The organism is Primorskyibacter flagellatus (genome assembly GCF_048268605.1).
Taxonomy (GTDB): domain Bacteria; phylum Pseudomonadota; class Alphaproteobacteria; order Rhodobacterales; family Rhodobacteraceae; genus Primorskyibacter; species Primorskyibacter flagellatus.
In genome coordinates this window covers 283,420-339,764 of the sequence record NZ_JBLWVF010000002.1, presented here as the reverse complement: position 1 = coordinate 339,764, position 56,345 = coordinate 283,420, and the positions used below count along the sequence as shown (strand labels likewise).

The 56,345-nt window shown below is 61.1% G+C and carries 56 protein-coding genes (2 of these 56 only partly in view); 42 read left to right on the top strand and 14 right to left on the bottom strand.

The genetic code is table 11. The features are described 5' to 3' along the window. Positions 1–934: the 3' portion of an ABC transporter ATP-binding protein gene (locus ACN0WV_RS04850; protein WP_417604082.1), read on the top strand. Its footprint begins 671 nt before the window's first position; only the last 934 of its 1,605 coding nucleotides appear in the window; its start codon lies beyond the left edge, outside the window; it ends in the stop codon at positions 932–934. Positions 935–1,195: 261 nt separating this feature from the next. Continuing rightward, a complete protein-coding gene (gene fnrL / locus ACN0WV_RS04845) occupies positions 1,196–1,930 on the top strand; it encodes a transcriptional regulator FnrL (protein ID WP_417604081.1) in 735 nt (244 codons plus the stop codon). Between the two features lie 58 nt (positions 1,931–1,988). Here the strand turns inward: fnrL and ACN0WV_RS04840 are convergent, their stop codons facing one another. Next, positions 1,989–2,828, bottom strand: a complete 840-nt coding sequence (locus tag ACN0WV_RS04840) for a universal stress protein (RefSeq protein ID WP_417604080.1) — start codon at positions 2,826–2,828, stop codon at positions 1,989–1,991. 197 nt (positions 2,829–3,025) lie between these two features. On the opposite strand from ACN0WV_RS04840, the gene ccoN reads away from it, so the two are divergent. Genes ccoN through ccoP form a run of 4 tightly spaced genes read left to right on the top strand, consistent with a single transcriptional unit; the run spans position 3,026 to position 6,524 of the window. Continuing rightward, the gene (gene ccoN / locus ACN0WV_RS04835) at positions 3,026–4,639 is read left to right on the top strand and encodes a cytochrome-c oxidase, cbb3-type subunit I (protein WP_417604079.1); all 1,614 of its coding nucleotides are present in this window, start codon (positions 3,026–3,028) and stop codon (positions 4,637–4,639) included. A 38-nt stretch (positions 4,640–4,677) separates the two neighbouring features. Next, positions 4,678–5,448 carry a cytochrome-c oxidase, cbb3-type subunit II gene (gene ccoO, locus ACN0WV_RS04830; protein WP_417604126.1) on the top strand — a complete coding sequence of 257 codons (771 nt, stop codon included), beginning with the start codon at positions 4,678–4,680 and terminating at the stop codon, positions 5,446–5,448. A gap of 12 nt (positions 5,449–5,460) precedes the next feature. Further along, positions 5,461–5,646: a cbb3-type cytochrome c oxidase subunit 3 gene (locus tag ACN0WV_RS04825; protein WP_084350367.1), complete on the top strand. Its 186-nt coding sequence runs from the start codon at positions 5,461–5,463 to the stop codon at positions 5,644–5,646. Then, complete coding sequence (gene ccoP / locus ACN0WV_RS04820) at positions 5,643–6,524, top strand: cytochrome-c oxidase, cbb3-type subunit III (protein ID WP_417604078.1); 882 nt, start codon at positions 5,643–5,645, stop codon at positions 6,522–6,524. Before ACN0WV_RS04825 ends, ccoP begins: the two co-directional genes overlap by 4 nt. A gap of 452 nt (positions 6,525–6,976) precedes the next feature. On the opposite strand, the gene ACN0WV_RS04815 is transcribed toward ccoP, so the two are convergent. Next, positions 6,977–7,114, bottom strand: coding sequence for a hypothetical protein (locus tag ACN0WV_RS04815; protein ID WP_417604077.1), 138 nt, complete (start codon positions 7,112–7,114; stop codon positions 6,977–6,979). Between the two features lie 128 nt (positions 7,115–7,242). Here ACN0WV_RS04815 and ACN0WV_RS04810 point away from each other — a divergent pair, with 128 nt between their 5' ends. The 5 genes from ACN0WV_RS04810 (at position 7,243) to ccoS (ending at position 12,629) form a co-directional block, all read left to right on the top strand. Next, the gene (locus ACN0WV_RS04810) at positions 7,243–8,118 is read left to right on the top strand and encodes a LysR family transcriptional regulator (protein ID WP_417604076.1); all 876 of its coding nucleotides are present in this window, start codon (positions 7,243–7,245) and stop codon (positions 8,116–8,118) included. 101 nt (positions 8,119–8,219) lie between these two features. After that, positions 8,220–9,791: a 4Fe-4S dicluster domain-containing protein gene (locus tag ACN0WV_RS04805; RefSeq protein WP_417604125.1), complete on the top strand. Its 1,572-nt coding sequence runs from the start codon at positions 8,220–8,222 to the stop codon at positions 9,789–9,791. Then, positions 9,791–10,267: a FixH family protein gene (locus ACN0WV_RS04800; protein ID WP_417604075.1), complete on the top strand. Its 477-nt coding sequence runs from the start codon at positions 9,791–9,793 to the stop codon at positions 10,265–10,267. Before ACN0WV_RS04805 ends, ACN0WV_RS04800 begins: the two co-directional genes overlap by 1 nt. A gap of 5 nt (positions 10,268–10,272) precedes the next feature. Then, on the top strand, positions 10,273–12,471 hold the full coding sequence (locus ACN0WV_RS04795; protein ID WP_417604074.1) for a heavy metal translocating P-type ATPase: 2,199 nt from the start codon (positions 10,273–10,275) through the stop codon (positions 12,469–12,471). Continuing rightward, complete coding sequence (gene ccoS, locus ACN0WV_RS04790) at positions 12,468–12,629, top strand: cbb3-type cytochrome oxidase assembly protein CcoS (protein WP_084350372.1); 162 nt, start codon at positions 12,468–12,470, stop codon at positions 12,627–12,629. The genes ACN0WV_RS04795 and ccoS overlap by 4 nt, the downstream gene beginning before the upstream one ends. 167 nt (positions 12,630–12,796) lie before the next feature. Here the strand turns inward: ccoS and ACN0WV_RS04785 are convergent, their stop codons facing one another. Continuing rightward, on the bottom strand, positions 12,797–14,188 hold the full coding sequence (locus ACN0WV_RS04785; RefSeq protein WP_084351099.1) for a D-alanyl-D-alanine carboxypeptidase family protein: 1,392 nt from the start codon (positions 14,186–14,188) through the stop codon (positions 12,797–12,799). A 265-nt stretch (positions 14,189–14,453) separates the two neighbouring features. After that, the gene (locus ACN0WV_RS04780; protein WP_417604073.1) at positions 14,454–15,152 is read right to left on the bottom strand and encodes an HAD family hydrolase; all 699 of its coding nucleotides are present in this window, start codon (positions 15,150–15,152) and stop codon (positions 14,454–14,456) included. A gap of 93 nt (positions 15,153–15,245) precedes the next feature. Here ACN0WV_RS04780 and clpS point away from each other — a divergent pair, with 93 nt between their 5' ends. The 4 genes from clpS (at position 15,246) to hemF (ending at position 18,455) form a co-directional block, all read left to right on the top strand. Then, positions 15,246–15,608 carry an ATP-dependent Clp protease adapter ClpS gene (gene clpS, locus ACN0WV_RS04775; RefSeq protein WP_412780474.1) on the top strand — a complete coding sequence of 121 codons (363 nt, stop codon included), beginning with the start codon at positions 15,246–15,248 and terminating at the stop codon, positions 15,606–15,608. A gap of 21 nt (positions 15,609–15,629) precedes the next feature. Continuing rightward, a complete protein-coding gene (locus ACN0WV_RS04770) occupies positions 15,630–16,619 on the top strand; it encodes a class I SAM-dependent methyltransferase (protein WP_417604072.1) in 990 nt (329 codons plus the stop codon). A 42-nt stretch (positions 16,620–16,661) separates the two neighbouring features. Further along, on the top strand, positions 16,662–17,462 hold the full coding sequence (locus ACN0WV_RS04765; protein WP_417604071.1) for an SDR family NAD(P)-dependent oxidoreductase: 801 nt from the start codon (positions 16,662–16,664) through the stop codon (positions 17,460–17,462). A gap of 99 nt (positions 17,463–17,561) precedes the next feature. After that, a complete protein-coding gene (hemF, locus tag ACN0WV_RS04760; RefSeq protein WP_417604070.1) occupies positions 17,562–18,455 on the top strand; it encodes an oxygen-dependent coproporphyrinogen oxidase in 894 nt (297 codons plus the stop codon). A 27-nt stretch (positions 18,456–18,482) separates the two neighbouring features. On the opposite strand, the gene ACN0WV_RS04755 is transcribed toward hemF, so the two are convergent. Further along, positions 18,483–19,070, bottom strand: coding sequence for a pseudouridine synthase (locus tag ACN0WV_RS04755; RefSeq protein ID WP_417604069.1), 588 nt, complete (start codon positions 19,068–19,070; stop codon positions 18,483–18,485). A 29-nt stretch (positions 19,071–19,099) separates the two neighbouring features. Further along, positions 19,100–19,552 carry a nucleoside deaminase gene (locus ACN0WV_RS04750; protein ID WP_084350378.1) on the bottom strand — a complete coding sequence of 151 codons (453 nt, stop codon included), beginning with the start codon at positions 19,550–19,552 and terminating at the stop codon, positions 19,100–19,102. Between the two features lie 150 nt (positions 19,553–19,702). Here ACN0WV_RS04750 and ACN0WV_RS04745 point away from each other — a divergent pair, with 150 nt between their 5' ends. From ACN0WV_RS04745 to dtd, 9 genes are all read left to right on the top strand, one after another. Then, entirely contained in the window at positions 19,703–20,518 is an 816-nt protein-coding gene (locus ACN0WV_RS04745) for a pseudouridine synthase (RefSeq protein ID WP_417604068.1), read from the top strand. A gap of 206 nt (positions 20,519–20,724) precedes the next feature. Next, on the top strand, positions 20,725–21,543 hold the full coding sequence (locus tag ACN0WV_RS04740) for a TerC family protein (RefSeq protein WP_084350380.1): 819 nt from the start codon (positions 20,725–20,727) through the stop codon (positions 21,541–21,543). A gap of 237 nt (positions 21,544–21,780) precedes the next feature. Then, positions 21,781–22,668 (top strand): 5-bromo-4-chloroindolyl phosphate hydrolysis family protein, encoded by an 888-nt coding sequence (locus ACN0WV_RS04735; protein ID WP_417604067.1) that lies wholly within the window; start codon positions 21,781–21,783, stop codon positions 22,666–22,668. Positions 22,669–22,691: 23 nt separating this feature from the next. Then, positions 22,692–23,891 carry a toxic anion resistance protein gene (locus tag ACN0WV_RS04730; protein WP_417604066.1) on the top strand — a complete coding sequence of 400 codons (1,200 nt, stop codon included), beginning with the start codon at positions 22,692–22,694 and terminating at the stop codon, positions 23,889–23,891. A 74-nt stretch (positions 23,892–23,965) separates the two neighbouring features. Further along, a complete protein-coding gene (locus ACN0WV_RS04725) occupies positions 23,966–24,889 on the top strand; it encodes a DUF2927 domain-containing protein (RefSeq protein WP_417604065.1) in 924 nt (307 codons plus the stop codon). A 16-nt stretch (positions 24,890–24,905) separates the two neighbouring features. Continuing rightward, entirely contained in the window at positions 24,906–26,021 is a 1,116-nt protein-coding gene (locus ACN0WV_RS04720; protein WP_417604064.1) for an SPFH domain-containing protein, read from the top strand. A 117-nt stretch (positions 26,022–26,138) separates the two neighbouring features. Next, positions 26,139–27,248 (top strand): TFIIB-type zinc finger domain-containing protein, encoded by a 1,110-nt coding sequence (locus tag ACN0WV_RS04715; protein WP_417604063.1) that lies wholly within the window; start codon positions 26,139–26,141, stop codon positions 27,246–27,248. A 347-nt stretch (positions 27,249–27,595) separates the two neighbouring features. Then, on the top strand, positions 27,596–28,504 hold the full coding sequence (locus tag ACN0WV_RS04710; RefSeq protein ID WP_417604062.1) for a carbohydrate kinase family protein: 909 nt from the start codon (positions 27,596–27,598) through the stop codon (positions 28,502–28,504). Further along, a complete protein-coding gene (gene dtd / locus ACN0WV_RS04705) occupies positions 28,501–28,944 on the top strand; it encodes a D-aminoacyl-tRNA deacylase (protein ID WP_417604061.1) in 444 nt (147 codons plus the stop codon). The genes ACN0WV_RS04710 and dtd overlap by 4 nt, the downstream gene beginning before the upstream one ends. A gap of 120 nt (positions 28,945–29,064) precedes the next feature. Here dtd and ACN0WV_RS04700 read toward each other — a convergent pair whose 3' ends face one another. After that, entirely contained in the window at positions 29,065–30,156 is a 1,092-nt protein-coding gene (locus tag ACN0WV_RS04700; protein WP_084350386.1) for a Gfo/Idh/MocA family protein, read from the bottom strand. Positions 30,157–30,167: 11 nt separating this feature from the next. Beyond that, entirely contained in the window at positions 30,168–30,869 is a 702-nt protein-coding gene (locus ACN0WV_RS04695) for a GntR family transcriptional regulator (protein WP_084350387.1), read from the bottom strand. Between the two features lie 94 nt (positions 30,870–30,963). Here ACN0WV_RS04695 and ACN0WV_RS04690 point away from each other — a divergent pair, with 94 nt between their 5' ends. From ACN0WV_RS04690 to ACN0WV_RS04665, 6 genes are all read left to right on the top strand, one after another. After that, positions 30,964–32,118 (top strand): LLM class flavin-dependent oxidoreductase, encoded by a 1,155-nt coding sequence (locus tag ACN0WV_RS04690; RefSeq protein WP_084350388.1) that lies wholly within the window; start codon positions 30,964–30,966, stop codon positions 32,116–32,118. A 92-nt stretch (positions 32,119–32,210) separates the two neighbouring features. Next, positions 32,211–33,098 (top strand): aldo/keto reductase, encoded by an 888-nt coding sequence (locus ACN0WV_RS04685; RefSeq protein WP_417604060.1) that lies wholly within the window; start codon positions 32,211–32,213, stop codon positions 33,096–33,098. 12 nt (positions 33,099–33,110) lie between these two features. After that, entirely contained in the window at positions 33,111–33,617 is a 507-nt protein-coding gene (locus tag ACN0WV_RS04680; protein WP_417604124.1) for a flavin reductase family protein, read from the top strand. Between the two features lie 46 nt (positions 33,618–33,663). Then, positions 33,664–34,251 carry a TRAP transporter small permease gene (locus tag ACN0WV_RS04675; protein WP_417604059.1) on the top strand — a complete coding sequence of 196 codons (588 nt, stop codon included), beginning with the start codon at positions 33,664–33,666 and terminating at the stop codon, positions 34,249–34,251. Beyond that, complete coding sequence (locus ACN0WV_RS04670) at positions 34,252–35,541, top strand: TRAP transporter large permease (RefSeq protein ID WP_417604058.1); 1,290 nt, start codon at positions 34,252–34,254, stop codon at positions 35,539–35,541. A gap of 53 nt (positions 35,542–35,594) precedes the next feature. Next, positions 35,595–36,653, top strand: a complete 1,059-nt coding sequence (locus ACN0WV_RS04665) for a TRAP transporter substrate-binding protein (RefSeq protein ID WP_417604057.1) — start codon at positions 35,595–35,597, stop codon at positions 36,651–36,653. Between the two features lie 163 nt (positions 36,654–36,816). On the opposite strand, the gene ACN0WV_RS04660 is transcribed toward ACN0WV_RS04665, so the two are convergent. Beyond that, positions 36,817–37,191 (bottom strand): hypothetical protein, encoded by a 375-nt coding sequence (locus ACN0WV_RS04660; protein ID WP_417604056.1) that lies wholly within the window; start codon positions 37,189–37,191, stop codon positions 36,817–36,819. A 136-nt stretch (positions 37,192–37,327) separates the two neighbouring features. Between ACN0WV_RS04660 and ACN0WV_RS04655 the strand changes: the two genes are divergently transcribed. The 5 genes from ACN0WV_RS04655 (at position 37,328) to ACN0WV_RS04635 (ending at position 43,921) form a co-directional block, all read left to right on the top strand. Next, positions 37,328–38,002: a Crp/Fnr family transcriptional regulator gene (locus tag ACN0WV_RS04655; RefSeq protein ID WP_417604055.1), complete on the top strand. Its 675-nt coding sequence runs from the start codon at positions 37,328–37,330 to the stop codon at positions 38,000–38,002. 480 nt (positions 38,003–38,482) lie between these two features. Next, positions 38,483–40,132: a peptide ABC transporter substrate-binding protein gene (locus ACN0WV_RS04650; protein WP_417604054.1), complete on the top strand. Its 1,650-nt coding sequence runs from the start codon at positions 38,483–38,485 to the stop codon at positions 40,130–40,132. A gap of 118 nt (positions 40,133–40,250) precedes the next feature. Beyond that, positions 40,251–41,174, top strand: a complete 924-nt coding sequence (gene oppB / locus ACN0WV_RS04645; RefSeq protein ID WP_084350397.1) for an oligopeptide ABC transporter permease OppB — start codon at positions 40,251–40,253, stop codon at positions 41,172–41,174. A 10-nt stretch (positions 41,175–41,184) separates the two neighbouring features. Next, positions 41,185–42,114, top strand: a complete 930-nt coding sequence (locus tag ACN0WV_RS04640; protein ID WP_417604053.1) for an ABC transporter permease subunit — start codon at positions 41,185–41,187, stop codon at positions 42,112–42,114. Position 42,115: 1 nt separating this feature from the next. Next, complete coding sequence (locus tag ACN0WV_RS04635; protein WP_417604052.1) at positions 42,116–43,921, top strand: ABC transporter ATP-binding protein; 1,806 nt, start codon at positions 42,116–42,118, stop codon at positions 43,919–43,921. 334 nt (positions 43,922–44,255) lie between these two features. Here ACN0WV_RS04635 and preA read toward each other — a convergent pair whose 3' ends face one another. Together preA and ACN0WV_RS04625 are read right to left on the bottom strand one after the other, a co-directional pair. Next, positions 44,256–45,560 (bottom strand): NAD-dependent dihydropyrimidine dehydrogenase subunit PreA, encoded by a 1,305-nt coding sequence (preA, locus tag ACN0WV_RS04630; protein WP_417604051.1) that lies wholly within the window; start codon positions 45,558–45,560, stop codon positions 44,256–44,258. A 101-nt stretch (positions 45,561–45,661) separates the two neighbouring features. Further along, the gene (locus tag ACN0WV_RS04625; RefSeq protein WP_417604050.1) at positions 45,662–46,984 is read right to left on the bottom strand and encodes an NAD(P)-dependent oxidoreductase; all 1,323 of its coding nucleotides are present in this window, start codon (positions 46,982–46,984) and stop codon (positions 45,662–45,664) included. Positions 46,985–47,194: 210 nt separating this feature from the next. Here ACN0WV_RS04625 and ACN0WV_RS04620 point away from each other — a divergent pair, with 210 nt between their 5' ends. Further along, the gene (locus ACN0WV_RS04620; protein WP_417604049.1) at positions 47,195–47,476 is read left to right on the top strand and encodes a hypothetical protein; all 282 of its coding nucleotides are present in this window, start codon (positions 47,195–47,197) and stop codon (positions 47,474–47,476) included. A 12-nt stretch (positions 47,477–47,488) separates the two neighbouring features. Here the strand turns inward: ACN0WV_RS04620 and kdsA are convergent, their stop codons facing one another. The 3 genes from kdsA to ACN0WV_RS04605 are packed head-to-tail and all read right to left on the bottom strand — an operon-like array spanning position 47,489 to position 50,084. After that, on the bottom strand, positions 47,489–48,337 hold the full coding sequence (gene kdsA, locus ACN0WV_RS04615; RefSeq protein ID WP_417604048.1) for a 3-deoxy-8-phosphooctulonate synthase: 849 nt from the start codon (positions 48,335–48,337) through the stop codon (positions 47,489–47,491). Beyond that, entirely contained in the window at positions 48,334–49,128 is a 795-nt protein-coding gene (locus tag ACN0WV_RS04610) for a 3-deoxy-manno-octulosonate cytidylyltransferase (RefSeq protein ID WP_417604047.1), read from the bottom strand. Before ACN0WV_RS04610 ends, kdsA begins: the two co-directional genes overlap by 4 nt. After that, positions 49,125–50,084 (bottom strand): KpsF/GutQ family sugar-phosphate isomerase, encoded by a 960-nt coding sequence (locus ACN0WV_RS04605; protein ID WP_143514483.1) that lies wholly within the window; start codon positions 50,082–50,084, stop codon positions 49,125–49,127. The genes ACN0WV_RS04610 and ACN0WV_RS04605 overlap by 4 nt, the downstream gene beginning before the upstream one ends. A 417-nt stretch (positions 50,085–50,501) precedes the next feature. On the opposite strand from ACN0WV_RS04605, the gene ACN0WV_RS04600 reads away from it, so the two are divergent. The 6 genes in view from ACN0WV_RS04600 to ACN0WV_RS04575 are tightly spaced (at most 30 nt apart) and all read left to right on the top strand, a layout consistent with a single transcriptional unit that may run on beyond the window. Continuing rightward, positions 50,502–51,548: a rod shape-determining protein gene (locus ACN0WV_RS04600; RefSeq protein ID WP_084350405.1), complete on the top strand. Its 1,047-nt coding sequence runs from the start codon at positions 50,502–50,504 to the stop codon at positions 51,546–51,548. 30 nt (positions 51,549–51,578) lie between these two features. After that, positions 51,579–52,511 carry a rod shape-determining protein MreC gene (gene mreC / locus ACN0WV_RS04595; protein ID WP_417604046.1) on the top strand — a complete coding sequence of 311 codons (933 nt, stop codon included), beginning with the start codon at positions 51,579–51,581 and terminating at the stop codon, positions 52,509–52,511. Then, entirely contained in the window at positions 52,504–53,043 is a 540-nt protein-coding gene (locus tag ACN0WV_RS04590) for a rod shape-determining protein MreD (protein WP_084350407.1), read from the top strand. Before mreC ends, ACN0WV_RS04590 begins: the two co-directional genes overlap by 8 nt. After that, the gene (mrdA, locus tag ACN0WV_RS04585; RefSeq protein WP_084350408.1) at positions 53,040–54,980 is read left to right on the top strand and encodes a penicillin-binding protein 2; all 1,941 of its coding nucleotides are present in this window, start codon (positions 53,040–53,042) and stop codon (positions 54,978–54,980) included. The genes ACN0WV_RS04590 and mrdA overlap by 4 nt, the downstream gene beginning before the upstream one ends. Continuing rightward, positions 54,977–56,116 carry a rod shape-determining protein RodA gene (rodA, locus tag ACN0WV_RS04580; RefSeq protein ID WP_084350409.1) on the top strand — a complete coding sequence of 380 codons (1,140 nt, stop codon included), beginning with the start codon at positions 54,977–54,979 and terminating at the stop codon, positions 56,114–56,116. The genes mrdA and rodA overlap by 4 nt, the downstream gene beginning before the upstream one ends. Before the next feature lie 9 nt (positions 56,117–56,125). After that, a protein-coding gene (locus ACN0WV_RS04575) for a 2-hydroxyacid dehydrogenase (protein WP_417604045.1) crosses the window boundary here: on the top strand, positions 56,126–56,345 show its 5' end (the start). It continues 713 nt past the right edge of the window; the window shows 220 of its 933 coding nt (coding positions 1–220); its start codon is at positions 56,126–56,128; its stop codon lies beyond the right edge, outside the window.

Below are 56,345 nucleotides of genomic sequence, written 5' to 3'. Positions count from 1 at the left end.
CTGCGTGATGAAAGACGGAGAGATTGTCGAGGCTGGCCGCACCTCCGAGATTTTTGCCAATCCGCAGCACCCCTATACGCAAATGCTGCTGAGTGCGGAATCCACCGGCACGCCGGATCCGGTCGCGGACGGTGCAGAGCTGGTGGCCGAGACCGACCAGTTGAAGGTTTGGTTCCCGATCCAGCAGGGCCTGTTCAAACGCACGGTGGGGCATGTCAAGGCGGTGAACGAGGCGACGATCTCTGTCCGGGCGGGCGAGACGCTGGGCATCGTCGGGGAAAGCGGTTCCGGCAAGACCACACTTGCGCTGGCGATGATGCGGCTGATCCAGTCCGAAGGTGCCATCACCTTCATGGGGCAGGACGTGCGCAAATGGTCCACGAAAGAGCTGCGGCGCCTTCGTGCCAAGATGCAGATCGTGTTTCAGGACCCGTTTGGCAGCCTTTCGCCGCGCATGACCTGCGAACAGATCATCGCCGAAGGGTTGGGCGTGCATGGCAGCCCGGATGGGCGGCCTGCGCGCGAACTGGTGGCCGAGGTGATGACGGAGGTCGGGCTGAACCCGGCGACGATGCATCGCTACCCGCACGAGTTTTCCGGCGGACAACGCCAGCGCATCGCCATTGCCCGCGCAATGATCCTGCGGCCCCGGCTCGTGGTACTGGACGAGCCGACCTCGGCGCTGGACATGACGGTTCAGGTGCAGATCGTGAACCTGCTGCGCGACTTGCAGCGCAAGTACGACCTTGCCTATCTGTTCATCAGCCACGACCTGAAGGTGGTGCGCGCGATGTCGCATCGGGTGATGGTGATGAAACAGGGCGACGTGATGGAATATGGCGCTGCTGAAGAGATCTTTGAGGCACCGAAAACCGACTACACCCGCGAATTGCTGGCGGCGGCCTTCGCATCGCATGTCACGGGTGGGGTCTAGGAACCAGGAGGCCCCGGGTGTTTCCCCGGGGCGCGCTTGCCCTGACCGCAACCCGATAGCGCCCTTGCAGGAACGTCAATTCTACGGCGCTGACGTCGCAATTCCGTATAGCAAAGCCATCGAACTTGAAAAAATGCCGCAGGGTCGGATGCCGCGCGTCAAAAAGGCCCATTGGGGCGAGTTGTTTTCATCGGCCCAACCCCCTAACCTTCACCGCAGGGCGCTGGGTGTCTTTGACCCAGATCAAATGTGGATCTCAAGATGTTGCAAGAACCCATCCTCACTGGCACCCAGAATTGCGCGGAATGCCCGATCCGGCACCGCGCGGTCTGTGCCCGCTGCGAGACGGACGAGTTGCAGCGACTGGAAGAGGTCAAATATTACCGACGCTTCGAGGCCGGCCAGACCATCATCTGGTGCGGAGACCGAATGGATTTCGTGGGCTCTGTCGTGTCAGGCGTCGCCACACTGTCCCAGACAATGGAGGACGGGCGCACACAGATGGTGGGACTGCTGCTGCCCTCGGATTTCGTCGGGCGGCCCGGACGGCCAGTTGCCGCATATGACGTGACGGCCACCACGGATGTGCTGATGTGCTGTTTTCGCAAGGCCCCCTTTGAGGGGTTGATGGCAGACACCCCACATATCGCACATCGTCTTCTGGAGATGACGCTGGACGAGCTGGACGCGGCACGCGAATGGATGCTGGTTCTGGGGCGCAAGACCGCGCGCGAAAAAATCGCCTCGCTTCTGTCGATCATCGCACGGCGCGATGCCATTCTGCATCAGCGCAGCAAGGATGCGCGGGTGGTATTCGACTTGCCGCTGACACGCGAAGCGATGGCGGATTATCTTGGGCTGACGCTGGAGACCGTCAGTCGTCAGGTGTCCGCGCTGCGCAAGGACGGTGTGATCTCGCTTGAGGGCAAGCGTCGCGTCACCGTCCCCGATCTAAGCCGCCTTCTGGACGAAGCAGGTGACGATTCGGCCACCTGAGCGGCCTGCCGGACAGTCCTGACGCGGCGACACGCGCGGCCGTCTCGTCAATTTTCAATCAATGCGCCATGAAAACCGGCACCGGGCAGTTTTCCAGCATATTGCGCGTGGCACCCCCAAGGATGGCCTCTCGGAAACGCGAATGGCCATAGGCCCCCATCACCATCATATCGGCATCGACATCCCGAAGATGACGCACCAGCACGTCGGACACGCGCGGCATTGTCTTGGACAGCACATCAATCTGCGCCTTGACGCCGTGGCGCGACAGATATTGCGACAGCATCCCGCCCGGATCGGACCGGTTCGGCCCGCGCGCCGGCGGGTCAATGACGACGACATGAACAATGTCGGCCGACTGAAGCAGGGGAAGGCTGGCGCGAACGGCGTTCAGCGCCTCGGCGCTTTCATTCCAGGCCAGCACGATCCGTTTGGGCGTCGGCACTGGTGTGCCCGTGTCCGGCACCACCATGACCGGGGTCTGCCCTTCAAAAAGCACGCCTTCGACCACCGGCTCCAGCTCTGCGCCGCGTTCATCGCCATAAGGTCGTGGCACCACGACCAAGTCGGAGAACCGTGCCCGCGCTGCAACATGCCGCGTAATATCGGCGAGCTGGGCAACGCCTGATTCCACCCCCCAGCGACCGTCCCGGCCATCAAGCTGCTTTCGCGCAAACTCTTCCAGCTCTTTGGCCTCTTCGGTCGCGCGAGAGATTGTTTCCTGCACGATCATCGCACTTGCGCCCGCATAGTAGTAACCGGTCTGGCTGCGATCCACACCAAGGCACAAGACGTCCAGATGGGCATCGCAGGCTTCAGCCAAAGCTGTGGCATGGGTCAGCGTCGTGCCCGCCAACCGGTCGTCGGTCAGGACTGTCAAAAATGTCTTATAGGCCATGATTCCCCCTCATGCGGTGTGATCCTCTCACGAAGCCTAGACCCTTCCGGCCGGCACCTCCTTGATCCGCATCAATAACGCGTCGCAAAAAGGTTGACCTAGATCAAGGCGCGCCCTTCCCCGCCAGCGCACAACCCGCTCAATTGAATACCCCCGCGCGGGGCGTGACTCGTGCGGGACTGACGAAGGGACAAACCATGACAAATTACTTCAAGCTGATCGTGCTTGGCCTGGTCACGCTGTTTGCGATGATCGCGGCCAACTATGCACGCGACGCAGCCTATATGGTGCATGCCATCATCATCATGCTGGTCGCGGGCGGCCTGTTTCTGTGGACGCTGCGCAATACCGACGAGCCGGAGCCACCTGCGGTGCTGCAAACCAGCTATATGGACGGGGTCATCCGCTACGGCGTGATCGCCACGGCGCTTTGGGGCATCGTGGGCTTTCTGGTGGGCACGTTCATCGCCTTCCAACTGGCCTATCCGGCGCTGAACTTTGAATGGGCTGACGGATTCGCGAACTTCGGTCGGCTGCGCCCGCTGCACACCTCTGCGGTGATCTTTGCCTTTGGCGGCAACGCATTGATCGCAACATCATTCTATGTGGTGCAACGCACCAGCGCGGCGCGTCTTTGGGGTGGCAATCTGGCATGGTTCGTCTTCTGGGGCTACCAGCTGTTCATCGTTCTGGCGGCCACCGGCTATCTGTTCGGGTCCACCCAGTCCAAGGAATATGCCGAACCTGAATGGCATGTGGACCTGTGGCTGACGGTCGTCTGGCTGGCCTATCTGGCCGTGTTCATGGGCACGATCATCAAGCGCAAGGAACCGCATATCTACGTCGCCAACTGGTTCTATCTGGCCTTCATCATCACCGTGGCGATGCTGCATGTGTTCAACAACCTGTCCATTCCGGTCAGCATCTTCGGGTCGAAATCCGTGCAGGTCTTTTCCGGTGTGCAGGATGCGATGACGCAGTGGTGGTACGGCCATAACGCCGTGGGCTTCTTCCTGACAGCCGGCTTCCTTGGCATGATGTACTACTTTGTGCCGAAGCAGGCCGGACGGCCGGTCTACAGCTACAAGCTGTCGATCATCCACTTCTGGGCGCTGATCTTCCTGTATATCTGGGCCGGTCCGCACCATCTGCACTACACCGCCCTGCCCGACTGGGCGGCGACGCTGGGCATGGTGTTCTCGATCGTTTTGTGGATGCCCAGCTGGGGCGGCATGATCAACGGGTTGATGACCCTTTCGGGCGCCTGGGACAAGCTGCGCACCGATCCGGTTTTGCGGATGCTGGTGCTCTCGCTCGGCTTTTACGGCATGTCTACCTTCGAGGGTCCGATGATGTCGATCCGTGCGGTGAACTCCCTGTCGCATTACACCGACTGGACCATCGGTCACGTACATTCCGGCGCGCTTGGCTGGAACGGCATGATCACCTTCGGCGCGCTCTACTTCCTGGTGCCGAAACTGTGGAACCGCGAGCGGCTGTACAGCCTGTCACTGGTCAGCTGGCATTTCTGGCTCGCCACGATCGGCATCGTCCTTTACGCGGCGTCGATGTGGGTCACCGGCATCATGGAAGGCCTGATGTGGCGCGAAGTCGATGCGAACGGCTTCCTTGTAAACGCATTCGCCGACACCGTTGCCGCGAAATTCCCGATGTATGTGGTCCGTGCACTGGGCGGGGTCATGTTCCTCAGCGGTGCGCTGATCATGGTCTACAACCTGTGGATGACCGTCAAACGCAGCCCCGCTGTCGAGGCGACTGTTGCTGCATCACATGCCACCCCGGCTGAATAAGGAGGGCCAGGACAATGACAACTGATAAAAAACCTCCCATGCCGGCATCGGCCACAGGTATCGGGGCACGCCCACGGCGAAGGACGTTCCTTGACCGTCACGGCATGATCGAAAGAAACGCGACACTGCTGCTGATCCTCAGCTTTCTGGTGGTCAGCATCGGTGGACTGGTTCAGATCGTACCGCTGTTCTATCTCGACAACACCATCGAGAAGGTCGAGGGCATGCGTCCCTACACCCCGCTGGAACTGACCGGACGCGACATCTATGTTCGCGAAGGCTGTTACGTTTGCCACAGCCAGATGATCCGTCCCATGCGGGACGAGGTTGAACGCTACGGCCATTACAGCCTTGCGGCGGAATCGATGTATGACCATCCATTCCAATGGGGGTCCAAGCGCACCGGGCCGGATCTGGCCCGCGTCGGCGGCCGCTATTCCGATGTCTGGCATGTCGATCACCTGCGCGATCCGCAATCCGTGGTGCCTGAATCGGTGATGCCCAAATACGGCTATCTGGAGGCCAAGCTGCTTGAAGGCGAATATGTGTCCGACCTGCTGCGCACCCACGCCTTTGTCGGCGTCCCCTACACCGACGAAATGATTGCCGAAGCGCGCCGCGATTTTGCCGCGCAGGCCGATCCCGACAGCGATTATGACGGTCTGCTGGAGCGTTACGGCGACAAGGTGCCGATCAGCAATTTCGACGGGCAGCCGGGCATTTCCGAAGCCGATGCGCTGATTGCCTATCTTCAGATGCTGGGCACGTTGGTCGATTTCTCGACCTTCACACCTGACGCAAGCCGCTAAGGAGGGCTGGATATGGAAACCTATTCGCTTCTCCGCCAATTCGCTGACAGCTGGATGTTGCTGGCTCTGTTCGTCTTTTTCGCCGGGGTCATCCTGTGGGTGTTTCGTCCCGGTGCCAAGAAAACCTATGACGACACCGCAGACATCCCTTTCCGGCACGAAGACAAACCCGCCGAAGACAAGGAGGCGAGGAAATGAGCAAGACACCCGAAAAGCAGAAGGGCGATCCGGAAACCACAGGGCATAGCTGGGACGGGATTGAAGAATTCAACAACCCGCTGCCGCGCTGGTGGCTCTGGACGCTTTATGCAACGATCTTCTGGGCCGTTGCCTATACCATCGCCTATCCGGCCTGGCCGATGATCTCCAAGGCGACGGCGGGCGTTCTGGGTTATTCCACTCGTGGCGAGGTGGCCAAGGACATCGCAGCGGTCGATGCCCGCAATGCCGGTATCAACGAACAGTTGGCCTCGACTCCGCTGACGGAAATCAGCGCCGATCCAAACCTTCAGACCTATGCCCAGAACGCGGGCGGGGCGGTGTTCCGCACCTGGTGCGCGCAGTGCCACGGGTCCGGTGCGGCGGGGGCCAAGGGCTATCCCAACCTGCTGGACGATGACTGGCTGTGGGGCGGCGATATCGAGGCGATCCACGAGACGATCAGCTACGGCATCCGCAACGAGACAAACCCCGATGCGCGCTATTCCGAAATGCCGGCCTTCGGGCGTGACGAATTGCTGGAGGACGCGCAGATCGAGCAGGTCGTGAACTACGTCATGTCCCTGTCAGGCACCCCGCAGGATGCCTTACTGGTCGCGGAAGGAGAGGTTGTTTTCATGGACAACTGCGCGGCCTGCCATGCTGAGGACGGCACCGGCGATCGCCTGCAAGGCGCGCCGAATCTCGCGGACGCGATCTGGCTGTATGGCGGCGATTACGACGCGCTGATGGAGACTGTCAACAATGCCCGTTTCGGCGTCATGCCCGAATGGCAGGACCGTCTGTCCGAGGCACAGATCCGCGCGGTCACCAGCTATGTCCATGGTCTGGGCGGGGGCGAAGCAACGCCCGAGTGACCTGCACCCATACCGCCGGGCTTGTTGTCCCTTGTCCGGCGGTGTGACGCCGGTATCCCGAACTGTTCGCGCGTTTCCAGGGATACCGGCGTTCAATATGACTGTCGCTGTCGGATGCCCGGTCAGCGATAAGGACCGGGAAAAAGCCTTTGCGGCGTCGCGCAGCTTTCGATCGGCTCCGCCCACATGATAGAAACACGTCAAACGGCGCGGGCAGGGTTGCACGCGCCGTTCTTGTTCGCTGGATCAAGCAACATACTGGCGATCCATTCGGTTGTGCGCCTCTACGCGGCTGGCGCACAGACAGAACGCCGGGGGACAGCATCCCTGCCATCCATGTCAAACCACTCTGGCAGCGCCAGCGCCTTTCTACGCGACGGTCGGCGCAGTCTTCGGCGCAGTGCATGACGGACGTGGCACACGGTTATGCAGATACCTTGAGGAGCCTCTGATTACTTCCGGATCAGGGCCGACGCGTCCAGCCGAGGCAACCTCTGCGGGTCGGCAGAGTCCTGCACCGTCCAGTGCGCCGGCGCATACCAGTCGGAATCGCCACGCTCTTGCGCTTGGATCTGGCGGGTTGCAGTCATTATGCTATGTGAAAATATTCCAAACATGTCGTGGCCTCCTTGGATTTGGTTTCGTACGATCATCATTGACCAGAATGCGATTCTATGCGACTCAGTAAACTTTCATATATGTAAGATAGGATTACATTATGGATTGGCGCAGCTTGCCCCCTCTTTCGGCCCTCCGGGCGTTTTCGGCCTATGCGGAAACGGGCTCGGTCGTTGCCGCCGGATCGGCACTGAATGTCAGCCATGCCGCGATCAGCCAGCAATTACGCAGTCTTGAAACGCATATGGATGTGCGCCTGCTGGACCGCTCTGGCCGGACCCTTGCACTGACGGCAGAGGGCCAGCAACTGGCCGATGCGCTGGCCGCCGGATTCGGCCGCATCTGGCAGACGGTCGAGGCGCTGACCGGTGCCGATGCCAGCCGTGCGCTGCAAGTCGCGACAACGCCCAGCTTTGCGTCGCACTGGCTGATGCCCCGTCTGGCGAGCTTTCGGGTGGCCCATCCCGACATTGACATCATGATCAACCCCAGCCCGGCCCTGACAGACCCGACACCGGGCGGCGTGGACGTCGCGCTGCGCTACGGGGCGGGAAAATGGCCAGGGCTGGAGGCCGAAATGCTGGTGCCTTCCTCGTTGATGGTGGTCGCGGCACCCTCTCTGATCGGGGATTTCTTTCCCACTCGTCCGCAGGAATTGACGGACTATCCTTGGTTGCAAGAACTTGGCACCACCGAAAGCTCGCACTGGCTGGCCCGCCACGGCGTCACCGACACGCGCGTCAAGGGCGTGATCCACGTTCCCGGCAACCTGATGCTGGATGGCGCGCGCAACGGACAGGGCATCGCTGTCTCCACCCGCGTTTCTGTCGAAGAGGATATTCGCGCCGGACGCTTGCGTCTGCTGTTCGAGGACAAGCAGGACGAAGGCTATCACATTGTCACCGCCCCCGGCATCATCCGGCCAGCGCTTCGCGACTTTATCCATTGGCTGCGGCGCGAAGCCCGCAATAGATGACTTTCAGAGTCAGTATTTGACACAGGTCAAGGCCGCCCCCTGCCCAGGCTGACACAAGGGCGCGAAAATACGCCCTTTGCCGGAGTGATTCCGTGTCCGATATGCAACCTGACGCCCCACCAAGCCTTTATGCTGCGCGCGAACCGATCTTTCCGCGCCGCGTTTCGGGAAAGTTCCGCAATCTCAAATGGGTGATCCTGATCCTCACCCTGGGGGTCTATTACCTGACGCCATGGATTCGCTGGGATCGCGGTCCGATCCTGCCCGATCAGGCGGTGCTGGTGGATCTGGCGAACCGGCGCTTCTTCTTCTTCTGGATCGAGATCTGGCCGCATGAGTTCTACTTCATCGCGGGCCTGCTGATCATGGCCGGGCTGGGGCTGTTCCTGTTCACCTCTGCCCTGGGGCGGGTCTGGTGTGGCTATGCCTGCCCACAGACCGTCTGGACCGACCTTTTCATTCTTGTCGAACGCTGGGTCGAGGGCGACCGGAACGCGCGTCTGCGTCTGCACCGGCAGAAGAAACTGGATTTCCGCAAGGTCCGGTTGCGCATGACAAAATGGGCCTTGTGGTTGCTGATCGGTCTCGCCACGGGCGGCGCATGGGTGTTCTATTTCACAGATGCGCCAACGCTGCTGCGCGATCTTGTGACGCTGAACGCGCATCCCGTGGCCTACACCACGATGCTGCTGCTGACCGTCACCACCTTCTTTTTCGGCGGGTTTGCGCGGGAACAGATCTGCATCTACGCCTGCCCCTGGCCGCGCATTCAAGCGGCAATGATGGACGAGGACACCCTGACCGTCGGCTACCGCGTCTGGCGCGGCGAACCGCGCGGCAAGGGCAATGTCCGTCGCAAGAAGAAGGCCGATGTCATGGCCGCCGAAGCCGCCAGTCAGGCAGGCGGTCCGGGGGCCGGGATCGGACAGGCCAAATACGCCCCGACCCCCTATCCCGGCGTGGCGGACAAGGCCGCTGCCGCTCCGGTCGATGCGGCACAGTTTCAGGATGGTCCCGGCGACTGCATCGACTGCATGGCCTGCGTGAATGTCTGCCCGATGGGGATCGACATCCGTGACGGCCAGCAGATGGAATGCATCACCTGCGCGCTGTGCATCGACGCCTGCGATGACGTGATGGCCAAGATCGGCAAGCCGCGCGGGCTGATCGACTATCTCGCATTGTCGGACGAAAGCCGCGAACGGGCGGGCGAGGCACCGCGCCCGGTCTGGAAACATATCTTCCGGCCCCGCACCATCCTGTATACGGCGCTTTGGGCGCTGGTCGGGCTTGGTCTGGTCTTTGCGCTGTTCATCCGGTCGAATATTGAAATGACCGTCGCACCGGTGCGCAATCCGACCTTTGTAACCTTGTCCGATGGTTCAATCCGGAACACTTATGACGTAAGGTTGCTGAACAAGCAGGGCGAGGCCCGCCCGTTCCGGATCACCGCCACCGGCGCGCCGTCCCTGCAAGTGGAACTGGAAGGCGCATCGGCCCAAACCATCACGGTGCCGGCCGACAGCACCTATTTGCAGCGGGTCTATGTGATCGCGCCCGAAGCCTCTGCCCCGGCACAGGCGGAACGCACAGAGTTCCGCTTTTGGGTCGAGGATGTGACAAATGGCGACACCGCCAGCAAGGACACTGTGTTTAACGGAAGGACAAACTGATGGGCATGCAGGATCAGGCGACCGGGGCCAAACTTACCGGATGGCATGTTCTGGCGATCTTCGGCGGTGCCTTCGGCGTCATCATCGCGGTCAATCTGGCGCTGGCATGGAACGCGGTGCGGACCTTTCCGGGGCTGGAGGTGAAAAACTCTTACGTTGCCAGCCAGACCTTCGACACCCGCCGCACCAGTCAGCAGGCGCTTGGCTGGACCGTGCGCGCCGATGCCGAAGGCGACCGGGTCATCCTGGCGATCACCGATACCGAGGGACAGCCCGTGCAACTGAGCGCGCTGGAGGCCACGTTGGGCCGTGCCACGCAGGTCAAGGACGATCGCACGCCCGATTTCCGGTTCGACGGCACCGCCTATGTCGCGTCGGAATCGCTGCCGGGCGGCAATTGGAACATCCGAATGAAAGCGACCGCGCTTGACGGGACAGAGTTTACACAGCGCGTTATCCTTCACGTCAAAGGCTGACAGACATGACCGCCGCCATGCGCCCCCAGATTTCTGCCTGCCCCGCCTGTTCCGCTGCCCCTGCGGCAGAGGCTCTGGCCGATCGCGGCGCGGTCAAGGACGCCGATCTGGCGCTGTCCTTGCCCACGATCCATTGCGCGGCCTGCATCTCGACCGTGGAAAAGGTGCTGAACGGCACACCCGGCGTGCACAAGGCGCGGGTGAACCTGACGCTGAAGCGCGCGCAAATCGTGGCCGAGCCCGAAACCACGGCCGCGCTTCTGATCGCCCGCCTTGAAAGCGCGGGCTATGAAGCGCATGAACTGGACGCCACTTGCCTGCATGCCACGCAGACCGACCGGGCGGGCCGCGATCTGCTGATGCGCATGGCCGTGGCGGGTTTTGCGATGATGAACGTCATGCTGCTATCCGTCGCCGTCTGGTCCGGTGCCGAGGGCGCGACCCGCGATATGTTCCACTGGATTTCCGCCGCGATCGCCCTGCCTGTCATCGCCTTTTCCGCCAAGCCGTTCTTTGTCAACGCCTGGGGCGCGCTGCGCGTCGGGCGGCTGAACATGGATGTGCCGATTTCGCTGGCCATCGCGCTCGCCGTCGTCACGTCGCTGTGGGAAACCTCGCTTTCGGGCGAACATGCCTATTTCGACGCCGCCGTGGCGCTGACATTCTTTCTGCTGACCGGGCGCTATCTGGACCACCGGACGCGCGCCATTGCCCGTTCCGCCGCCGAGGAACTCGCGGCGCTTGAAGTGCCCCGCGCCCGCCGTGTCTGGCCCGATGGCAGCGAGACCGAGGTGCCCGTGGCAGAACTGCGTTTGGGCGATCTGATCCGCGTACGCCCCGGCGGCCGGATGCCCGTGGACGGCGAGATCACGGCAGGAACCTCGGAACTCGACCGATCGCTGCTGACCGGCGAGACGCTGCCGATCTACGCCGAACCCGGACAGGCCGTCAGTGCCGGAGAGGTCAACCTGACCGGTCCTCTGACGGTGCGCGCCACCGCCGTGGGGCGCGATACCTCGTTACACCGGATGGCCGATCTGGTGGCGGTCGCGGAATCGGGGCGGTCCCGCTACACGTCGCTCGCCGACAAGGCGGCGAAACTTTATGCGCCGGGTGTGCACATTCTGTCGGCGCTGGCTTTTGTCGGCTGGTATCTGGCCACCTTCGACCCGCGCACCGCGCTGAACATCGCCGCTGCGGTGCTGATCATCACTTGTCCCTGCGCCTTGGGGCTTGCCGTGCCCGCCGTGACCACCGCCGCCTCTGGCCGCCTCTTCCGTCGCGGCTTGCTGATCAAGGACGCCACGGCGCTGGAACGTCTGGCAGAGGTCGATACCGTCGTGTTCGACAAGACCGGCACGCTGACCGCTGGCACGCCAGAGCCGACCAACCTTGAGAGTTTGCCTGCATCGGATCAAAGCGTCGCGCTGGCCCTTGCCGAAGCGTCCGGCCACCCCCTGTCCGTCGCGCTGACCGCAGCGGCGCGGGCCGCAGGCATCGTGCCCGCCGAGATTGAGGACCTGTCCGAAGTGCCGGGCTTTGGCACACAAGCGATGTGGAATGGCCAGACCGTGCGGTTGGGTCGCGCAGGCTGGACCGGCGGCGAGGATCTTGATTATACTGCGGCATGGCTGCGCATCGGCGGCGTCCCGGCGCAACCCATTACCTTCACGGACCGCTTGCGGCCGGGTGCGGCAGAGGCCGTGGCCGCGCTGAAGGCCCAAGGCATGCGCGTCATGGTCATGTCGGGCGACACCGAAGGCGCGGTGGCGCGGCTTGCCCAAAGGCTGGGCCTCGACACCTGGCAGGCGAATTGCCTGCCGCAGGAGAAATCCGAGCGCATCGCAGCTCTGACAGAGGCTGGCGCACAGGTTCTGATGGTCGGCGACGGGCTGAATGACACCGCAGCCCTTGCCGCCGCGCATGTGTCGATCTCGCCCGCATCGGCGCTGGACGCAGCCCGTACGGCATCGGACATCGTATTGCTGGGCACGGATCTGTCACCGCTGTCCGAGGCAATCACGACGGCCCGGACGGCGACAAAGCGGATCCGGCAGAACTTTCGTATCGCGACCTGGTACAATATCATCGCCGTGCCGTTGGCCGTTGCCGGCCTTGCCACGCCCCTGATCGCGGCATTGGCCATGTCCACCTCGTCCATCACCGTCAGCCTCAACGCCCTCAGGCTTCGGAGCCGTCCATGAACGTGCTCGCCTATCTTATCCCGATTTCGCTGGTGCTGGGCGGAATCGGCCTCATCTTTTTTGTCTATACGGTGAAATCCCGGCAATATGACGACCCCGAAGGCGATGCCCGCCGGATCCTGTCGGACGAGTATGACGATCAGCCAAAGCAGGACTGATGTCGGCGTAGTGTTGCCGTATTGATGCGCACCACCTAACGCCACGGGGCAACCGGGAATCGCCACGACCGTCCGCCTCGTGGCTGTCAACGGGCGACACGAAAAAGCCGCGGCGCAATCCCTGCACCGCGGCCAATTATGTTTGCAAGCAGACGCTTAACAATTGATCAGTTCGGCCCGATCATGAAGCATGTCACCTGACGCGCCTGCAACCTGCGGCACGCCAGATCGGCCATCTCACGGGTCAGCCCCATGAAATTGGCGTCATGTCCGCTTGATTTGCTGACAACCTTGCGCAGCGAACCATCCAGCGTCGACATCTCGGCCAGCGCAGTCTTCAACAGAACGCGCTCCGCCTGATAGCGGCTGGGATAGCGGCCGACATTGATCCCCCAATGACGCCCCCCGGACGTAGAAAGACGCGTGACAACTTCTGTTTCCGTTTCTGCCTCTGCCGTCGGCGCGGGCACTGCCACAGTATCCTCAACTGATGCCACGATCAGATTGGCGGGCCGGGTCACAGGTTTCGGCGATCTTTTCGGTGCCGTGGCAGAGCCATTGTCCAGACTGACGGCCTGCGCTTCTTTCAGCGCGTCCTCGATATCCGCCTTGGCCACCAGAACAGGCGCGACTCCGGGGCGTAATTTCGGACGCAAGCTGCGTTTGACCGCTGCTGCTGCAATCCGGATCGACTTGCCTTGCTGGTCACCCGACGCGGCAACCGAAGCGACCGCATTGTTTTCTGCGACACCGCCCTTGTAAGGGGGGCGCGGCGGGGTGCGCATTGCAACGCGGGTCGGCGCGCGCTTGAATCCCATATCCAGAAGCTCGGCCACCCTGGCATTGCGGGTCAGCGTCGAGCGTCCGCCGAAAACCGTGGCGATCACCCGTTCGTCGCCTCGCCGGGCAGAGGCAACAAGATTGAAGCCGGCCGCACGCGTATATCCTGTCTTGATGCCGTCCGCGCCCCTGTAGGACTGCAACAAACGCCGATTGGTATGCGACACGGTCTTTACGCCCGCATCTGCCGTCTGCCGGGAAAACAGGTTATAGTATTCGGAATAGTCATAAATCATATGCTGCCCCAGCAGCGTCATGTCCCGCGCGGTGGACAAATGCCCGCTTTCTGTCAGCCCGTGCGCGTTCTTGAAGGTCGTCCGGGTCATGCCCATCGCGCTGGCGGTGCGGTTCATCCGTCGTGCAAAGGCCGCTTCGGATCCGGCAATCGCCTCGCCGATGGCGGTCGCGGCGTCGTTGGCCGATTTTACCGCTGCGGCACGCACAAGGTAGCGCAACTTGATTTTTTGGCCCTCGCGAAGGCCCAGCTTCGACGGTGGTTCGGATGCGGCATGGCGCGAGATTCGCACTTCCGTATCCATACTGATCTCGCCGTGTTTGACGGCCTCGAATGCAATGTAGAGCGTCATCATCTTTGTCAGAGACGCGGGATGCAACCGCGTGTCTGCGTTGCGCGAATGAAGCACCTCGCCGTTTCGCGCATCTATGACGAAGGCCGCATAGGGTGCGGCCACCGCGCTAAGCGGCACAAGGACCGCCAACCAAATCAGAGTGAGTATGAACAGGCCATATAGGCCCGGCTGCCTGCGCCGTCCTGTCACGATTTCTGCCTTTTACTGCCTCTCGTTCCCGGATTTTTCCGGTGAACATTTTTTGTTTTATCGTTAATTTATAACACATCAACTGCTGCGAATAAAGCGTTCAATTATAAAGAAATTATTAATATTCAATACAACGTGGCACGATATATTGCGGACCAAGTGAGTCGCAACACCATGGAGACGATCAAGTCCGAAATGATGATGTTCAGCCGATTTCTTCGACCAAGGACACCAATCCGCTGAGGTCATCGAGATGGTGAAACCTCTGCTCTGTCGCCGGGGCGGCCGCATGTTCCAACGCCCAGGTCAACATATGTGGCACATGCACCCCGTGGGCGCCGGCCTCTATCGCGGGCAGCACGTCGGATTTCAGCGAGTTTCCGACCATAAGCGCCCGGCCGGCCCCGCCTGCGGCGTCGAATATCCGCGAATAGACCTGCCTTGTCTTGTCCGACACGATCTCGACCGAATCAAACAGATCACCCAGGCCCGATTGGGCGAGCTTGCGCTCTTGGTCCAGCAGATCGCCCTTGGTGATCAAGACAATATGGTGATCAGGTGCCAGCGTTTCGACGGCCTGTCGCGCTGCGGGCAAAAGCTCGATCGGGTGGCGCAGCATATCCTGGCCCGCTTCGACCAACTGCCGGATCACCGAGGCCGGGACGCGTTCATCGGTCACCTCGATCGCGGTTTCTATCATCGACAGAACAAAGCCTTTGACGCCGAATCCATATTGACCAAGGTTGCGCCGCTCTGCATCCAGCAATCGCGCCATGAGATGGTCAGTGTCCGCATACGCGGCCAGAAGGCCCGCGAATCGTTCTTGGGTCAGCTGAAAGAACCGCTCGTTATGCCAAAGCGTGTCATCCGCATCGAAGCCGATTGTCAGAAGATTTCGCGCCATGTTTCCCCTCGTTCGCCCGGCACCTCTTTTCACTAGCGTGAATGAGGTTATATAGAGCGGTCAGGACCGCACAAGCAAAGCCAGATGAGCGCAATGACCGGGCAGAACTTCATCTTCGCCACGAGACTGGCCAGCAATCACCCCGACGCCCCCGGCGGCGGGTCCGACAGTGATGTCGTGGTCGAGACAAAGCCCAAGACGAAACGCCCGCCTTTATACAAGGTGATGCTGCTGAATGACGACTACACGCCGATGGAATTTGTCGTGCATGTGCTGGAGCGGTTCTTCGGCAAGACCCACGGCCAAGCTTTCGAGATCATGCTGACGGTCCACAAGAAGGGTCTTGCCGTTGTTGGCGTGTACTCCCACGAGATTGCCGAAACGAAGGTGGCGCAGGTGATGGATTTCGCCCGCCGTCACCAACATCCGCTGCAATGCACCATGGAAAAGGAATAGGCGTGATCCACGCCCAGTGTCATGGCCTCATCCCGACTGACTCACGCGCTTGAAAGCGCAGAACTGACGCTGCCTGCCGAGGGACGCATTGCGCTGTTCCAGCCGCGCGCCGATAGCGACCTTCAGGCCCTGCCCAAGGATCGCTGCGATGTCATCAGCAGTTTTTACCCCGATGTGGCCGCGTTGCGGGCCCGTGGATTCCGCTGTGTGCCGGAGCCTGAGGGCAACTACGCCGCCGCAATCGTATTCCTGCCCCGCACCCGTGCATTGGCAGAGGCGCTGATTGCGCAGGCCGTGGCCGCTGCTCCCGATGGTATTGTCGCCGTTGATGGTTTCAAGACCGACGGGATCGAGGCAGCCCTGCGCAAGATCCGCAAGCTGGTGACACTTGAGGGCCTCGACACCCGTGCGCATGGCAAGCTGTTCTGGTTCTCGGCCGACGACATCGGGGACGACTGGACGCAAACCCCGCAACCGCAAATCGCCGATTTTACCACGGCACCGGGGGTGTTTTCCGCTGACGGGATCGATCCGGGCTCCGAAGCGCTTGTCGCGGCACTCCCCGCCAAACTTGGCGCGCATGTTGTCGATCTGGGTGCGGGATGGGGCTATCTGGCAAATCAGGTGCTGGAGCGTGAAAGTGTCGCCCGCCTCGATCTGGTAGAGGCGGACCACACCGCGCTGGACTGTGCGCGCCGCAACATCAGCGATCCACGCGCGATGTTTCACTGGGACGACGCCACAAGCTGGCGCCCGGAAACCCGCGCTGACAGCGTGGTGATGAACCCGCCCTTCCATACCGGTCGCGCGCCTGCCCCGTTATTGGGACAGGCATTCGTGGCCTCAGCCGCGGCCTGCCTGAAACCGTCAGGTCAGTTATGGATGGTGGCGAACCGACATTTGCCCTATGAGGCGACGCTCGCCCAGCATTTCACCGCGTATTCCGAGGTTGGCGGCGACAACCGTTTCAAGATACTCCACGCCCAACGCCCACTGCGTCGGGACAGATGACATTCACCAGCCCGCCTTGGCGGTAGCAGGGAAAGGAACCGGATGAGTTTCTCGATCGAAGGCAAGACCGCAATCGTGACCGGCGCTGCAAACGGGGTTGGCCTTGCCCTGGCGCGACATTTTTCGGACAAGGGCGCGAATGTCATGCTCGCCGATATTGACGAGGCGCGCTTGCAGGAAGAGGTCGGCAACCTCGCCGACGAGAGCAACTTCAACTATTTTGCGGGCGATCTGCGCGAAAGGCTGACCATCGCCAATCTGCTGTCAGCCACGCTGGACGCGTTTGACCGGGTGGATATTCTGGTCAACGGCGCGCGGCAGATCCTTCCGACCGATGCCTTCGACCTTGAAGACAACAGCGTTGAGACGCTACTGGAACAAAACCTTCTGGCAAGCCTGCGGCTGTCGCAACTGGTCGCCAAACGCATGATCAAACAGGCCGAAGACCGCGAAGAGGGTCAAGCCGGGTCCATCGTCAACCTGTCATCCATTGCGGCGCGCCGCACGCATCCGGACCTGTTGGCCTATTCTGTTTCAACCGCCGCTCTCGACCAGATGACCCGCTCGCTGGCGGTTACTCTGGCACCGCACCGGGTGCGTGTGAATGCGGTTGCGTTCGGTTCGGTCATGTCGGCCAGCCTGAAGGGCGCACTGAAGGAAAACGCTGTTTACCGCTCCGCCATTGAACGGCACACGCCTTTGGGGCGCATCGCGTCTCCGACGGAACTGGCAGAGACTGTTCAGTATCTGGCATCCGAAGGTGCAGGTTTCGTCACTGGTCAGATCCTGACTGTAGATGGCGGGCGGTCCCTGATTGATCCGGCAGCTTGTCCCGCGCATTAACCCCCCTGCCCTGCCCGGGCGCGCGACAGATCGTCCAGGCGCTTGCCGACCTATGCTGGTCTGCGATACGGGTGTTTTGCAAAAATTTTGGGGTGCGGCATGAGCGATGATTTTCTGACCGAAAAGCAACAGGCATCGGCATGGTTCCGGCAATTGCGCGACGAGATCGTGGCAGCGTTCGAAGGGTTGGAAGCCAGCCATTCCGAAGGCCCGCTCACCAACGAGCCTGCCGGCACATTCGACGTGACCGAAACGCGGCGTGGCTCTGATGACGGTACTGACGCGGGCGGTGGCCTGATGAGCGTGATGCGCGGCGGCCGCGTGTTCGAGAAGGTCGGCGTGAACGTCTCGACCGTCTATGGCACGCTGGGCGAGGCTGCGCAGGCGTCGATGATGGCCCGGACGGGGTTGGACGGGATGGCGGATGACCCCCGGTTCTGGGCGAGCGGCATCAGCCTTGTCGCGCATATGCAGAACCCGCATGTTCCGGCAGTGCATATGAACACACGGATGTTCTGGACACCGCATGCATGGTGGTTCGGCGGCGGGTCGGACTTGAACCCCTGCATCGAATATGCCGATGACACGGCGCATTTTCATTCCGTTCAGCAAGCGCATCTGGATCCACACGGCGCGGATCTTTATCCAAAGCTGAAGGATTGGGCGGATGAGTATTTCTACATCCCCCATCGGGGACGGGCGCGCGGTGTTGGCGGGATCTTCATGGACGACCGCTGTACCGGTGATTGGCAGGCCGATTTCGCGCTGACACAGGATATCGGTCGGGCCTTCCTGCCTGCCTTCGTTCCGCTGGTGGAAAAACGCCGGGTTCAGGACTGGTCAGAGGCGGACAAGGACGCCCAGCTTATCCACCGCGGGCTCTATGCCGAATATAATCTGGTCTACGACCGCGGCACGAAATTCGGTTTGGCGACCGGGCATGACGCGAATGCCGTGCTGATGAGCCTGCCGCCCATGGCCAAGTGGGTATGACAGCGGCCAATGCAGATCTTCTGATGCTCAGGCGTCGCGCCACTGACCTGGCTGCAAGCCCCCAAGCGTCCAGTCGCCGATCTGCCAGCGGATCAGCCGCAACGTCGCCAGGCCAACCGCCGCCGTCATGCGGCGCACCTGCCGGTTGCGCCCTTCGGTGAGGGTCAGCTCCAACCAGTCATCCGGCACGGATTTGCGGTAGCGCACCGGCGGATCGCGCGGCCAGAGCCAATCCGGCGGGTCGATCCGCCGCGCCTTGGCGGGGCGCGTGATGCCATCCTTCAGCGTCACACCTTTGCGCAACAGCGCCAGCGCCTCTTCGGTGATCTCTCCTTCGACCTGCGCAAGGTAGGTCTTGGGCAGTTTGGTGTCGGGATGCGCGATGCGGTGTTGCAAACGTCCGTCATTGGTCAGGATCAGCAAGCCCTCGCTATCGCGGTCCAGCCGTCCGGCGGGGTAGACCTCTGGCAGATTCACATAGCTGGACAACGTTTCGCGCCCCGATCCTTCGGTGCCCTTGTCAGTGAATTGCGACAGCACCCCCCAGGGTTTGTTGAGCAGGATAACCCGCGCAGGGCCGGTCGGGCGTGGCTTGGGCGCGCGCGGTCTGGACATGTTGGGTTTGCGGGGTTTGGCCATCGGCGTCAGCCCCGCCGAGCGTTGAAAAACGCCTTCAGCAAGTCCTCGGCCTCGGGCGCGGCGATGCCGTCATAAACCTCTGGAGCGTGGTGGCATTGCGGATGCGCAAAGATGCGTGCGCCCTGTGCCACGCCGCCCGATTTCGGATCGGACGCCGCGTAGTACAGCCTGCGAATGCGCGCGAAAGAGATCGCGGCAGCGCACATCGGGCAAGGCTCCAGCGTCACATAAAGATCATGGCCTGTCAGCCGCTCTGATCCAAGCGCGGCACAGGCCTCGCGGATCGCCAGAACCTCTGCATGGGCGGTGGGATCGTTCATCTCTCGGGTGCGGTTGCCGGCGCGCGCCACGATTTCGCCGTCCGGGCCGATCAGTACGGCACCGACCGGCACTTCGCCTCGGTCGGCGGCGGCGCGGGCTTCTGTCAACGCGGCGTCCATGTGGCTTTTGAAGGTCATTCGCCCGTCATAAATTGCCCTTGGCGCTTTCCCAAGGGCGAAAATTCGTCTAGGTCCGATCGGATTGGACCGTGTCGCGGCCGCCCGCCCTAGGTCGATGCGGCAAGAAATCGGTCCGCCCTGAAATCAAGCACATCAAAGGTGCGCCGCATGAGCCAGACCCCGCCCCCATCGACGCCCCCCGCAACGCCTCCCGGCGACCGTATCGCAAAAGTGCTGTCCCGCGCCGGTGTCGCCAGCCGCCGCGAGGCGGAACGCATGATCGAACTGGGCCGGGTCAGCGTGAATGGCCGCAAGATCGACAGCCCGGCCCTGAACGTCACCGATGCGGACAAGATCGCGGTGGACGGTAAGCCGATCAAGGCACCCGAACCCCCGCGCCTGTGGCTGTATCACAAGCCCAGCGGGCTGGTGACAAGCAACAGCGACGAAAAGGGCCGCGAAACGATCTTTGACCACCTGCCCGAAGACCTGCCTCGGGTGATGTCCGTCGGACGGTTGGACCTGAATTCCGAAGGGCTGCTGCTGCTGACCAATGACGGCGCGCTGAAACGCCGGATGGAGCTGCCTTCTACTGGCTGGCTGCGGCGCTACCGGGTGCGGGTCAACGGCAGACCTACCGATGAGACGTTTGAACCGCTGCGCAAGGGGCTGGTCATCGACGGCGAGCGGTTCCAGCCGATGATTGTCAGCCTTGACCGGCAGCAGGCCTCCAACGCCTGGGTCACGGTCGGCCTGCGCGAAGGCAAGAACCGCGAGGTTCGGCGCGCGATGATGGATCTGGGACTGGCCGTGAACAGATTGATCCGGGTGTCCTACGGGCCATTCCAACTGGGCGAATTGAAGGTCGGCGCAGTCGAGGAGATCCGCCCAAAGGTTCTGCGCGACCAATTGGGGCTGGAAAGTCCCAAAACCGAAAAGCCGAGCAAAACCGGAAAGCCCAGGGTCACGCGCAGACGCCGCTAGCCTCCAAAGCCGCTGATCCCGGATCGGCGAACCATCCGCGCGGCCTGACGCTGACAACCTGTGGTAAACGCGTCTTCCCTGCCTGAAACGCGCAAAAGCTGCGGTTTTGGTGCCCATCGTGCTTCATTTAGACACCAACTCCCCTTGTTCGTCCGCCGGGTTTCGTAAATTCTGGCGCGAACCGACCACTCTACGAGGATGCATTCATGGCTGATCTTCTGACCATCGAGAACCTTGGGAACCTGCTGATGTTGTGTTTCCTGCAAGCCGTTCTCGGGTTCGACAACCTGCTCTACATTTCCATCGAGTCGCAACGCGCGCCTGTCGCGCAGCAAAAAGCTGTCCGCTATTGGGGCATTATCATCGCCGTGGTGCTGCGGGTGGTGCTGCTGTTCGTGATGATCCAGTTGATTGATGCGCTGGCAGAGCCGTTTTTCATCTTCAACTGGCCGGGCGTGATCGAAGGCGGGGTCAACTTCGCCACCTGCGTCTTTATCATCGGCGGCGTGTTCATCATCTATACAGCCGTCAAAGAAATCAGCCACATGATGGCGATCGAGGACCTCAACACCGATGTGGACGCGAAATCGGGAAAAAGCGCCACTCAGGTCGTGCTTTTGATCGTGATGATGAACCTGATCTTCTCGTTCGATTCGGTGCTTTCGGCGCTGGCGATCACCGATGTATTCATCATCCTGGCGACCGCGATCATCCTGTCCGGGCTGGCAATGCTGGTGCTGGCCGACACGGTGACGGAGTTTCTGGAAAAGAACCGCATGTACGAGGTGCTGGGCCTCTTCATCCTGCTGATCGTCGGCGTGGTTCTGCTGGGCGAGGCCGGGCAAGCGGCGGCCCATGCCGTGCATGACGACACTCTGGCGCTGCATTTCTTCGGATACGAGGTCGTGCCGATGTCCAAGACCACCTTCTATTTCAGCGTGCTGGTGCTGGTCGCGGTCGAGGTCATCCAATCGCGCTATACCCGCAAGCTGAACGCCGAGCGTCGCACAGCCTCAAGGCGCTGAAAATCACTGCATGGACAAAACCGGTGGCCTGTATTCCGGGCCACCGCAAACAGGTGGAATGCGAAGGCAATTCTCCCCCTAGCCCCCGACGGGCGCTTCCCGTAAGTTCCGTGACAACGCAAATCGCCCAGAATCCCGAGGTAGCATGGCCGGCACTGCCCTTCAGAAAATCGCTTACATCCTGCTTTTGGTTGTGCTTTGCGGCGTGTCGTCGGGCTGGTTTGGGGGACTTTGATCATGGCGCAAAGGTTCGGCGGCAAGTTCAGCCCTGACGGCACCGGTCCAGATGAAACACCGACCGAACGCGGCGCGTTTCGCGGGGCGACGGTTGATCCCGTGGGCGCACGCAGCAACCTGCTGTTCCTCCCGCCGGTTGTGCTGGCTTTCACCTCGATCACAGGCGGTGCCACGACACTGGTCGCGGGCCTTCTGGGGGCTGCCTTGCTGACATTTGGCGCATGGCTTCTGCGCGATGGATTGCGCGCCGAAGCGGCGTTCAACGCCCGCAAGGTTGCCCGCCGCCCCGGTTTCCCGCGCAAGATTGCCGCTGCCGTATTGGCAGGTGTTGGCGTGGCGCTTGCCGCATGGCGCAACGAACCGGGGATCATTGCCCCGGTGCTTTACGCCGCAGCGGCAGGCGGGCTTCATCTGGCGGCCTTCGGCTTTGACCCGCTGCGCGACAAGGGTATGGAAGGCATCGACACGTTCCAGCAGAACCGCGTCGCCAAGGCAGTTGACGAGGCCGAAAAGCACCTCGCCGCGATGTCGGATGCGGTTCGTCGCGCGCAAGACCGCCAAGTCGAGCAACGGGTCGAACGGTTTCAGGCCGAAGTGCGCGAACTTTTGCGCACCGTCGAAGAAGATCCTCGCGATTTGACCGCCGCGCGTAAATATATGGGCGTCTATCTGATGGGCGCACGCGATGCGTCGGTGAAATTCGCCGACATCTACAGTCGCACGCAGGATGCAGGTGCCCGGTCCGACTATATGATGCTGCTGACCGACCTGGAGGAAAGCTTTAACGCCAAGAAACGCAAACTGCTGCTCGACGACAATTCCGACCTGACGGTCGAGATCGAGGTTCTGCGCGACCGACTACAGCGTGAAGGCATTCGCCTGAAATAGATTTACAGTAAAGAGGTACACCGATGTCTGAGAATGTAAGGGAAAAGGCGGAGCAGACGCTCGCTCTGGTCGACGAAGTGAACGCCGTTGTGCTGCCCGAACCGGCAGATGCGGGCGCGGTGGTGTCCCTGTCCGAGGCGGACGCGCCCGTGGGCGAGGAAATCCGCAGCCGGATGGACGAGATCGACATGGGCGATACCAACTCCATCGTCGCCTTCGGGTCCGCCGCACAGGCCGAATTGCAGGAAATCAGTCAAGCCATGTTGCAGGACGTGCGCAACAAGGATGTCGGGCCTGCTGGCGATTCCCTACGCAACATCGTCACCACGATCCGTGGCTTTTCCGTATCCGAGCTGGATGTGCGGCGGGACCGCAGCTGGTGGGAAAAACTGATCGGCCGTGCCGCGCCATTTGCGAAATTCACCGCCAAGTTCGAGCAGGTTCAGGGCCAGATCGACAGGGTCACCGATGACCTTCTGCGCCACGAGCACACGCTATTGAAAGACATCAAATCGCTCGACCTGCTGTATGAAAAGACGCTGGCCTTCTATGACGAGCTGGCGCTTTACATCGCCGCGGGTGAAGAAAAGCTGCGCGAACTGGACGGACAGGTCATCCCCGCGAAGGAGGCCGAGGTTCAGGCCACGCCGGAGGATGAACAGGTCATGGCGGCGCAGGAATTGCGCGACCTGCGCGCAGCGCGCGACGATCTGGAACGCCGGGTGCATGATCTGAAACTGACGCGTCAGGTGACGATGCAGTCGCTGCCCTCGATCCGTCTGGTGCAGGAAAACGACAAGAGCCTCGTGACCAAGATAAACTCTACCCTCGTCAACACCGTGCCGCTTTGGGAAACCCAGCTGGCGCAGGCGGTGACGATCCAGCGCTCTGCCGAAGCCGCCGCTGCGGTGCGCGAGGCCAACGATCTGACCAACGAGCTGTTGACCTCGAACGCCAGGAACCTGCGCGACAGCAACAAGATGATCCGCCAGGAGATGGAGCGCGGCGTATTCGACATTGAGGCCGTCAAGCAAGCCAATGCCGATCTGATCGGGACAATTCAGGAATCGCTTCAGATTGCCGACGAAGGCAAGGCCCGCCGCGCCGCCGCCGAGACAGAGCTGAAGAAGATGGAGGCAGAGCTGCGCGATACCCTTGCATCAGCCAAGGCAAAGAAGACCGGTCTGGGCGACACGGCCTCGACCTCTGTGCCGAAAGGCTGACCGTGGAACCGGGCCGTCAGATACGCTGGCTTTTGCTGGCCGGTTTTGCGGGTGTGGCGCTGGCGAGCTGTGAGATGTTGCCTAACGAGCCCACACCCCCATCGGAAATGCTTGCAATTCCCGCGCAGCCTGCCGCGACGCCGCCCCCGACAAAGCCTGTCTCGCCCAGCCCCAGCGCGACGCCGCCGTCCCCGGCCAGCCGGGAATTGGCCGCGTATTATGGCCGGTTGCAGCAGGATTTGCTGGTACAGGGCTTGCTCCGCACCAATGGGGGCGGCCCCGACACGCCGTTTACCGACACCATGCTGGCACGCAATTTCGAACGTATCGCACTGGAAGAGGAATACGCCCGCGGTGCGGGCTTCACCCGCAGCAGCGGCGAATTGGGCCGGATCAAGAAATGGACCAGCCCGGTGCGGATCTCTGTCGAATTCGGTGCATCAGTCGATGCCGATCGCCGGGCGACGGACACGCGCGAGGTTACGAGTTACGCCCGCAGGCTGGCGCGCGTCACCGGTCATCCGATCAGCGTCAGCCAGTCCAATGCCAATTTCCATGTGCTGTTCATGGGCGAAGATGACAGCGCGCATATCAAGCCCCGTATCCGTGCGCTGGTGCCTGAAATCAGCGCCGCCTCACTGGCGATCTTCGACAATCTGCCGCGCGGCATCCACTGTCTTGTGCTCGCATTCTCGGGCAGTCAGGGCGGCTATGACTATGCCCGTGCCGTAGCCCTGATCCGCGACGAACATCCCGATCTGCTGCGCCGGTCCTGCATTCACGAAGAGGTCGCACAAGGTCTTGGTCTGGGCAATGACAGCCCAGAGGCGCGCCCGTCGATCTTCAACGATGACGATGAATTCGCACTGCTGACCACGCATGACGAGATGCTGCTTAAGATCCTGTACGACCCACGGCTGAAACCCGGCATGACCGCCGCGCAGGTCCGCCCCGTCGTACGAGAGCTTGCCGCCCGGCTGACCGGCGGCCCCAGTTAACCCCGAGGAGACACCCATGGGCATTTTCGACTTTCTGAGCGGCCAGTTCATCGACGTGATCCACTGGACCGACGACACCCGCGACACAATGGTCTGGCGGTTTGAGCGTGAGGGTCACGAGATCAAGTACGGTGCCAAGCTGACCGTCCGCGAAGGGCAAGCGGCGGTCTTTGTGCATGAGGGTCAGTTGGCGGATGTGTTCACGCCGGGTCTTTACATGCTTGAGACGAACAACATGCCGATCATGACCTCGCTTCAGCATTGGGATCATGGTTTCAAAAGCCCTTTCAAATCAGAGATTTATTTCGTCAACACGACACGGTTCAACGACCTGAAATGGGGCACGAAGAACCCGATCATGCTGCGCGATCCGGAATTCGGCCCGACCCGCATCCGCGCCTTCGGCACCTATTCGGTCCGGGTGGGAGAGCCCGCGCGCTTCATGTCGGAAATCGTTGGCACGGACGGCGAATTCACCATGGACGAGATCAGCTTTCAGATCCGCAATATCATCGTGCAGGAATTCAGCCGGGTGATCGCCTCGTCGGGCATCCCTGTGCTGGACATGGCGGCGAACACCGCCGATCTGGGTCAGGTGCTTGCCCGCGCGATCACCCCGACGCTGGAACAATACGGCCTGACGATCCCGGAACTTTACATCGAGAATATCTCGCTGCCCCCTGCGGTTGAAAAGGCGCTGGACACCCGCACCTCGCGCGGGTTGTCGGGCGATTTGGACCAGCATTTGCAATATTCCGCGGCCGAGGCGCTGCGTCAGGGCGGCGATGCCTCTGGCGCGATGGGTGCGGGCATGGGCGCTGGCATGGGCATGGCGATGGCAGGTCAGATGATGGGCGGCCAACGCGGCCCTTGGGGCGCCGTGCCTGCATCTGCGGCAAGCGCGCCTCCGCCCCCGCCGCCCGTGGAACATGTCTGGCATCTGGCAAAGAGCGGTTCGACCGAAGGCCCCTACTCCAAGGCGCAACTGGGTCGCATGGCCCGCGATGGCGACCTGACCCGTGAGACCTATGTCTGGACCGCCGGTCAGGACGGCTGGAAACCCGCCGAGGATGTGGCCGAACTTGCGCAGCTTTTTACCGTGATGCCGCCGCCCCCTCCGCCGGGGGTTTGACGCACGCCGCAAAAGCGCTCTGACATAGTGTCGGAGCGTGGCTGCAGTTGAATAACCACCAGCTTGAGGGCTGAACGGCACGCCGGGACGTGTTCCGTGTACAGGCAAGAGGATCAGATGCCCGACGAATTCCCGACCCTCGCACAGTCCGAACACCGCTTTCCCTGCGACCAATGCGGTGCGGATATGCGGTTTGATCCGGATGCAGGCCAGCTTGTCTGCGACCATTGCGGCAACACGGCAGAGGTGGCGCAAGCCGGGCCCTGGTCCGGCGGCATCCGCGAGATTGACTTTGATCGCGCCGTCCGAGGCGACATGTCAGAGGCCGAGATCGAGGAAACACGCGTCACAAAATGCCCCAATTGCGGGGCTTCGGTGGAATTCGACGCGGATATCCACGCCACCGAATGTCCGTTCTGCGCCACGCCGGTTGTCACCGATACCGGCGCGCATCGGCATATCAAGCCGCGCGGGTTGCTGCCGTTCCGGCTAAGCGAGGCAGAGGCGCGCAGTGCGATGAATGACTGGCTGGGCAGTCTGTGGTTTGCGCCAGGTGGCCTGCAGGACTATGCCCGCAAGGGTCGGAGGATGAACGGCATCTATGTGCCTTACTGGACCTTCGACGCCGATACGAAATCGCAGTATCGCGGCGAACGCGGAACCGTCTATTACGAAACAAGAACCGTCACCCGCGACGGCAAGACCGAGCAGGTCCGGGTGCAAAAGATCCGCTGGCGCGCCGTGTCCGGGCGGGTCGCGCGGTTCTTCGACGACGTGCTGGTGCTGGCCTCTACCTCGCTGCCCAAAAAGTTCACCGACGCGCTGGAACCCTGGGACCTGTCGGAACTGGAGACCTACCAGCCGGAATTCCTGGCGGGCTTCCGGGCAGAAGGCTACGGCGTGCAGTTGGAAGACGGTTTCGGCGAGGCGCGACAGATCATGGATCGGCAGATCGCCCGCGATATCCGCTTTGACATCGGGGGGGACCGCCAACGCATCCACAGCGTCGCGACAGACGTCGATGATGTGACGTTCAAACATATCCTGCTGCCCGTCTGGCTGGCCGCCTACAAATTTCGCGGCAAGACCTACCGGTTTGTCGTCAACGGTCGCACCGGCCGGGTGCAAGGTGAGCGGCCGTGGTCGCCCTGGAAGATCACCGCCGCGGTGATCCTGGGCCTGATTATCGCAGGGTGTGTTGGCTTTATCATAGCGACGAATCAATAAGGTCGTCACCCGCCCCGGACTTGATCCGGGGCCTCTGCGTTGGCGAGTCGGAAGGCCCCGGATCAAGTCCGGGGCGGGGCCTTGTGCCGGATGCGTTGGTCATTATGGTCGATTGCATGTACCAAATTGCGAACCAGCCTACATCTTTTCGAGCCTGCATCTGCCGCCCAAGAGCGCCTGATCCGGGCCATCTTTTCTTATCTCGCTGCGTCGAAGTTGTCAGGATCTGTGTCTACGTCTAGCCTCGAACCTTACTGACCAACTTGATCCGGCGTGATTGTGCAAGGCTTGGTCTTGCGGGAAATCGTCGCTCATGTTAGCGCAAACAATACAATTGGGAGGTGTCCATGATACTCTGCTGTGGCGAAGCGCTGATCGATATGTTGCCCCGTACCACAATCGAAGGCGAAGGCGCTTTTGCCCCACATGCGGGCGGCGCGGTTTTCAACACGGCGATCGCCTTGGGGCGGCTTGGCACGCCGACAGGGTATTTTGGTGGTCTGTCTCATGACTTGTTCGGGCAGCTTCTGGAGAACAATCTGGCGGCCAGCAATGTGGACAGTCGCCTTGCACCACGGTCCGACAGACCGACGACGCTCGCCTTCGTGACGCTGACCGACGGACAGGCGCAATACGCCTTCTACGACGAGAACACCGCCGGCCGCATGCTGCGCGCCGAGGACCTGCCAGCGCTGACCGACGAGGTGAACGCGCTCTTTTTCGGCGGCATCAGCCTTGTTGGCGAACCGGCGGCGGATGCCTATAAGGCGCTCGCCCTGCGCGAGGCGTCGCGCCTGCCTGTCATGATCGATCCCAATATCCGCCCCGGCTTCATCACCGACGAGGCGCGGTATCGCGCGCGGCTGGACGCGATGCTGGCGGTCTCGGACATCGTTAAGATCTCAGATGAAGACCTGCACTGGCTCGGCACCACGCCTCAGGGCCTTCTGGCCAGTGGTGGACCGAAACTGGTGTTAATGACGCGCGGCGCACAAGGGGTCGAGGCGCATATCGGCTCTGGAAGTTTTGAAGTGCCCGCGCAAAAGGCATTGGTCGTTGATACTGTCGGCGCGGGCGATACGTTCAACGCAGGCTTTCTGGCGGGCTTGTCTCGCGAAGGCCTATTGTCCAAAGAGGCTATCGCCTCGGCCAATTCTGACATGTTACGTCCTGCAATCGAATTGGGCGCGCGCGCAGCGGCCGTTACCGTCAGCCGTGCGGGCGCAAACCCGCCCTGGGCCGAGGAATTGGCATGAGAGCCCTTGTCCAGCGCGTGTCCGAAGCGGCGGTACGGGTCGATGGCGCTGTGCTGGGCGAGATCGGGCCGGGCCTTCTGATCCTCGTTTGCGCGATGCAGGATGACCCGGCAGATGCCCCCGCCGAGCTGGCGGCGAAGATCGCCAAGCTGCGCATTTTCGCGGATAACGACGGCAAGATGAACCGGTCGCTGTCTGATACGGGCGGCGCGGCGCTGGTGGTCAGCCAGTTCACGCTTGCCGCCGACACGTCCTGCGGCAACCGCCCCGGCTTTTCAACCGCCGCACCCCCGTCAGAGGGCGCACCCGCCTACGAGGCCTTTGCCGACGCAATGGCAAAGCTGGGCATCCCGACGGCGCGCGGCAAGTTCGGCGCGGATATGAAGGTCAGCCTTGTGAACGATGGTCCGGTGACGATCTGGATTGACACCGCCGTGTGAGCCGCGGACCTTCTTGACGAACTGCGTCAGGCGGACGATGCGCTGCCCGTCATCGCGGCCCTCGGTATAGCGGGCAATGTCAGCCACCGGTGAAACCCGGCACCTTTGCCTGACACAGCGCTAAAGATCGACCGATTGGCCGGTGCTGGCAGAAAGCTGCGCAGCCAGACCGAGACGCACGGCCATGTGGCCATCTTTCACGGTTACTTCCGGCGGCGCGTTGCCCAGCACGGCCTCACGGAACTTTTGATGTTGATAGTAAGTCGAGCCGTTGTGATCGCCCGCCTCCAACAACCTTGGCTCAACCGGAATATCTAGCGTCATCGGCCCCTTGGGATTGCGCGGGCTGACGATCAGTTGCGGCACGGGCGGGGTGCCCAAATCGGCAGGCCAGAACCTTCCCGGCCCAGGCACAAGGCATTCGATCTTCCCCGCCGGGCCCACGGCCGAGATCTCCTCTTGATAGCGGCTGCCTTCGGCGAACATGCACAACTCCAGCATGGCGCGGGCACCGTTGGCGAATTCGACGATGACATAGCCATGGTCCCAAATATCGGGTGTCTCACCGCCATAGGTCTCGTCCAGATGATTGGTCGCCTGCCCGGCGCTGGCCATCACACGAACCGGATCAGACGGGATCACCAGCCGCATCAAATCAAAGAAGTGGCAACATTTTTCGACCAGTGTCCCGCCGGAATAGCGGTTGAACCGGTTCCAGTCGCCGACCTTCTTGAGAAAGGCGAAGCGGTGCTCGCGGATGGTCAGCATCCTGACGCCGCCGGTTGCCGCATCCACCTGATCCAGCAGCGCTGCGATGGGCGGCATGTAGCGGTATTCCATCGCCACCCAGATCGGTGCCGGATAGGCCGCACAGATCTCGATCACGCGATCCGTGTCGGCCGGATTGGTGAAAAGCGGCTTTTCGATCAACAGCGGCAGCGGGCGCTTGGCCGCAATCAATTCCAACTGCGGGACGTGAAGATGGTTGGGCGACGCGATCAGAAGGCAATCCAGACCCTCGACTGCCAATAAGTCCTCAAGCGTCTCGGGCAGCACCGCACCCGGCGCCAAGTCAGCAGCGGCCTCTCGCATGGCGCGGTCCGGTTCGAAAATCGCACCGACGCGTGTGTCCGGCAGAAGCGCGATGTTGCGCAGATGTTCCTGCCCCATCATGCCGCAGCCGATGATGCCGTAGATGACGGTATCGCTCATGTGTCCTGCTTTCATTTAAGGCGCGTGACATAGCGCGCCACATTCGTGTCGATCCAACTGCGCGAGACCTCTACCCGTACGCCGTTCTGTCCCCAACTGATGCGATCTGCCAACAGACAGGGGCTACCCTGCGGCGTACCGAAATCCTGCGGTGCCCATTCAGGCACGTCGCCCAAGCGCAACTGATCTTCGGCGCGCATGATCCACAGTCCCAATCGCTGGCGATAGTAATGATAGAGAGACTCGGACAGATCCCGCGCCGCGATCCGCTCGGCAAAGCTGGCGTCCAGCCAGATTTCCTCAAGCACTGCTGGCGTACCATCCAGCTTGCGCAACCGTCGGATGCGATGCGCATCCGACGAGGCACCGAAATCCGGCAGATCAACGGGTTTCGCAAGACGCGTCACATCCAGCACATCCGCCGTCGGCAAACCGCCCCCACGCAGCAACTCCACCCGGAAGAACGCGTAAACGCTTTTCGTATCCGCTTGCGCACGGATGTAATTGCCCGAGCCCTGCACACGCTCCAACATGCCCTTCGAGGTCAGGTCCGCCAGCGCCTTGCGCAATGTCCCCACAGAGATTCCAAGCTCTGCGGACATGTCACGTTCCGGGGGCAAACGCTCGCCATCCAGATAGCGGCCCGCATTTATCTCGCGGATCAGCATCTCGCTGATCTGGATATATAGCGGCAAGGAAGACTGGTCTGACATTGGTGCGTCCGGGTGCGCGAAATAATTGATACACTATTGATCTACATTAAATCCGATGCTACGCAAGACAAAATGACGCAGCCGGAGAACCCTGATGACCGTGGTCCCCATCACCTCCCCCGACTTGGACGCGGCAGAGGTGTCGTGGTTCGCGGCGCTCTGCTCTGACGATTACGAATATCTCGGTGTGCCCGAAGGCCGGTTGCGATCATCGTGGGCGCATTGTTCGTCGATCGTGAAAGAGGCCGAGACCCAAGGGTTTGGCAACATTCTGTGCCCGTCCTCCTATCAGGTAGGTCAGGACACGCTCAGCTTTGTCGCAGGCTGCGCGCCAATTACCGACAAGATCAACATGCTGGCCGCCGTGCGCTGCGGAGAGATGCAGCCAATCATGCTGGCGCGCACCATCGCCACACTGGATCATATGCTGGAGGGGCGGCTGACGGTCAACATCATCTCTTCTGACTTCCCAGGCGAGAAAGCCGACAGCGCCTTTCGTTACCAGCGGTCGCGTGAGGTGGTAGAGATCCTGAAACAGGCCTGGACGCAGGACGAGATCACCTACAAGGGCGAGGTCTATGAGTTCGACAAGCTCTGGACCGATCCGGCCAAGCCTTATCAGACCGGAGGGCCACTGCTGTATTTCGGTGGCTACTCGCCCGCCGCGCTGGACCTGTGCGGCCAGCATTGCGATGTCTACCTGATGTGGCCAGAGGCCAAGGAGGCGCTGGCCGAGCGCATGAAAGCCGTGCACGCCGTGGCCCAGCAATACGATCGCACGCTGGATTACGGGCTGCGCGTGCATGTCATCGTCCGCGACACAGAGGCAGAGGCCCGCGAATGGGCCGAGCATATCGTCAGCAAGCTGGATGACGAACAGGGCCGCGCAATCCGCGAACGATCTCTGGACGCTTCCAGTCTTGGCGTGTCGCATCAGGCAAAGAACCGCGAATTGGCCGATATGGAAGGCTTTATCGAGCCGCATCTGTGGACTGGCATAGGCCGGGCGCGGTCGGGTTGCGGTGCCGCTTTGGTCGGGTCCACCGATCAGGTGCTGTCGGAGTTGGAACACTATCAGAAGATGGGCATTCGCGCCTTTATCCTGTCCGGCTATCCGCATCTCGACGAATGCCGTCATTTCGGGCAAAGGGTGTTGCCGCATTTGAAGACCACGCAGTTGAACAGTGCCTATGGCCGCTTGCCTGCGTCGACACCGATCACGCCGCTTGGCGTTGGTCTGCGTCGCTAGAGAGACCCGTCCCGGGCTTGACCCGGGACCTTCACCCAAAGGCCCCGGGTCAAGCCCGGGGCGGGTGGGCACTGGAATTGAAGGAAGACCCGATGGATCGCATCCGACTGACTGACCAACTCGACCTCAGCCGTATCGTCTATGGGCTGTGGCGTCTTGGCGATGACGAAAACACTGAGCCGGAATATGTTCGGGCAAAGATCTCGTCCTGTCTGGATCAGGGCATCACCACGATGGATCAAGCCGACATCTATGGCGGTTACATGGCCGAAGAGATCCTTGGCAATGCATTGACGCCCGCACTGCGCAACAAGATCGAGATCGTCACAAAATGCGGCATCGTCGCCCCCGCAGGCCGGTACGCCAATGCACGGGTCAAGCATTACGACACCGGCCGCGCGCATATTCTGGCCTCTGTCGATTCTTCCCTGCGCCTGATGAAAACCGACCGCATCGACCTGTTGCTGATCCACCGGCCTGATCCTTTCATGGATCCCCACGAAACCGGCGCTGCGCTGGACGAGGTTGTGGCCACAGGCAAGGTCCGCGCCGTCGGTGTGTCAAACTTTCGGCCCTGGGACTGGACGCTGCTGCAATCGGCTATGAAGACGCCGCTCTCCACGAACCAGATCGAACTTAGTCTGATGACGCATGACGCGTTCACCAATGGCGACATCGCCTTCCTGCAAGAGCGCGGTATCCCTCCAATGGCGTGGTCTCCGCTGGGCGGCGGCACGCTGTTTGCCAGCAGCCGCGCGGAATTGCGCCGCGCGCTGGAAAAGTTTGGCGCGGCGCGGGGCATCGACGCCGCCGCCGTTGCCGTGGCGTGGCTCTTGGCACATCCCGCGCGAATTCTACCTGTCCTTGGTACCAATAATCTGGACCGCATCGCCCGTATCAGCGATGCTGCAAAGTTCACGATGGACCGGGAGACATGGTTTGAGATCTACACCCACGCCCTTGGCAACGAAGTGGCCTGAGGCATGTCGCTGATGACGGCAGAGCCTTACAGCTTCGATCCCGAAACGGAAGATCCGCGCGCCTTTCGGGCGGCGCTGGGAAAATTCATCACGGGCGTCACCATTATCACCTGCGAATCTGGCACCGGGCCGATCGGCATCACCGCCAACAGCTTTGCCAGCCTGTCGCTGGACCCGCCGCTGGTGCTTTGGGCGCCTGCGAAAAGCTCTCAGCGCTACCCGTTCTACATGGCGGCCGAACATTTCGCGATCCATGTCATGGGGGCCGAGCAATCCGAAATCAGCAATGGTTTCGCGCGTGACGGCAACGTCTTTGATGTGCTTGACTGGGAGACCAGCGAGCATGGTGTGCCGCTGATCGGCGGCTGCCTGTCACGCTTTGAATGCACCAGGATCGCCCAGCACGACGGCGGCGACCATTCCATCATCATCGGGCGCGTGACCCGCGTCATGACACGGCCTGGAAAACCGCTGGCTTTCTTTGCCGGAAAATACGGAGCCATTGAAAAACCGTCATAATTTGCCGCCATAAGAAAAAATGCGTGCACTGGGAGGAGGAGACCGAATGGCGATATTGATGGGATTTCTTGTCCCCCTGCAATTCGTCAACACACATGTGTTGCGCCTGGGCCGAGCAATCGCCGTTTTCGCCATGGCCGTCATGGTGCTGTCGATCCTCTATCAGGTCGTGATGCGCTACGGCTTCAACGCCGCCCCCAACTGGTCCGAGGAACTGGCGCGGTTCTGCATGTTGTGGATGACCGGGCTGGTCGCGCCTGCGGCCTACCGCCGGGGTGGCTTCGTCGCCATTGATACGCTCACGATCCTGCTGCCCAAGGGTGCGGCAGCACTCCTTAACTTCCTTCTTTTGGCGATGGCGCTTCTGGTTCTTGTCGTGGCCCTTCAACTGGGGTGGAAACATGTAAATTCCGGGTGGTTGTTCAGTTCATCCTCGCTTCGACTGCCGCTTGATCTGATCGGCATGCAGGCGGTGAAGCTGAAGCTCGCCTGGATGTTCATGTCACTGTTCGTGGGTGTCGTCCTGCTGATCTCTGTCACGGTAGAATTGCTGCTGCGGGAACTTGTGCGCCTGACCGGCGGCGGGGACGATCTGGAACCTTTGCCGACACTCTCCACACCGGGGGCCGAATAGATGCTGATATGGTTCCTGCCTCTGTTCCTTGTGTTCCTGATGATCGGTCTGCCGGTGTTTTTCGGCCTGCTTGCCGCCCCCGGAATCCTGTTATGGATGAACGGGCAGGAACGCGATGTCGGGCTGCTCTACCGCAATGTCTACAATGGCATGGACAGCTTTCCGCTGATGGCGATCCCGTTCTTCATGCTGGCCGGTGAATTGATGAACAGAGGCGGCATCACCATGCGGCTGGTCGAGTTCAGCCAAGCGATGATGGGTCATTTTCGCGGCGGGCTGGCGCATGTGAACGTCCTTAGCTCGATGCTGTTTGCGGGCCTGTCCGGCTCTGCCGTGGCGGACACCTCGGCGCTGGGGTCGATGCTGATCCCCGCGATGGAGAAACAGGGGTATTCCCGCAAATTCGCCGCCGCCATCACCGCCGCCAGTTCCGTGATTGGCCCGATCATTCCGCCTTCGGGCATCATGATCATCTATGCCTATGTCATGGGCGAAAGCGTCGCCGCGCTGTTCCTCGCGGGCATCGTGCCGGGTATTCTGGTGGGTGTCGGCCTGATGATGATGGTCAAGATCATGGCCGACAAATACGACTTTCCCGTCGCCACCCGCAAACACACCTGGCCCGAGCGCGGACAGGCCAGCCTCAAGGCGTTCTTTCCGCTCATGACGCCCGTGATCATCCTTGGCGGCATCCTTGGCGGCATATTTACCCCCACCGAGGCCGCTGCCGTCGCCGTGGCCTATGCCACCATCGTCGGCCTGTTCATTCTGCGGACGCTGCGGCTGCGTGATTTGCCCGAGGTGCTGTCAAATTCCGCCATGACCAGCGCTGTCGTTCTGCTGCTGGTCGGCGCGGCCATGGCGTTCAAGACCGTGGTCAGCCTCAGCCATGCGCCGGAACAACTCGCCGCATTCATCCTTGCGCTGTCGGAAAACCCGCTGATCCTGCTGTTCCTGATAAACCTGTTATTGTTCGTCGTCGGCATGTTTCTGGACGCGGGTCCGGCGATCATCATCCTTGGCCCCATTCTCGGGCCGATCTTCGTCAGCCTGGGCGTGGACCCGGTGCATTTCGCGATCATCATGTCGGTCAACCTGACCGTGGGTTTGGCGACACCGCCAATGGGGCTGGTGCTGTTCGTCGCCTCATCCGTGTCGGGCGAACGGGTCGAAAAGATCGCCCGCGCAATCCTGCCATTCCTTGCGGTAGAGGTGGTGGTGATTTTCCTGATCACCTACATCCCCGCGATTTCCATGACGGTTCCACGGCTGACGGGATTTGTTAACTAAGCCGGGCAAATTGCCCGACTATCGACCGAAAGAAAGCATAAGGGAGGTCTTACATGCTCAAGGGTCTTACAACGGCGGCACTGTCCGCGGCACTTCTGGCGGGCGGCACACTTGCCGCAAGCGCGCAGGAATACACCATCCGCGCCACCGCCAATTCCAATGAAAACGACGAGGATTACGACGGGCTCGTGGTCTTCAAGAACTATGTCGAGGCGGCGTCCAACGGCCAGATCGGCGTTGAGATGTTTATCGGCACGCAGCTTTGCTCCAATGGGACCGAATGCCTTCAAGGCATCGCTGACGGGTCGATCGACGTCTATATCTCGACCTCCGGCGGTGCCGCGGGGATCTTTCCGTATGTGCAGGTTCTGGACCTGCCCTACCTGATGGCCGACGACCGCGTGGCAGAAACCGTGCTTCAGGGGGATTTCGTCCGCACCATGCGGGACATGGCGCTGGACGACTCGAACGGGATGATCCGGCTGATGACCATCGGCAACACCGGTGGCTGGCGCAACTTTGCCAACACCAAACGCCGGGTGCAGATGCCCGCCGATCTGGAGGGGCTGAAGATCCGTACCGTGGTCGCCGATTTGCCGCAGGAACTGGTCAAGGCGCTTGGCGCATCGCCCACCCCGATCCCGTGGCCTGAACTCTTTACCAGCTTCCAGACCGGCGTTGTCGAAGGGTCCAAGAATGGCATCACCGACATCATGGGCATGAAGTTTCCGGATGCCGGTCTGCAATATGTCACGCTGGACGGCCATGCCTACATGGGCGCGCTCTGGTGGATGAACAACGACAAGTTCATGTCCATGCCAGAAGATCTGCGCAGGGTGGTGGTGGACGGCTTCTACCAATTGCAGCAAGCGACCTTTGCCTCGCCCAAGCGCAAATCGATTCAGGCCTATGAGGATTTCGTAGCCGGTGGCGGCGATCTGTATGTACCCACCCCCGAGGAAAAGGCCGCGTTCAAGGATGCCGCAGCGCCGGTTTATGACTGGTTCAAATCCAATGTAGAGGGTGGCGAAGCGATCTTTACTGCACTGACCGATGCGGTTGCCTCGGCAGAGGCAGACCTGGCCGAAGCCCGCGCCAAGGACCTGCAATAAGTCTGACATCGCATAAACCGAAGCCGGGGTCGCTTTTACGGCGACCCCGGCCACCCGCCGAAGAAGTTCAGGCTCCCTCCCCAAAAGCCTTCACCCTATATCGGCGATACGATGGTCGCGAAGAATAGTCTAACAAGACAATCCCGGCATTCATCCTTAAAAATCAGACCTTTCGCAATGCCTCGGCCAAAGTTTCCGAAGTAAAAGGTTGCTGTACCATGATAGGTTTTATGCCATACGCCTCGACTTCGGCAGAATCGCAATCAACCAACACCAGCCCAGCGCCCCGAGCGGCCAAGCGACGGGGCAGTGAATTATCGGTGAAGTGCAATCCGGGGCCGATGACCAGCAGAACCGTGCAAGAGGCAAGGGCATCAAGCTCTGCCGAGGTCGCAGAAAGATCGTGGAACATGTGAACCGCGGCACCGGGGAAAACCTCCCGCAGTGTTTCAACCGCGTCAAGCTGTACGACCGGCTCTTGGCAAACCACACCAAACTGGCGGGTGTCGGTGGTCGGCTTCTCGGCTGTCATCAGCATAACGGTTCCCGTTCATCAAAGACAAATCATGGAACATCTTTGGAAACTCTGCATTTAACTATGACATAGGTGGAGGGAAAATATGGGTATCAAGTGCCGCAACTGTCCGATCAGGCAATTGCCTTTGTTTGATCCGATGTCTTCGACAGAGATCGAATTCATGGAAAAATTCAAAGTCGGTGAGATGAACATGGAACCCGGTGCCCCGATCCTTGCAGAGGGTGCCAACACCCCCCAACTTTACACGGCGCTCAGCGGCATGGGGCTGCGGTACAAACTGTTGGAAGATGGGCGCCGTCATGTAATCAGTCTGGTTCTGCCCGGTGATTTCATAGGGCTTCAAGCCGGCGTTCTGAACCAGATGACCCATTCGGTCGAGGCCACGACCGCCATGACCCTGTGCGTCTTTGATCGCTCCGAATTGTGGAGCCTGTACCGGAATCAGCCGGCGCGCGCCTTTGATCTGACCTGGCTTGCCGCCAATGAAGAAAGGTTTCTGGGCGAAGCCCTCGCTGCGCTAGGCCAACGCGAGGCTTACGAGCTTTTGGCATGGGCACTCGCCCGGATCTGGCGCAAACTCAACGCGCTGGACATGACATCGGGAACGGTCGCGCCCTTGCCCTATCGACAGCAAGATCTGGCAGATGCGATGGGGCTTTCACTGGTTCACACCAACAAGACCTTGGCAAAATTACGAAATTCCGATCTCGCCTTCTGGAGCGATGGCAAACTGACCGTGCCGGATATCGAGGCGTTGGAAGAGGTGGGTCTTTGCCGGGACGAATCGTTACGCAAACGGCCGCTGATCTAGATAAACTTCAACACAACGGATTTGGCACAGCCCGTCAGCAACACCCCCTGCCCAAAAGGCACATCCAGACTCCATGGCTTTCGATAAGCGTTTGGCATGCTCGACCTCACCCGGCGTCACCTTCTTCATTTCCTCTTCATGCCTTATCGCCATTCCGATGCTTCCACGCGCTCCATTCGCCGCTCGGGTGCCCGGAACGCGTCCCACGCAGATTGCCGGACGATTGAAACGCGCCCCTGCCGGACTTGATCCGGCAGCTTTCGCCCCCTCGATTAGTCAAAATTCGGTTCAGTGTGACCGCACAACACTCAATATACGACCACAGAATATATAAATTGATCCAGAATTTGACCAATCGAAAAGATTTTCCTACGCCGCCGCAGACAAGGCGAGTAATTGCGTCAGGACTCTTGCGGAAGCATCACAGCACCCTACACTTCCGCCATCAAAGGATTCGTCGCCAGAAGCCCTGGGTCGTCGATGAAATATGGGAGAACTATCTTGAAACATCATGCAAAGCTGACGCTGTCCACCTTCCTGTGTTCCGCACTGTTGGCCGGGACCGCGCTGGCTCAGGCCACCCACCCTGTCACAGGCGAACCGCTGGCCAAAGATCAGACCTTCACCTACCGCGTGCTGGATGAGCACAGCTCTGTCGACCCGCAAGTCGTCGAGGACACGATCGGTGCCGAAATCGTGCGCGATCTCTTCGAAGGGCTGATGAATCAGGATGCTCAGGGCAAGCTGATTCCCGGTGTTGCCACTGATTATGACGTCTCGGATGACACCAAGACCTATACATTCCACCTGCGCGACAATGCGAAATGGTCGAACGGCGATCCGGTAACCGCGGGTGATTTTGTCTTCGCCTGGCGCCGCGCCGCTTCGCCCGAACTGGCCTCGCCCTACCAATGGTATGTCAAGCTGATGTCATTGGAGAACGCGTCGGAGATCGTCGCAGGTGAAATGCCCCCCGAGGAACTTGGCGTCAGGGCCATCGACGATCACACGCTGGAGGTGCGCCTGTCACAGCCGCTCAGCTATTTCCCGCAAATGACAACTCATTCCACCACTTTCCCCGCGCCGCAAAAAGTGGTCGAGGAATTTGGCGAGGAATGGACCAAACCCGAAAACATCGTGTCCAACGGTGCCTATGTCCTGACAGAGCATCTGCCCAACGAACGCTCGGTGCGCGAGCGGAACGAGATGTACTGGGACAATGAGAACACGATCATCGACAAGACCGTAGCGCTGGTCATCAACGATGAAAACGTGGCCCTCACCCGGTTCATGGCAGGCGAGCTGGACCGCACCGAAGTCCCCGCCGGACAGTTCCCCCGCCTGAAGAAGGAACACCCCGACGAAGCGATCAGCTTCCCGCGGCTGTGCAACTATTACTACACGTTCAACCAAAGCGACACCGGACCCGAGGCGTTCAAGGATGTGCGCGTGCGTCAAGCCCTGTCGCTGGCCGTAGACCGCAAGATCATCACCCAGAACATCAAAGCCGGGGGCGAACCCGAAGCCTACACGTTCACGCCCGAAGCCGTCGCGGGCTTTACCCCTCCGCAAACCGAGATGTCGGAAATGAGTCAGGCCGACCGTGATGCGAAAGCCAAGGAATTGCTGGCAGAGGCAGGCTACGGCCCGGACAACCCGCTGACATTCGACATGATCTACAACACCGATGAAAGCCACGAGAAGATTGCCGTGGTTCTCAGCCAGATGTGGAAGCAAAAGCTGGGTGTGGTGCCGAACCTTGCCAATATGGAATGGAAAGTCTTCCTTGAGACTCGCGGCAATCAGGATTTCGATCTGGCGCGTGGTGCGTGGTGCGGTGACTATAACGAGGCCTCGACCTTCCTCGATCTACTGGACAGTGAATCCGGCTACAATGACGGCAAGTACAGCAATCCCCGCGTTGACGAGTTGCTGATAGAAGCCAAATCCGCCAGCGACACCACGCCGATCTACACCGAGATCGAACAGATCCTGGCCGAGGAAGTGCCGGTGATCCCCATCTACCACTATGCCGGCGTCTATATGATGGACAGCGACGTGGGCAACTGGCCTGTCGAGAATGTCGAGCAGAACTGGTACTCCAAGGATCTTTACAAGATCGCGGAATGATCTGTAGCGCTTCGTGCCCCGGCCCTGAGCCGGGGCCTCACCAGCGCCGCGCATCAAACGCAGAGGCCCCGGATCAAGTCCGGGGCACGGGTTCTCTCTAAATTCGGGTAATCCTGCAATGATTTCCTACGTCATCAGGCGGCTGCTGGTCGCCGTCCCGACCATCATGCTGCTTGTCATCGCAGCCTTCTTCATGATGCATTTCGCCCCCGGCGGGCCGTTCACGTCAGAGCGTCCCCTGCCGCCCGAAGTGCTGGCGAATATCGAGGCGCGTTACGGTCTGGATCAGCCACTCTGGAAGCAGTTGTGGGATTACTTCATCAATATCTTCCTGCATTTCGATTTCGGCCCGTCCTTCCGCTACAAGGATCGCGACGTGAACGACATCATCGCGCAGGGGTTTCCGATCTCACTGACCTATGGATCGCTGGCTTTTCTGGCGGCGTCCATCGTGGGCATCGCGCTCGGGATTGCGGCGGCCATCCGGCACAACACATGGCTGGACTATTTCGCGGTCAGCCTCGGGATTGCGGCACAGGCGCTGCCCAACTTCATCATGGGTCCGATCCTGATCCTGACCTTCACGCTATGGCTGGGCCTGTTGCCCGGCGGCGGCTGGAACGGTGGGCAGTGGGAATATCTGATCATGCCGGTGATCGCGCTGTCCACGTCCTATATGGGCAACATCGCGCGGATCACCCGGTCCTCGATGCTGGAGGTGATGAACTCCAACTTCATCCGCACAGCACGCGCCAAGGGCCTGCCCGAACGCGTCATCATCTGGCGTCACGCGATGAAGCCGACGCTTCTGCCGGTTGTGTCCTACCTGGGCCCGGTCTTCGTCTACGTCCTGACCGGGTCGGTCTTTGTGGACATTTATTTCTCGACCGGCGGGCTGGGGCAGTCCTATGTCAGCTCTGCCCTGACGCGCGACTACGCCGTGCTGCTGGGGATCACCATCCTCTACGGCGCGCTCACTGTCGTGGTGAACCTGCTGACCGACCTCGCCTATGCGTGGTTCGACCCGAAAATCCGGTATTGAGGAGGCGCGCATGTTCGGAACATCCAAAAAGGCCGAGGAACTCGCCGCCGATATCACCGATTTCAAGGCGGTGCGCGGCCGGTCGCTGTGGAATGACGCCATGCGGCGGTTTCTGCGCAACAAGGCCGCGATGGCCAGCGTTCTGGTGCTGGGCCTGATCGTGCTGTTCGTGCTGTTCGGCCCGCTTTTCGCTGTCTGGTCGAACGAGGAAATCGACTGGGTCGTGATGGGCGACGTGCTTGCCCTTGGTGCGCCTTCGCTGGAATCCGGCCACTTCTTCGGTGCCGACGATCTGGGCCGGGATCTGTATTCGCGCACCATTCAGGCAACGCGGACCTCGCTTCTGGTCGGCCTGATCGGTGCAGGCATGGCGCTGATCGTGGGCACGGCCTGGGGCGTCATCGCAGGCTATTTCGGCGGCAAGCTGGACAGCGTGATGATGCGCTTCGTCGACATCCTGCTGGCCATCCCGCTGACGCTGATCCTCATCCTCATCCTCGTCATCGCGGGCCGCAGCTTCGTCACGCTGTTCGTCGCCCTTGGCGCTGTCAGCTGGCTGACGATGAGCCGGATCGTCCGCGGCCAGACCCTGACGCTGAAAACCCGCGAATTCATCGAGGCCGCCCGCGCAGGCGGCGTTTCCGAGACCGCAATCATCGTTCGCCACGTCCTGCCCAACCTGATCGGGGTCGTGATCGTCTACGCGTCCCTTCTCGTCCCCGAGATGATCCTTGCGGAATCCTTCATCTCTTTCCTCGGGCTGGGTATTTCGGAACCCAATACGTCACTGGGACGCCTCATTGCCGAAGGGGCCGGCACGATGGCCTACGGGACGCTGTGGCAACTGGCCTTCCCGCTGTTCTTCTACGTCACCATCATCATCACCATGTTCTTCATCGGCGATGGGCTGCGTGACGCGCTAGACCCGAAGGATCACTGACATGACCATTCTTTCCGTCTCCGATTTGAAAGTTGGCTTTGACACCCCGGATGGCCGCGTGCAGGCAGTGAAGGGCGTCTCTTTCGACATCACGGCGGGCGAATGCCTGGGCATCGTCGGCGAAAGCGGTTCCGGCAAAAGCCAAAGCTTCATGGCCGCGATGGGCCTGCTGCCGCCCAATGGCCATGCCTCCGGCTCGGTCAAGCTGGGCGGGAACGAGATCCTCAACCTGTCACCCGGCAAGCTGAACCGTATTCGCGGTGCGGATGTGGGCATGATCTTTCAGGATCCGCTGACCGCGCTGACGCCCCATATGAAGGTGGGCGCCCAGATGGCCGAGGTTCTGAAAGTGCATCGCGGCATGTCACGCTCTGACGCGCGCAAGCATTGCCTTGACTGGCTGGACCGTGTCCGCATCCCCGAGGCTGCCCGCAGGCTGGACCAATACCCGCACGAGTTGTCCGGGGGCATGCGCCAGAGGGTGATGATCGCCCAGGCCATGCTCTGCGAGCCGAAACTGCTGATCGCGGACGAGCCCACGACGGCGCTGGATGTGACGGTGCAGGCCGATGTGCTGGATCTCATGGCGGGTTTGCAGGACGAGTTGCAGACCGCGATCGCGCTGATCACGCATGACATGGGCGTGGTGGCGCGGATGTGCGACCGGGTGAAGGTGATGCGCCTTGGCGCTTTTGTCGAGGAAGGCGCGGCGGAACAGATCTTCGGCGCGCCGAAGCACGACTACACCCGCAAATTGCTGGACGCGATGCCGCGCATCGACAAGGGCGAGGCCCCCGAGGCCGCGGCCGCCTCCGATACCTTGCTGAAGGTTGACGACCTCAAAGTACATTTCCCGATCCGCGTCTCGGGCGGGGTTTTCGGGCGCACGGTGCCGCTGAAAGCCGTGAACGGTGTCAGCTTTTCCCTGCGGGCGGGCGAAACGCTGGGCATCGTCGGCGAATCCGGGTGCGGCAAGTCAACCTTGGCCCGCGCGGTGCTGCGCCTGATCGAACCCTCGGCAGGCAGCGTCAGCTGGCTGGGCACGCCCTTGACCGACCTTGACCGGGCCGGAATGAAACGCGAGCGCAAGGATTTGCAGATCGTGTTTCAGGATCCGCTCGCCAGCCTCGATCCGCGCATGACCATCGCCGATTCCATCGCCGAGCCGCTGCGCACCTATCGTCCCGATCTGACCAAACGCGAACGCCGTGCAGAGGTGCAGGCGATGATGGAGCGCGTCGGTCTGGATGCGGCCATGTACAACCGCTATCCGCATGAATTGTCGGGCGGACAGAACCAGCGCGTCGGTATTGCCCGCGCGATGATCAACAAGCCGCGCCTGATTATCTGTGACGAGGCCGTGTCCGCGCTGGACGTGTCCATTCAGGCGCAGATCGTGCAGCTTCTGCGCGATCTACAGCACGAATTCGGCATGTCGATGCTGTTCATCAGTCACGATCTGTCTGTGGTGCGCGCGATTTCCAACCGGATCATGGTCCTGTATCTGGGTCGGATCGTGGAACTGGCCGATGCCGACACGATCTGTGCAAGACCGCGCCACCCCTACACGCAATCGCTGATCTCGGCCGTGCCGATCCCGGATCCGGTCGCCGAACGCGCGCGCGAACGCATCCGCCTGCCCGGAGAGCTGCCTTCACCGCTGGATACCCGCGCATCGCTGCGCTTCCTGCCCTCGAAACTGGCCGCGGGCGAAGATGAGTATGTCCCGCAACTTGATGAAGTGTCCGAAGGTCATCTGGTGGCCGAGCACGATCCGCTGGACCGGATCATGTCCGGCACCGCGTGACCGCGCAGCAGCGACCACCCGCCAGAATGCCAGGGCTGCTTTGGATCAGTCCAAGATAGGTCGGAACAAGAGCGCGCCACCGCGCGAAAACCACAAGGCTGCACAGCGTGCTTTTCAGCCTTGTGGCCGCGCCCTCGTTTCTCACGTCATCGTGGCCATAAAAGTATCAAACGGTCGTGGCCGGAATTGTGTTCGTCATATCGTTAATTTTGAACAAAAGATTGATTGAACTTGGAACAAGATTGCGCCTTCAAAAGCGAATGCCGCCCACGGGCAGAGACCGAGGCGGCATTTCGTTAATTTTCACAGCGAAGAACGCGTCAGAAATAGCGGTTCATTCGGCGGCTTTCACCGCGCCGGGATTGTTGGGATGTGTTGTCCAGTTGGCATATTCCTTGACCACCTCACGTTCGGTGCGCGGATCTGTCTGGCCGGGCTGCATCTCGACCATGGTGATGCAATCCTCGACCGGGCAGACGACGACGCACAGATTACACGCCACGCACTCCTCATCTTTGACGGTAAAGACCCGGTCATCCGACATCGCGATGGCCTGGTGGCTGGTGTCCTCGCAAGCGGCATAGCAGCGGCCACAGCTGATGCACAGCTCCTGATCAATCTCCGCCTTGGTGACATAGTTGAGGTTAAGATGCTGCCAGTCACTGATGTTGGGCACTGCCCGGCCGATCAGCTCTGATGTATCCGTGAGGCCTTTTTCATCCATGAATTGCGACAGGCCAGAGATCATCTCCTGCACGACCTTGAAGCCGTAAGTCATCGCGGCGGTGCAGACCTGCACGTTACCCGCGCCCAGCACCATGAACTCGGCGGCATCTTTCCAGGTTGTCACACCACCGATACCACTGATCGGCAGGCCACGCATTTCAGGCGAACGCGCAATCTCGGCGACCATGTTCAGGGCGATGGGCTTGACCGCCGGGCCGCAATAGCCCCCATGCGCGCCCTTACCGTCAATCGTGGGTTCGGGCGCGAAGATGTCCAGGTCGACCCCGGTGATGGAGTTGATTGTGTTGATCAGGCTGACCGCATCGGCCCCCCCGGCATGGGCCGCCGCCGCAGGCTTGCGCACGTCGGTGATGTTGGGTGTCAGCTTCACGATGCAGGGCATGCGCGTGTATTGTTTGACCCAGCGGGTCACCATCTCGATATATTCCGGCACCTGCCCCACGGCAGACCCCATTCCGCGCTCGCTCATTCCGTGGGGGCAGCCGAAGTTCAGCTCTACCCCGTCGGCCCCGGTTTCCTCGACCAGAGGCAGGATCTTTTTCCAGGCCTCTTCCTCGCAAGGCACCATCAGCGAGACGATGACAGCGCGATCCGGATAGTCGCGCTTAACCGCCTTGATCTCGCGTAGGTTCACCTCCAACGGGCGATCGGTGATCAATTCGATGTTGTTGAGACCCAGCAAGCGTCGGTCCGCGCCCCAGATTGCGCCGTAACGCGGGCCGTTGACGTTCACGATGGGTGGGTCCTCACCCAGCGTCTTCCACACGACACCGCCCCAACCTGCCTCGAAGGCACGTCGGACGTTGTATTCCTTGTCGGTGGGCGGCGCGGAGGCCAGCCAGAACGGGTTTGGAGATTTTATCCCTACGAAATCGGTTGTCAGATCAGCCATTTTGCGATCATCCTTTTGTTGTCACCACCCGCCCCGGACTTGATCCGGGGCCTTTCGGTCGGCTGGCAGAAGGCCCCGGATCAAGTCCGGGGCGCGCAGCCTTATCCCATCAACCGGGCATGAATATCCTCGGCCGCATCGCGCCCCTCGGCCACGGCTGTCACGGTCAGATCGTCACCACCCGCAGCACAGTCACCACCTGCCCAAACGCCACTGACACTGGTGCGACCCGCCCCTGTGACTGCGATTTTTCGACCGTCGAGATCAGGCAATCCGTCTGCTACCAATGTTTGCCCAATGGCGCGGAACAATTGATCGGCTGGCAGACGGAAGTTTTGCCCGGTGGGTTTCAGATCGTCATCGGTAAAGGTGAACTCGACCTCGCGGACGGCCCCGTTGCCATGCACAGCGACAGGCTGGGCATTGGTGATGATGCGCACCCCGCGCGACGCCGCCAGGTCCTGCTCGAACTCGCTGGCGCTCAGCCGGTCCTTGCCGCGCCGATACACCATTGTGACGTTGAGCGCGCCCAACAGTTTTGCCTGAACGGCCGCGTCCACCGCTGTCATGCCACCACCGATCACCACCACATCACGTCCGACGGGCAGCGCAGTCAGATCCGGCACCTGGCGCAGCTCTGCAATGAAATCCACTGCGTCGCGCACCCCATCCTTGTCGTCACCCGGAACGCCCAGAGCGTTGACGCCGCCAAGCCCCACACCAAGGAACACTGCGTCATGCTCGGCTTTCAGATCATCCAATCTCAGGTCAGCGCCCAGGGCTTTGCCGTTCTGCAAGGTGATGCCGCCGATTTTCATCAGCCAATTAACCTCTGCCTGCGCGAACCCATCGACGGTCTTGTAGGCGGCGATGCCATATTCGTTCAGCCCGCCCGCTTTGGGGCGCGCGTCATATACAACGACGTCATGGCCTTTCATCGCCAATCTGTGCGCACAGGCCAACCCGGCAGGCCCGGCACCGACAACCGCGATGCGTTTGCCGGTGGACGGTGCGCGTTCGAACGGATGCTCATCCGCAGCCATCAACGTATCGGTGGCAAAGCGCTGCAACTGACCGATCAAGACCGGCTTGCCTTCGGCGGTTTCACGCACGCAGACCTCTTCGCACAGCGTTTCGGTCGGACAGACACGCGCGCACATGCCGCCAAGGATGTTCTGCGACAGGATCGTGCGGGCCGCAGCCTCTGGCGTGCCGGTTGCGATCTGCCGGATGAACAGCGGGATATCAATATCTGTGGGGCACGCCACCGTGCAGGGTGCGTCATGGCAAAAATAGCAACGGTCAGCGGCGACCAGCGCCTCGTGTTCTGACAGCGGCGGGTGGAGATCCTCGAAGGCGTCGGCCAGTTGTCCGGCCTCGCGTCGCCCCGCGACAATCCCTTCGGTCAGCATTTTCGGATCCATTCCATCCCTCCGCATTCGTTGGTTCGGGAAAATGCTCTCACAGGTTCATTTTTTTATCAACTGGTAAAATTTATACGTCCTGCAGCAAAGGTGACGCTGCGTCGCAGCATTATTTTCTGAATATCGAATCGAATTCTGCCATTTTTCTCAATGAGTGCTTTGCACTACGGCCAATGCCGCTATGCAGCATTGGCCGTAGGAAAGCCCGTGATGAGCACCTATCTTTGCAATCAACAGATCACGTTAATGCAAGGAAGCAGAACAATGGCAGATATTGCCACATTCGGCGCCACAGGCGCACACGAAAAAAACGGCGGCTTGATGGGCGTCCTGAAACGCATCGGCAAAGCTTTGATCAAAGCGTCGCCACATAACCGCCGTCTGGAGCATGCCGCACGATTGCATGCGCTCTCGGACGAGCAATTGGCAAAACTGGGCATCCCGCGCGACCGGATCGTGCATCACGTCTTTTCCGACGTTATGCACCTGTGAGCGCGACGCCGCTCAAGCGGACGTCGATAGTCCCTTGCGCAGTGCATCAAACGCTCTGAGTTCCGCGATGAGGCCGGACATCTGATCCACAGGGATCATGTTCGGCCCGTCGCTGGGGGCGTTGTCCGGATCCTCGTGGGTCTCGATAAACAGCGCCGACACCCCCACAGCACAGGCCGCACGCGCCAAAACCGGCGCAAATTCGCGCTGTCCGCCGCTGGACGCCCCCTGCCCGCCCGGCTGCTGCACCGAATGGGTGGCGTCGAATACAACCGGATAGCCGGTCTGCCCCATCGTCGGAAGCCCGCGAAAATCCGTCACCAGTGCGTTGTAGCCAAAGCTGGTGCCACGTTCGCATAGAAGAATGTTCTCATTCCCGGTGCTGGCGATCTTGGCGGCGACATTGCCCATGTCCCACGGGGCCAGAAACTGACCTTTTTTAACGTTGATCACCCGTCCGGTTTCGCCCGCAGCAAGCAACAGATCCGTCTGGCGGCACAGGAAAGCGGGGATTTGCAGAATGTCGCAAACCTCTGCCGCCACCGCACAATGGCCGGGTTCATGCACATCGGTCAGCACCGGGCAACCAAATTCTTCCGCGATCCGGCCGAGGATCTTCAGCCCCTTCTCCATGCCCAATCCACGTTGGGTACCAATGGAGGACCGGTTGGCCTTGTCATAGCTGGCTTTGAACACGAACCGCGTGCCGGTCGGCGCGCAGGCCTCGGCAATTCGGGTCGCCATCATCCGGGCGTGGTCGAGGCTTTCAAGCTGGCAAGGACCGGTGATCAGCATGAAAGGCGCGTTGCCGCCCACCTCTATGTCGCCAACTTTAACGATGCGTGCGTCAATAGGGGTCATGCCAGCGTCCTCAATACCGATTCGATGCGGTCCACATCCGTGGGATTGTTCAATTCCCAGAACACGCGCCCACGGCCGTCAACCTCGACGCAGCGGATCTTGTGGCCGTTTTCGAGAAAGCGCAACTGTTCCAGCCCCTCGACGCCTTCCAGCGGACCTTGCGGCCAACTGCCATAGGCGGTCAGCGCCTCCGGCGTGTAGGCATAGACGCCGACATGGTGGAACATCGGCAGCGGGCCTTCGGGCAGTTTCGACGGATCGAGATACGGCACGATCTCTTTCGAGAAATAGAGCGCATTCATATCCTTGTCGAAGACCGCCGTGGTGCCGCCAACGCGGTCATTCTTGCGGTCCTCGGCGAAATGGCCATAGGTCTCGCGGTCAAGCCGCAAGACGGGTGTCGCCATGCTTGCGGATGGATTGCGCCGCATCTCGTCGATCAACGCCTCGACGAACCAGGGCGGCGTCAGGGGCGCATCGCCTTGCAGGTTGACGATGATGTCGGCGTCCAGCGTGGCGCGCATCAGCGCTTCAGCGCAGCGCGCAGTCCCGTTCTCGCATTCCGGCGAGGTCATGATGACGCTGGCACCGAACGCCTTTGCAACATCGGCAATACGGTCGTCATCGGTAACCACATGCACCGCGTCGACACCCGGCACCTTGCAGGCGGCCTCCCAGCTCATCCGGATCAGGGATTTGCGGCTGCCATCGGGTTGGCGCAGTTCGGCCAGCGGCTTGCCGGGATAGCGCTGCGAGGCATAGCGCGCGGGGATCAGGATAACCGCGCTCATGCCACACCAGCGCGCAGAAGGTCGTGAATATGCAGGATGCCCAAGGGTGTCTTATCCTCCGAGACGACGACAAGCGCACCGATCTTGCGCTCGTTCAGGGTTTTCAGGGCGACGGCGGCCAGACAATCCGGCGCGATCGTCACGGGGTCCGGCGTGGCCACCTGGCCTGCCTTGCGGCTCATCAGGTCGGCCATATTGCGGCGCAGGTCGCCATCCGACACGACTCCGGTCAGCTTGCCATCCGTGACAACTGCCGCGATGCCGAACCCCTTGGAAGTCATCTGTAGCAGCGTTTCGCTCATATCCGCGTCAGCATCCACGAGGGGCAGTTCTACGCCACCATGCATGAAATCCGCCACGCTGGCCATTTGCGCGCCCAGTTTGCCGCCGGGATGGAAAACGTGGAAATGCGAGGCCTCAAAGCCGCGATCCTCCATCAGCGCCACGGCCAACGCATCGCCAAGCGCCAGCATCATCGTGGTCGATGTCGTGGGGGCCATGCCAATCGCGCAGGCCTCGGGTGCTGCGGGCAAGGTCAGCCGCAAATCGGCGGCCCGCATCAAGGTACTGTTTTCGCGGCTGGAGATCCCGATCAGCGGGATGCCGAAACGCCGGGTATGGGCAATGATATCGCCCAATTCAGTGGTCTCGCCACTGTTGGACAGCAACAGGCAGACATCATCCGTGGTCAGCATGCCCAGATCGCCATGGCTGGCCTCTGATGCATGAACGAACTGCGCAGGCGTCCCGGTAGAGGCCAGTGTCGCCGCGATCTTGTTGCCGATATGGCCGGATTTCCCGATCCCCGACACCACAACGCGGCCTTTTGCGCCAAGGATCATTTCAACAGCAGCGGAAAAGTCAGCGGGCAACGCTTCGGCCAATGTGGCAAGCGCAGCCGCTTCGGTGCGCAGAACGCGCTGGCCTGTATTCACGATGGTCTCGGCTGGTGCCACGGCTCCACCTCTTGGCTTGTGGTCCCTCGCTAATGCGACGACCGGGCCGCAGTTGCAAGGGCCGCGCAGCGCAGGTCGACCCAGGCCGCCAAGCTATAGGGGTTTCATATCGGATATAATCGCCTTCGCCCAGACAGATGCCGGTTTGCATGCGCCCGTTGCGCCATGCGCCCCGGACGGGCGCGTTCGGGGCGTACGGACTGAGACGCCGCGAAAAGGCAACCACAGTGCCATTCATGGCTGGCCTGCGACATCACTTCACATGTTCGGCGCACGGTTTCTGAGCCCGCCGGCAAGTTAACGCCTGTCCTGACAGGAGACGCCCCTTTCGCTACCGCCCTTCCGGGCCTATAAGAGCATCCGGCCTGCACCCGAAGAGTCGCGGGCCTATAAACATTTCTTGGGGCACGACGCAGAATGCTGGGACTAGAGAAACTGATGGGCATGTTCTCATCAGATATGGCAATCGACCTTGGGACTGCAAACACGCTGGTCTACGTCAAAGGCCGCGGCGTGATCCTGTCAGAGCCTTCGGTTGTCGCCTATCACGTCAAGGACGGCGTCAAGAAAGTGCTGGCCGTGGGGGAAGATGCCAAGCTGATGCTGGGCCGAACGCCCGGCAGCATCGAGGCGATCCGGCCAATGCGCGAAGGCGTGATTGCCGATTTCGACGTCGCCGAGGAAATGATCAAGCATTTCATCCGCAAGGTACACAAGCGCTCGACGTTCTCCAAACCGAAGATCATCGTGTGCGTGCCGCATGGTGCCACCCCGGTCGAGAAACGCGCGATTCGCCAGTCGGTTCTGTCGGCGGGCGCACGCAAGGCTGGGCTGATCGCAGAACCCATCGCAGCCGCCATCGGCGCAGGCATGCCGATCACCGATCCGACCGGTAACATGGTTGTCGATATCGGCGGCGGTACGGTCGAAGTGGCGGTTCTCAGCCTTGGTGACATCGTTTACGCCCGTTCCGTCCGCGTCGGCGGTGATCGCATGGACGAGGCGATCATCAACTATCTGCGCCGTCAGCAGAACTTGCTGGTGGGCGAATCAACCGCCGAACGCATCAAGACCTCCATCGGAACCGCCCGGATGCCCGATGACGGGCGCGGCGCGTCAATGCTGATCCGGGGCCGCGATCTGCTCAACGGTGTGCCGAAGGAAACCGAAATCAGCCAGGCGCAGGTCGCTGAGGCGCTTTCCGAACCCGTCCAGCAAATCTGCGAAGCGGTGATGACCGCACTGGAAGCTACCCCGCCCGATCTTGCGGCCGATATTGTCGACCGGGGCGTGATGCTGACCGGCGGCGGTGCGTTGCTGGGCGATCTGGATCTGGCGTTGCGCGAACAGACCGGGCTTGCGGTCTCGATCGCGGATGAATGCCTGAACTGCGTCGCCATGGGCACTGGCAAGGCATTGGAATACGAAAAACAGCTGCGCCACGCGATTGACTACGACAGTTAAGCTGCCCACCTTTGCCGTAAAGGGGGTCCATTGGCCAGAGATCGTTCACAAAGCGAAGACTATACCGGCCCGCTTCGGCGGCTGCTTGTGTCGTTTCTGGTGCTGTGCCTGATCGGGTTGTTTCTGGTCTGGCGGATTGACAGCCCGCGCGTCGAACGGTTCCGCGCGCAGGTCATCGACAGGGTCATGCCGGGCTTTGAATGGGCAATGGTGCCGGTCACGGCAACCGTCAACCTGATGCGGGACTTCCAAAGCTATCAAGCCATTTACGAGCAGAATCAGGAGCTGCGGCGCGAGCTACAGCAAATGAAATCCTGGAAAGAGGCGGCCTTGCAGCTGGAGCAGGAAAACGCGCGACTGCTCGATCTCAACAATGTGCGGCTGGACCCGCGCCTGACCTTTGTAACCGGCGTGGTGCTTGCCGATAGCGGATCACCGTTCCGGCAATCCGTGCTGCTGAACGTCGGAGAGCGCGACGGCATCGTGGACGGCTGGGCAACGATGGACGGGATCGGCCTTGTCGGGCGCATCTCGGGCGTCGGCGACAGCACCAGCCGGGTGATCCTGCTGACGGACACGTCCAGCCGCATTCCCGCGACGATCCAGCCCTCGGGCCAGCGGGCGTTGATCGTGGGCGACAATTCCGCCGCCCCACCTGTCGATTTTCTGGAAGACCCCGATCAGGTGCGGCCCGGTGACCGGATCGTGACCAGTGGCGACGGCGAGGTTTTTCCTCCGGGCCTGCTGATCGGACAAGTGGCGAAGGATCCGGGCGGGCGTCTACGGGCGCGCCTGTCGGCCGATTACGAACGTCTTGAGTTTCTGCGGGTGTTGCGGGATCACGGCAGCCAGAAGGTCAGCAATCCCAGCGCGTTGATCGCGCCGGAAGAACTGCCGGGTCAGGTCTTGCCGCCGGCAGATCAGGCAACACAGCCAGCAACCGAGCCCGAGAGCAATGGTTGAGCAAAGCCTATCACGCGTCTGGACCATGCGCGCGGCCTACATAGCGCTGTGCCTTGTGGTGATTTTCTTCCACCTGTTGCCGCTGGAAACGGCACCGCGCCGCTGGGCCGCACCGGACCTGATGGTGGCACTCAGCCTCGCATGGGCGATACGACGCCCCGAATATGTGCCCGCCGTGTCAATTGCTGGGGTGATGCTGTTGGCCGATTTGATGTTCCAGCGCCCGCCGGGGTTGTGGGCGGCACTGATGGTGATCACGGTTGAATGGCTCAAACGCCGCCAAAGGCGCCAACGCGACGCGTCTTTCGCAATGGAATGGCTTACGGTAGTATCGGCTCTGACCGTTGCAACACTTGCCAACCGGCTGGCGTTGCTATCGGTCATGTACGCGCCGGGATCGCTGTATCTCGCTCTGATGCAATTGGCGATGACCGCCATGGCCTATCCGTTTGTCGTCATGGTATCGCGGTTTCTGTTTGGGGTGCGCCACGCCAGCCCCGGAGAGGTCGACACATTGGGACGCAGGATATGAGACGTTCGCCAAGGGATTCGATGGACAGCTACCGCCGCGTGTCGCGCCGCGGGCTGATCCTTGGCGGGATGCAACTGGGCTTTGCCGGTCTGCTCGGCCTGCGGATGCGCTATATGCAGGTCGATCAGGCCGATCAGTTTCGTCTTCTGGCCGAGGAAAACCGGGTCAATATCCGCCTGATCCCACCCGCGCGCGGCCAGATTTTCGACCGCAATGGCGCTGTGATTGCCGAAAATGCACCGTCCTACCGGATCACCATGGTGCGCGAGGATGCGGGCAATGTCGAAGAGGTCATCGCGCGCCTGTCCGCCCTTGTCGAGCTGGACGAGGACGAACTGAACCGCGCACTTGCCGAGATGGAGCGGTCCGCCCCGTTTCTGCCGATCACCATCGCCGATCGCGTAGGGTGGGACGATATCAGCCGCGTGGCTGTCAACGCGCCCGCCCTGCCCGGCGTCACGCCAGAGGTGGGCCTGTCGCGGCACTATCCGATGGGCGATGACTTTGCCCATGTGGCAGGCTATGTCGGCCCGGTCAGCGAACGCGACCTTGCCCGCTATGCCGACCCCGAACCGGTCTTGCGCATTCCGCGGTTCCAGATCGGCAAGGTCGGCGTCGAGGCCAACTACGAAGAGATGCTGCGCGGCCGTGCCGGTGCCAAGCGCGTCGAGGTCAACGCCGTTGGCCGCGTGATGCGCGAACTTGACCGCCGCGAGGGCGAAGCAGGTGCCGACCTGCAACTGACGGTAGACAATGGCCTGCAAAACTACATCAAGGCCCGGCTGGGCGCTGAAAGCGCGTCCGTCGTGGTGATGGACGTGACCGATGGCGATCTGCTGGCGATTTCATCCTCGCCCTCCTACGATCCCAACAAATTCGTGCGGGGCATCTCGTTCGACGATTACGCGGTTCTGCGCGACAATGATCGCAGACCACTAGCCTCCAAGACCGTGCAGGACGCCTATCCCCCCGGCTCGACCTTCAAGATGGTAACAGTGCTTGCGGCGCTGGACGCGGGCGTCATTTCACCCGAGGAAACCGTGTGGTGCCCCGGCTATATGGAGGTCGGCGGTCGCCGTTTTCACTGCTGGAAGCGCGGCGGCCATGGCCATATGGACCTGGAAAAGTCGCTCCGCGAAAGCTGTGATGTATACTACTACGATCTTGCCCTGAAGGTCGGGATCGAAAAGATCACCGATACCGCGCTGCGTCTGGGGCTGGGCACGTCGCATGACATCCCCATGTCCGCCGTCACCGAAGGCCTGACACCCACCAAGGCCTGGAAAGAGCGCGAGCGCGGCTCTTCCTGGGTAATTGGCGACACGGTCAACGCCTCTATCGGCCAAGGCTTCGTGCTGACCTCGCCACTGCAACTGGCGGTGATGACAGCACGGCTGGCCACCGGGCGCGCCGTCACGCCACGGTTGATCAAGTCGGTCGAAGGCAAAACATCCCCAAGTCACAGCGGCGAAAATCTGGGCTTCAACGAAAATCACCTGCGCTGGATCCGCAAGGCGATGTTTGCCGTGTCAAACAACCGGCGCGGCACGGCCTATAGCACCCGCATTGCCGAGGACGCCTTCCGCATGGCGGGAAAGACAGGCACCAGCCAGGTCCGCAACATCACCGCTGCCGAACGTGCGCGCGGCGTCACCAGCAATGACGACCTGCCATGGGACCGGCGCGACCACGGACTATTCGTTGCCTTTGCACCCTATGAGGCACCCAAGATCGCCGTCTCCGTGGTGGTTGAACATGGCGGCGGCTCCAGCGCTGCGACGCCAATTGCGCGCGACGTAGCGCTTCAGGCATTGTATGGGGGCGATCCGCCGCTGGACGCCTATCCCAGCAAGGATCGCGGCCGCATCAAGGCCCAGCAGGAACGGCTGGCACGCGAACGCCGCGCGCCCGACGGCGAAGAGCGCAGCCGCGCATGAGCTATCTTGAATATACCGTCAAAGCGGTCCCGACGGGGCTTCGCAAGGTGTTGTACCTGAACTGGCCGCTTGCACTGCTGCTGACAGCGGTGGCCAGCATCGGGTTTCTGATGCTCTATTCGGTCGCGGGCGGGTCGTTCACCCCCTGGGCCGAACCACAAATGAAACGCTTTGCGCTGGGGTTCGTCGCCATGTGTCTGGTCGCGCTGGTGCCGATCTGGTTCTGGCGAAACATGGCGACACTGGCCTATCTCGTCTCGATCCTGCTGCTGGTCTTTGTCGAGCTTTTCGGCACGGTCGGGATGGGTGCGCAGCGCTGGATCGACCTTGGCTTCATGCGGCTGCAACCGTCCGAACTGACCAAGATCACGCTGGTGATGTTCCTGGCGGCCTATTATGACTGGCTGCCCATGCGCAATACGTCACGGCCGCTCTGGGTGCTGTTGCCGCTTCTGATCATCCTGCTGCCAACGTTCATGGTGTTGAAGCAACCGGACCTTGGCACCGCCATTCTGCTGGTCACCGCAGGCGGTCTGATGATGTTCATCGCGGGCGTTCACTGGATCTATTTCGGTGTGGTCCTGGCACTTGCCGGTGGCGCAATCGCCGCCGTGTTTCAAAGCCGCGGGACAAGTTGGCAATTGCTTCAGGACTACCAGTTCCGCCGTATCGACACATTCATTGATCCATCCACCGATCCTCTGGGCGCGGGCTACCACATCACTCAGGCCAAGATCGCCATGGGGTCCGGTGGCTGGACCGGGCGCGGCTTCATGCAAGGCACGCAAAGCCGCCTGAACTTCCTGCCCGAAAAACATACCGATTTCATCTTCAACACACTGGCCGAGGAATTTGGCTTCATCGGCGGATTCTCCCTGCTGATCCTTTATGTGTTGGTGCTGCTATTCTGCATCGTCTCCGCAATGCAGAACCGCGACAGGTTCTCATCACTGCTGATCCTGGGCGTCGGGCTGACATTTTTCCTGTTCTTTGCGGTCAACATGTCGATGGTCATGGGTATGGCACCCGTGGTCGGCGTGCCATTGCCGCTTGTCAGCTACGGTGGATCGGCCATGCTGGTATTGATGGTCGCTTTCGGTATGGTGCAAAGCGCCCATATTCACAGACCGCGCTAGAGGGTTCACATGACACTCAATATACTTTTCGCCGCCGCTCAGGCGGACTGGCCTGACTATGAAACGCCTCTGCGCGACGCGTTGAAGGCCGAAGGACTGGATGCCGACCTGCGGACCTCTTTCGCGCCCGAACTGGTCGACTACATGGTTTATGCGCCCAGCAGCGAGGTGAAGGATTTCGCCCCCTATACTCGGCTCAAGGCGGTTCTGAACCTCTGGGCGGGCGTTG

Bases quoted from the DNA above. Each gene is read 5' to 3' on its own strand.
- hemF (WP_417604070.1), top strand. From the start codon at position 17,562: ATGAGCGATGATTTTCTGACCGAAAAGCAACAGGCATCGGCATGGTTC.
- ACN0WV_RS04685 (WP_417604060.1), top strand. From the start codon at position 32,211: ATGGATCGCATCCGACTGACTGACCAACTCGACCTCAGCCGTATCGTC.
- ACN0WV_RS04825 (WP_084350367.1), top strand. From the start codon at position 5,461: ATGGAAACCTATTCGCTTCTCCGCCAATTCGCTGACAGCTGGATGTTG.
- rodA (WP_084350409.1), top strand. From the start codon at position 54,977: ATGAGCTATCTTGAATATACCGTCAAAGCGGTCCCGACGGGGCTTCGC.
- ACN0WV_RS04655 (WP_417604055.1), top strand. From the start codon at position 37,328: ATGTCTTCGACAGAGATCGAATTCATGGAAAAATTCAAAGTCGGTGAG.
- ccoS (WP_084350372.1), top strand. From the start codon at position 12,468: ATGAACGTGCTCGCCTATCTTATCCCGATTTCGCTGGTGCTGGGCGGA.
- ACN0WV_RS04765 (WP_417604071.1), top strand. From the start codon at position 16,662: ATGAGTTTCTCGATCGAAGGCAAGACCGCAATCGTGACCGGCGCTGCA.
- preA (WP_417604051.1), bottom strand. From the start codon at position 45,560: ATGGCTGATCTGACAACCGATTTCGTAGGGATAAAATCTCCAAACCCG.
- ACN0WV_RS04610 (WP_417604047.1), bottom strand. From the start codon at position 49,128: ATGAGCGCGGTTATCCTGATCCCCGCGCGCTATGCCTCGCAGCGCTAT.
- ACN0WV_RS04680 (WP_417604124.1), top strand. From the start codon at position 33,111: ATGACGGCAGAGCCTTACAGCTTCGATCCCGAAACGGAAGATCCGCGC.
- ACN0WV_RS04640 (WP_417604053.1), top strand. From the start codon at position 41,185: ATGTTCGGAACATCCAAAAAGGCCGAGGAACTCGCCGCCGATATCACC.
- ACN0WV_RS04780 (WP_417604073.1), bottom strand. From the start codon at position 15,152: ATGGCGCGAAATCTTCTGACAATCGGCTTCGATGCGGATGACACGCTT.
- ACN0WV_RS04795 (WP_417604074.1), top strand. From the start codon at position 10,273: ATGACCGCCGCCATGCGCCCCCAGATTTCTGCCTGCCCCGCCTGTTCC.
- dtd (WP_417604061.1), top strand. From the start codon at position 28,501: ATGAGAGCCCTTGTCCAGCGCGTGTCCGAAGCGGCGGTACGGGTCGAT.
- ACN0WV_RS04735 (WP_417604067.1), top strand. From the start codon at position 21,781: ATGGCGCAAAGGTTCGGCGGCAAGTTCAGCCCTGACGGCACCGGTCCA.
- ACN0WV_RS04755 (WP_417604069.1), bottom strand. From the start codon at position 19,070: ATGTCCAGACCGCGCGCGCCCAAGCCACGCCCGACCGGCCCTGCGCGG.
- ACN0WV_RS04805 (WP_417604125.1), top strand. From the start codon at position 8,220: ATGCAACCTGACGCCCCACCAAGCCTTTATGCTGCGCGCGAACCGATC.
- ACN0WV_RS04720 (WP_417604064.1), top strand. From the start codon at position 24,906: ATGGGCATTTTCGACTTTCTGAGCGGCCAGTTCATCGACGTGATCCAC.
- ACN0WV_RS04660 (WP_417604056.1), bottom strand. From the start codon at position 37,191: ATGCTGATGACAGCCGAGAAGCCGACCACCGACACCCGCCAGTTTGGT.
- ACN0WV_RS04840 (WP_417604080.1), bottom strand. From the start codon at position 2,828: ATGGCCTATAAGACATTTTTGACAGTCCTGACCGACGACCGGTTGGCG.
- ACN0WV_RS04745 (WP_417604068.1), top strand. From the start codon at position 19,703: ATGAGCCAGACCCCGCCCCCATCGACGCCCCCCGCAACGCCTCCCGGC.
- ACN0WV_RS04600 (WP_084350405.1), top strand. From the start codon at position 50,502: ATGCTGGGACTAGAGAAACTGATGGGCATGTTCTCATCAGATATGGCA.
- ACN0WV_RS04815 (WP_417604077.1), bottom strand. From the start codon at position 7,114: ATGACTGCAACCCGCCAGATCCAAGCGCAAGAGCGTGGCGATTCCGAC.
- ACN0WV_RS04675 (WP_417604059.1), top strand. From the start codon at position 33,664: ATGGCGATATTGATGGGATTTCTTGTCCCCCTGCAATTCGTCAACACA.
- ACN0WV_RS04730 (WP_417604066.1), top strand. From the start codon at position 22,692: ATGTCTGAGAATGTAAGGGAAAAGGCGGAGCAGACGCTCGCTCTGGTC.
- ccoP (WP_417604078.1), top strand. From the start codon at position 5,643: ATGAGCAAGACACCCGAAAAGCAGAAGGGCGATCCGGAAACCACAGGG.
- ACN0WV_RS04690 (WP_084350388.1), top strand. From the start codon at position 30,964: ATGACCGTGGTCCCCATCACCTCCCCCGACTTGGACGCGGCAGAGGTG.
- ACN0WV_RS04635 (WP_417604052.1), top strand. From the start codon at position 42,116: ATGACCATTCTTTCCGTCTCCGATTTGAAAGTTGGCTTTGACACCCCG.
- ACN0WV_RS04800 (WP_417604075.1), top strand. From the start codon at position 9,791: ATGGGCATGCAGGATCAGGCGACCGGGGCCAAACTTACCGGATGGCAT.
- ACN0WV_RS04665 (WP_417604057.1), top strand. From the start codon at position 35,595: ATGCTCAAGGGTCTTACAACGGCGGCACTGTCCGCGGCACTTCTGGCG.
- clpS (WP_412780474.1), top strand. From the start codon at position 15,246: ATGACCGGGCAGAACTTCATCTTCGCCACGAGACTGGCCAGCAATCAC.
- ACN0WV_RS04650 (WP_417604054.1), top strand. From the start codon at position 38,483: ATGAAATATGGGAGAACTATCTTGAAACATCATGCAAAGCTGACGCTG.
- ACN0WV_RS04625 (WP_417604050.1), bottom strand. From the start codon at position 46,984: ATGGATCCGAAAATGCTGACCGAAGGGATTGTCGCGGGGCGACGCGAG.
- ACN0WV_RS04700 (WP_084350386.1), bottom strand. From the start codon at position 30,156: ATGAGCGATACCGTCATCTACGGCATCATCGGCTGCGGCATGATGGGG.
- ccoN (WP_417604079.1), top strand. From the start codon at position 3,026: ATGACAAATTACTTCAAGCTGATCGTGCTTGGCCTGGTCACGCTGTTT.
- ACN0WV_RS04695 (WP_084350387.1), bottom strand. From the start codon at position 30,869: ATGTCAGACCAGTCTTCCTTGCCGCTATATATCCAGATCAGCGAGATG.
- ACN0WV_RS04590 (WP_084350407.1), top strand. From the start codon at position 52,504: ATGGTTGAGCAAAGCCTATCACGCGTCTGGACCATGCGCGCGGCCTAC.
- ACN0WV_RS04710 (WP_417604062.1), top strand. From the start codon at position 27,596: ATGATACTCTGCTGTGGCGAAGCGCTGATCGATATGTTGCCCCGTACC.
- ACN0WV_RS04750 (WP_084350378.1), bottom strand. From the start codon at position 19,552: ATGACCTTCAAAAGCCACATGGACGCCGCGTTGACAGAAGCCCGCGCC.
- ACN0WV_RS04620 (WP_417604049.1), top strand. From the start codon at position 47,195: ATGAGCACCTATCTTTGCAATCAACAGATCACGTTAATGCAAGGAAGC.
- ACN0WV_RS04670 (WP_417604058.1), top strand. From the start codon at position 34,252: ATGCTGATATGGTTCCTGCCTCTGTTCCTTGTGTTCCTGATGATCGGT.
- mrdA (WP_084350408.1), top strand. From the start codon at position 53,040: ATGAGACGTTCGCCAAGGGATTCGATGGACAGCTACCGCCGCGTGTCG.
- ACN0WV_RS04725 (WP_417604065.1), top strand. From the start codon at position 23,966: ATGTTGCCTAACGAGCCCACACCCCCATCGGAAATGCTTGCAATTCCC.
- fnrL (WP_417604081.1), top strand. From the start codon at position 1,196: ATGTTGCAAGAACCCATCCTCACTGGCACCCAGAATTGCGCGGAATGC.
- oppB (WP_084350397.1), top strand. From the start codon at position 40,251: ATGATTTCCTACGTCATCAGGCGGCTGCTGGTCGCCGTCCCGACCATC.
- ACN0WV_RS04740 (WP_084350380.1), top strand. From the start codon at position 20,725: ATGGCTGATCTTCTGACCATCGAGAACCTTGGGAACCTGCTGATGTTG.
- kdsA (WP_417604048.1), bottom strand. From the start codon at position 48,337: ATGACCCCTATTGACGCACGCATCGTTAAAGTTGGCGACATAGAGGTG.
- ACN0WV_RS04770 (WP_417604072.1), top strand. From the start codon at position 15,630: ATGGCCTCATCCCGACTGACTCACGCGCTTGAAAGCGCAGAACTGACG.
- ACN0WV_RS04810 (WP_417604076.1), top strand. From the start codon at position 7,243: ATGGATTGGCGCAGCTTGCCCCCTCTTTCGGCCCTCCGGGCGTTTTCG.
- ccoO (WP_417604126.1), top strand. From the start codon at position 4,678: ATGCCGGCATCGGCCACAGGTATCGGGGCACGCCCACGGCGAAGGACG.
- ACN0WV_RS04715 (WP_417604063.1), top strand. From the start codon at position 26,139: ATGCCCGACGAATTCCCGACCCTCGCACAGTCCGAACACCGCTTTCCC.